Origin of the sequence: Gordonia sp. Swx-4 (assembly GCF_030316175.1) — a bacterium.
Lineage (GTDB): Bacteria > Actinomycetota > Actinomycetes > Mycobacteriales > Mycobacteriaceae > Gordonia > Gordonia alkanivorans.
Genome location: NZ_CP128197.1, coordinates 3,332,921 through 3,390,591, shown reverse-complemented (window position 1 = coordinate 3,390,591; position 57,671 = coordinate 3,332,921). Strand labels below are relative to the sequence as shown.

Annotated in this window: 53 protein-coding genes, 1 pseudogene and 1 riboswitch (2 of these 55 running past the window's edge); of the genes and pseudogenes, 38 read left to right on the top strand and 16 right to left on the bottom strand. The window is 69.1% G+C overall.

Features of this window, described 5'->3' with window-relative positions; translation table 11 throughout:
* The 5 genes and pseudogenes from PWF70_RS15440 to ctaE form a co-directional block, all read right to left on the bottom strand.
* Positions 1-936 (bottom strand): annotated as a pseudogene (locus tag PWF70_RS15440) (bifunctional phosphatase PAP2/diacylglycerol kinase family protein) (it extends 529 nt beyond the left edge of the window).
* 186 nt (positions 937-1,122) lie between these two features.
* Complete coding sequence (gene qcrB / locus PWF70_RS15435; protein ID WP_006356834.1) at positions 1,123-2,745, bottom strand: cytochrome bc1 complex cytochrome b subunit; 1,623 nt, start codon at positions 2,743-2,745, stop codon at positions 1,123-1,125.
* Complete coding sequence (qcrA, locus tag PWF70_RS15430; RefSeq protein ID WP_006356835.1) at positions 2,742-3,899, bottom strand: cytochrome bc1 complex Rieske iron-sulfur subunit; 1,158 nt, start codon at positions 3,897-3,899, stop codon at positions 2,742-2,744. The genes qcrB and qcrA overlap by 4 nt, the downstream gene beginning before the upstream one ends.
* Positions 3,896-4,747, bottom strand: coding sequence for a cytochrome bc1 complex diheme cytochrome c subunit (qcrC, locus tag PWF70_RS15425; protein ID WP_006356836.1), 852 nt, complete (start codon positions 4,745-4,747; stop codon positions 3,896-3,898). The genes qcrA and qcrC overlap by 4 nt, the downstream gene beginning before the upstream one ends.
* Before the next feature lie 91 nt (positions 4,748-4,838).
* Entirely contained in the window at positions 4,839-5,450 is a 612-nt protein-coding gene (gene ctaE / locus PWF70_RS15420) for an aa3-type cytochrome oxidase subunit III (protein WP_075864057.1), read from the bottom strand.
* A gap of 168 nt (positions 5,451-5,618) precedes the next feature.
* Here ctaE and PWF70_RS15415 point away from each other — a divergent pair, with 168 nt between their 5' ends.
* Both PWF70_RS15415 and trpD read left to right on the top strand, forming a co-directional pair.
* Complete coding sequence (locus PWF70_RS15415) at positions 5,619-6,116, top strand: hypothetical protein (RefSeq protein WP_006356838.1); 498 nt, start codon at positions 5,619-5,621, stop codon at positions 6,114-6,116.
* A gap of 11 nt (positions 6,117-6,127) precedes the next feature.
* Complete coding sequence (trpD, locus tag PWF70_RS15410; protein WP_006356839.1) at positions 6,128-7,204, top strand: anthranilate phosphoribosyltransferase; 1,077 nt, start codon at positions 6,128-6,130, stop codon at positions 7,202-7,204.
* Here trpD and PWF70_RS15405 read toward each other — a convergent pair.
* Positions 7,201-7,479 carry an Lrp/AsnC family transcriptional regulator gene (locus PWF70_RS15405; protein ID WP_005200119.1) on the bottom strand — a complete coding sequence of 93 codons (279 nt, stop codon included), beginning with the start codon at positions 7,477-7,479 and terminating at the stop codon, positions 7,201-7,203. The genes trpD and PWF70_RS15405 overlap by 4 nt on opposite strands.
* Entirely contained in the window at positions 7,476-9,341 is a 1,866-nt protein-coding gene (locus PWF70_RS15400; protein WP_006356840.1) for a DEDD exonuclease domain-containing protein, read from the bottom strand. Before PWF70_RS15400 ends, PWF70_RS15405 begins: the two co-directional genes overlap by 4 nt.
* A 333-nt stretch (positions 9,342-9,674) precedes the next feature.
* Between PWF70_RS15400 and PWF70_RS15395 the strand changes: the two genes are divergently transcribed.
* The 5 genes from PWF70_RS15395 (at position 9,675) to PWF70_RS15375 (ending at position 14,692) form a co-directional block, all read left to right on the top strand.
* Complete coding sequence (locus PWF70_RS15395; protein WP_231380869.1) at positions 9,675-9,905, top strand: hypothetical protein; 231 nt, start codon at positions 9,675-9,677, stop codon at positions 9,903-9,905.
* A 107-nt stretch (positions 9,906-10,012) separates the two neighbouring features.
* Positions 10,013-10,243, top strand: a riboswitch (cyclic di-AMP (ydaO/yuaA leader).
* A 17-nt stretch (positions 10,244-10,260) separates the two neighbouring features.
* Positions 10,261-10,941 carry a C40 family peptidase gene (locus PWF70_RS15390; RefSeq protein ID WP_006356842.1) on the top strand — a complete coding sequence of 227 codons (681 nt, stop codon included), beginning with the start codon at positions 10,261-10,263 and terminating at the stop codon, positions 10,939-10,941.
* A 167-nt stretch (positions 10,942-11,108) separates the two neighbouring features.
* Complete coding sequence (locus PWF70_RS15385) at positions 11,109-12,158, top strand: C40 family peptidase (RefSeq protein WP_035752776.1); 1,050 nt, start codon at positions 11,109-11,111, stop codon at positions 12,156-12,158.
* 9 nt (positions 12,159-12,167) lie between these two features.
* Positions 12,168-13,568 carry a gluzincin family metallopeptidase gene (locus PWF70_RS15380; RefSeq protein WP_035752702.1) on the top strand — a complete coding sequence of 467 codons (1,401 nt, stop codon included), beginning with the start codon at positions 12,168-12,170 and terminating at the stop codon, positions 13,566-13,568.
* Entirely contained in the window at positions 13,568-14,692 is a 1,125-nt protein-coding gene (locus PWF70_RS15375; protein WP_035752701.1) for a glycosyltransferase family 4 protein, read from the top strand. The genes PWF70_RS15380 and PWF70_RS15375 overlap by 1 nt, the downstream gene beginning before the upstream one ends.
* A gap of 360 nt (positions 14,693-15,052) precedes the next feature.
* Here the strand turns inward: PWF70_RS15375 and PWF70_RS15370 are convergent, their stop codons facing one another.
* Positions 15,053-16,000: an NADP-dependent oxidoreductase gene (locus tag PWF70_RS15370; protein WP_035752700.1), complete on the bottom strand. Its 948-nt coding sequence runs from the start codon at positions 15,998-16,000 to the stop codon at positions 15,053-15,055.
* 116 nt (positions 16,001-16,116) lie between these two features.
* Positions 16,117-17,925 carry an AMP-dependent synthetase/ligase gene (locus PWF70_RS15365; RefSeq protein ID WP_035752697.1) on the bottom strand — a complete coding sequence of 603 codons (1,809 nt, stop codon included), beginning with the start codon at positions 17,923-17,925 and terminating at the stop codon, positions 16,117-16,119.
* A 108-nt stretch (positions 17,926-18,033) separates the two neighbouring features.
* Here PWF70_RS15365 and PWF70_RS15360 point away from each other — a divergent pair, with 108 nt between their 5' ends.
* From PWF70_RS15360 to PWF70_RS15335, 6 genes are all read left to right on the top strand, one after another.
* On the top strand, positions 18,034-18,477 hold the full coding sequence (locus tag PWF70_RS15360; protein ID WP_035752694.1) for a hypothetical protein: 444 nt from the start codon (positions 18,034-18,036) through the stop codon (positions 18,475-18,477).
* Complete coding sequence (locus tag PWF70_RS15355) at positions 18,477-18,914, top strand: SRPBCC family protein (RefSeq protein ID WP_035752692.1); 438 nt, start codon at positions 18,477-18,479, stop codon at positions 18,912-18,914. The genes PWF70_RS15360 and PWF70_RS15355 overlap by 1 nt, the downstream gene beginning before the upstream one ends.
* A gap of 20 nt (positions 18,915-18,934) precedes the next feature.
* On the top strand, positions 18,935-20,128 hold the full coding sequence (locus tag PWF70_RS15350) for an ArsA family ATPase (RefSeq protein WP_035752690.1): 1,194 nt from the start codon (positions 18,935-18,937) through the stop codon (positions 20,126-20,128).
* 180 nt (positions 20,129-20,308) lie between these two features.
* Entirely contained in the window at positions 20,309-20,743 is a 435-nt protein-coding gene (locus PWF70_RS15345; RefSeq protein WP_006356852.1) for a hypothetical protein, read from the top strand.
* Positions 20,743-21,747, top strand: coding sequence for an ROK family protein (locus PWF70_RS15340; RefSeq protein ID WP_006356853.1), 1,005 nt, complete (start codon positions 20,743-20,745; stop codon positions 21,745-21,747). Before PWF70_RS15345 ends, PWF70_RS15340 begins: the two co-directional genes overlap by 1 nt.
* Before the next feature lie 137 nt (positions 21,748-21,884).
* Positions 21,885-22,592 carry a lysophospholipid acyltransferase family protein gene (locus PWF70_RS15335; RefSeq protein WP_006356854.1) on the top strand — a complete coding sequence of 236 codons (708 nt, stop codon included), beginning with the start codon at positions 21,885-21,887 and terminating at the stop codon, positions 22,590-22,592.
* A gap of 124 nt (positions 22,593-22,716) precedes the next feature.
* Here the strand turns inward: PWF70_RS15335 and PWF70_RS15330 are convergent, their stop codons facing one another.
* Complete coding sequence (locus PWF70_RS15330; RefSeq protein WP_006356855.1) at positions 22,717-24,309, bottom strand: glycosyltransferase 87 family protein; 1,593 nt, start codon at positions 24,307-24,309, stop codon at positions 22,717-22,719.
* A gap of 135 nt (positions 24,310-24,444) precedes the next feature.
* Between PWF70_RS15330 and PWF70_RS15325 the strand changes: the two genes are divergently transcribed.
* Both PWF70_RS15325 and PWF70_RS15320 read left to right on the top strand, forming a co-directional pair.
* A complete protein-coding gene (locus PWF70_RS15325) occupies positions 24,445-24,939 on the top strand; it encodes a polyadenylate-specific 3'-exoribonuclease AS (RefSeq protein ID WP_006356856.1) in 495 nt (164 codons plus the stop codon).
* 41 nt (positions 24,940-24,980) lie between these two features.
* Entirely contained in the window at positions 24,981-26,378 is a 1,398-nt protein-coding gene (locus PWF70_RS15320; RefSeq protein WP_006356857.1) for a class II 3-deoxy-7-phosphoheptulonate synthase, read from the top strand.
* A 3-nt stretch (positions 26,379-26,381) separates the two neighbouring features.
* Here the strand turns inward: PWF70_RS15320 and PWF70_RS15315 are convergent, their stop codons facing one another.
* Positions 26,382-27,629, bottom strand: a complete 1,248-nt coding sequence (locus PWF70_RS15315) for a protein kinase domain-containing protein (RefSeq protein ID WP_035752687.1) — start codon at positions 27,627-27,629, stop codon at positions 26,382-26,384.
* Between the two features lie 137 nt (positions 27,630-27,766).
* On the opposite strand from PWF70_RS15315, the gene PWF70_RS15310 reads away from it, so the two are divergent.
* Positions 27,767-28,132 (top strand): Rv2175c family DNA-binding protein, encoded by a 366-nt coding sequence (locus PWF70_RS15310; RefSeq protein WP_035752774.1) that lies wholly within the window; start codon positions 27,767-27,769, stop codon positions 28,130-28,132.
* Here the strand turns inward: PWF70_RS15310 and PWF70_RS15305 are convergent.
* Together PWF70_RS15305 and PWF70_RS15300 are read right to left on the bottom strand one after the other, a co-directional pair.
* On the bottom strand, positions 28,101-29,687 hold the full coding sequence (locus PWF70_RS15305; RefSeq protein WP_035752685.1) for an alpha-(1->6)-mannopyranosyltransferase A: 1,587 nt from the start codon (positions 29,685-29,687) through the stop codon (positions 28,101-28,103). The genes PWF70_RS15310 and PWF70_RS15305 overlap by 32 nt on opposite strands.
* Complete coding sequence (locus PWF70_RS15300) at positions 29,684-30,832, bottom strand: polyprenyl synthetase family protein (RefSeq protein WP_035752684.1); 1,149 nt, start codon at positions 30,830-30,832, stop codon at positions 29,684-29,686. The genes PWF70_RS15305 and PWF70_RS15300 overlap by 4 nt, the downstream gene beginning before the upstream one ends.
* Before the next feature lie 11 nt (positions 30,833-30,843).
* Here PWF70_RS15300 and PWF70_RS15295 point away from each other — a divergent pair, with 11 nt between their 5' ends.
* The gene (locus PWF70_RS15295; RefSeq protein WP_035752683.1) at positions 30,844-31,821 is read left to right on the top strand and encodes a methylenetetrahydrofolate reductase; all 978 of its coding nucleotides are present in this window, start codon (positions 30,844-30,846) and stop codon (positions 31,819-31,821) included.
* Between the two features lie 24 nt (positions 31,822-31,845).
* On the opposite strand, the gene PWF70_RS15290 is transcribed toward PWF70_RS15295, so the two are convergent.
* The 3 genes from PWF70_RS15290 to PWF70_RS15280 are packed head-to-tail and all read right to left on the bottom strand — an operon-like array spanning position 31,846 to position 35,086.
* Positions 31,846-32,742 carry an LppM family (lipo)protein gene (locus tag PWF70_RS15290; RefSeq protein WP_035752681.1) on the bottom strand — a complete coding sequence of 299 codons (897 nt, stop codon included), beginning with the start codon at positions 32,740-32,742 and terminating at the stop codon, positions 31,846-31,848.
* A 12-nt stretch (positions 32,743-32,754) separates the two neighbouring features.
* On the bottom strand, positions 32,755-34,368 hold the full coding sequence (locus PWF70_RS15285) for a phytoene desaturase family protein (RefSeq protein ID WP_035752679.1): 1,614 nt from the start codon (positions 34,366-34,368) through the stop codon (positions 32,755-32,757).
* A gap of 46 nt (positions 34,369-34,414) precedes the next feature.
* Positions 34,415-35,086, bottom strand: a complete 672-nt coding sequence (locus tag PWF70_RS15280) for a GNAT family N-acetyltransferase (RefSeq protein ID WP_035752678.1) — start codon at positions 35,084-35,086, stop codon at positions 34,415-34,417.
* Positions 35,087-35,406: 320 nt separating this feature from the next.
* On the opposite strand from PWF70_RS15280, the gene PWF70_RS15275 reads away from it, so the two are divergent.
* From PWF70_RS15275 to PWF70_RS15175, 21 genes are all read left to right on the top strand, one after another.
* The gene (locus PWF70_RS15275) at positions 35,407-35,871 is read left to right on the top strand and encodes an SAV_6107 family HEPN domain-containing protein (RefSeq protein ID WP_006356866.1); all 465 of its coding nucleotides are present in this window, start codon (positions 35,407-35,409) and stop codon (positions 35,869-35,871) included.
* Between the two features lie 177 nt (positions 35,872-36,048).
* Entirely contained in the window at positions 36,049-36,450 is a 402-nt protein-coding gene (locus PWF70_RS15270) for an SCO2097 family morphological protein (RefSeq protein ID WP_035752676.1), read from the top strand.
* 431 nt (positions 36,451-36,881) lie between these two features.
* The gene (mraZ, locus tag PWF70_RS15265) at positions 36,882-37,322 is read left to right on the top strand and encodes a division/cell wall cluster transcriptional repressor MraZ (protein ID WP_006356868.1); all 441 of its coding nucleotides are present in this window, start codon (positions 36,882-36,884) and stop codon (positions 37,320-37,322) included.
* A 244-nt stretch (positions 37,323-37,566) separates the two neighbouring features.
* Positions 37,567-38,553, top strand: a complete 987-nt coding sequence (gene rsmH, locus PWF70_RS15260; RefSeq protein WP_035752675.1) for a 16S rRNA (cytosine(1402)-N(4))-methyltransferase RsmH — start codon at positions 37,567-37,569, stop codon at positions 38,551-38,553.
* Between the two features lie 2 nt (positions 38,554-38,555).
* A complete protein-coding gene (gene ftsL / locus PWF70_RS15255; protein ID WP_035752672.1) occupies positions 38,556-39,464 on the top strand; it encodes a cell division protein FtsL in 909 nt (302 codons plus the stop codon).
* 103 nt (positions 39,465-39,567) lie between these two features.
* Complete coding sequence (locus PWF70_RS15250) at positions 39,568-41,502, top strand: peptidoglycan D,D-transpeptidase FtsI family protein (RefSeq protein WP_006356871.1); 1,935 nt, start codon at positions 39,568-39,570, stop codon at positions 41,500-41,502.
* 170 nt (positions 41,503-41,672) lie between these two features.
* Positions 41,673-43,358, top strand: coding sequence for a UDP-N-acetylmuramoyl-L-alanyl-D-glutamate--2,6-diaminopimelate ligase (locus tag PWF70_RS15245; protein ID WP_035752773.1), 1,686 nt, complete (start codon positions 41,673-41,675; stop codon positions 43,356-43,358).
* A complete protein-coding gene (locus PWF70_RS15240) occupies positions 43,355-43,879 on the top strand; it encodes a UDP-N-acetylmuramoyl-tripeptide--D-alanyl-D-alanine ligase (protein WP_075864063.1) in 525 nt (174 codons plus the stop codon). The genes PWF70_RS15245 and PWF70_RS15240 overlap by 4 nt, the downstream gene beginning before the upstream one ends.
* Before the next feature lie 94 nt (positions 43,880-43,973).
* Entirely contained in the window at positions 43,974-45,071 is a 1,098-nt protein-coding gene (gene mraY / locus PWF70_RS15235; RefSeq protein ID WP_035752668.1) for a phospho-N-acetylmuramoyl-pentapeptide-transferase, read from the top strand.
* Entirely contained in the window at positions 45,064-46,650 is a 1,587-nt protein-coding gene (gene murD, locus PWF70_RS15230) for a UDP-N-acetylmuramoyl-L-alanine--D-glutamate ligase (RefSeq protein ID WP_035752666.1), read from the top strand. The genes mraY and murD overlap by 8 nt, the downstream gene beginning before the upstream one ends.
* 5 nt (positions 46,651-46,655) lie before the next feature.
* Positions 46,656-48,518, top strand: a complete 1,863-nt coding sequence (gene ftsW / locus PWF70_RS15225) for a putative lipid II flippase FtsW (protein WP_035752664.1) — start codon at positions 46,656-46,658, stop codon at positions 48,516-48,518.
* 18 nt (positions 48,519-48,536) lie between these two features.
* Positions 48,537-49,799, top strand: a complete 1,263-nt coding sequence (murG, locus tag PWF70_RS15220; RefSeq protein ID WP_502876404.1) for an undecaprenyldiphospho-muramoylpentapeptide beta-N-acetylglucosaminyltransferase — start codon at positions 48,537-48,539, stop codon at positions 49,797-49,799.
* Between the two features lie 71 nt (positions 49,800-49,870).
* Positions 49,871-51,481, top strand: a complete 1,611-nt coding sequence (gene murC, locus PWF70_RS15215) for a UDP-N-acetylmuramate--L-alanine ligase (RefSeq protein WP_035752772.1) — start codon at positions 49,871-49,873, stop codon at positions 51,479-51,481.
* Entirely contained in the window at positions 51,478-52,179 is a 702-nt protein-coding gene (locus PWF70_RS15210) for a cell division protein FtsQ/DivIB (RefSeq protein WP_006356879.1), read from the top strand. Before murC ends, PWF70_RS15210 begins: the two co-directional genes overlap by 4 nt.
* A 293-nt stretch (positions 52,180-52,472) precedes the next feature.
* Entirely contained in the window at positions 52,473-53,648 is a 1,176-nt protein-coding gene (ftsZ, locus tag PWF70_RS15205; protein WP_006356880.1) for a cell division protein FtsZ, read from the top strand.
* A 5-nt stretch (positions 53,649-53,653) separates the two neighbouring features.
* A complete protein-coding gene (gene pgeF, locus PWF70_RS15200; RefSeq protein WP_006356881.1) occupies positions 53,654-54,379 on the top strand; it encodes a peptidoglycan editing factor PgeF in 726 nt (241 codons plus the stop codon).
* A gap of 26 nt (positions 54,380-54,405) precedes the next feature.
* Complete coding sequence (locus PWF70_RS15195) at positions 54,406-55,170, top strand: YggS family pyridoxal phosphate-dependent enzyme (RefSeq protein WP_035752771.1); 765 nt, start codon at positions 54,406-54,408, stop codon at positions 55,168-55,170.
* A 122-nt stretch (positions 55,171-55,292) separates the two neighbouring features.
* A complete protein-coding gene (locus PWF70_RS15190) occupies positions 55,293-56,006 on the top strand; it encodes a cell division protein SepF (protein WP_035752657.1) in 714 nt (237 codons plus the stop codon).
* A gap of 56 nt (positions 56,007-56,062) precedes the next feature.
* Entirely contained in the window at positions 56,063-56,404 is a 342-nt protein-coding gene (locus PWF70_RS15185; protein WP_006356884.1) for a YggT family protein, read from the top strand.
* Positions 56,405-56,705: 301 nt separating this feature from the next.
* The gene (wag31, locus tag PWF70_RS15180) at positions 56,706-57,521 is read left to right on the top strand and encodes a DivIVA-like cell division protein Wag31 (RefSeq protein ID WP_035752654.1); all 816 of its coding nucleotides are present in this window, start codon (positions 56,706-56,708) and stop codon (positions 57,519-57,521) included.
* Between the two features lie 34 nt (positions 57,522-57,555).
* Positions 57,556-57,671, top strand: the 5' end (the start) of a protein-coding gene (locus PWF70_RS15175) for a chromosomal replication initiator protein DnaA (RefSeq protein WP_035752652.1). The gene runs 754 nt beyond the window's last position; the window shows 116 of its 870 coding nt (coding positions 1-116); it begins with the start codon at positions 57,556-57,558; its stop codon lies beyond the right edge, outside the window.

Genomic DNA, 57,671 nt, shown 5'->3' with positions numbered 1-57,671 from the left:
TTGAGCCACACCGCGTCGACCCGGGACACCGAACCGGTGGCGATGGCACCGACGGTGTCCTCGACCGTGCCACAACCGATGTCGCGCGCGAAGTGGTTGAAGGTACCGGCCGGGAACACCGCGAGCGGCAGGTCCGCGTCGATGGCCGCGCGCGCCGCACAGGCGGCCGTGCCGTCTCCGCCGGCGACGCCGAGGATCGACGCGTGCGCCGCGGCTTCGGCGAATACCGTTGCGACGTCGTCATCTTCGCCGAGCTCGACGATCTCGACCGCGGGAAGGGCGTCCCGGATGTCATCCAGAACCCGACGACCCCGTCCGTCCGACGAGGCAGGGTTCACGACCACGACGAGACCGGCGCCGTCCGGGCGCGGCTCCGCCTCGACGACCGTCGGGTCGGCGAGAGATATCGACGGGCGGGTGATCGGGGGTACGACCCGGGTTCCCAGTGTCGCGACCGTGGCACCGATTCCGAGCCCGACCACGACATCACCGGGGTAGTGGGCGCCGGTCGCGACGCGGGAGAGTCCGACGAGGCCGGCCAGCGCCGACAGCAGCAGACCTGCGGGCGGACTCTCGACAGCCACCCCCACCGCGAAGGCTGCGGCGCTGGCGGAGTGTCCGGAGGGAAACGAGCTCGACGTCGGTTGCCGACGTCCGCGACGAGGGACCGGAATGAGCCCCGGAGAAGGACGTGCACGGCGTCGAATCCGCTTGGCGCCCTGATTTGGTCACGAGACTGGTGACGGCCAGCGAGGCCACTCCTCGGGCGGCTCCCCGCTGGAGTGACGGCCGGCCGGAGACGGCCAGACCGGCTGCGATCGCCATCCAGAGTTTCGAGTGGTCGGCAGCATGGGTCAGCACCGGCATCGTCTTGTCCAGCAGCGGGCTCGGCGACCGGGCGATCGTGTCGTAGATCTCGGCGTCGAGAGTGCCCATCCCGCGGGTGATCTGGGACAGGCCGGAACCACGATGTCGTAACCGGCGCATGGTGTCCACCGTGCCACATCCGCGCCGTGTCCGTCGGAGCCGACGGGCCCGGCATGGTGGGGGAGGGGAGCGGGACAAAACAGCGGGCCGCCGTGCACCTGATGGTGCGCGACGGCCCGCTGTCTCGTGTGGTTACTACTCGTCGAAGGGATTGCCACCCTTGGCCTGGAGATCGCGAAGAGCCTTGCGCTCCGCAGCCTCGAGCTCGTGCTCGACCTCGACGTGGCGCAACTGCTCCTCCGGCGGGTCGGCGGTCAGGATCGAACCCGTACCCGGGGCACCCGCGGAGCCGAGCTTGTTCATCCGCTTCGGCAGTGCGGCACCCTCGTAGGGGAGCGGGATCGGGTGACCGTGGCTGTCGACCGGGCCGAGCGGCTGGTGCAGCTCGATGTACTCACCCTGCGGCAGGCGCTTGATGATGCCGGTCTCGATGCCGTGTGCCAGGACCTCGCGGTCGCTGCGCTGCAGCGAGATCGCCCAGCGGTATGCGATGAAGTACACCAGCGGCGGCAGGATGATCAGACCGATTCGACCGATCCACGTCGTCGCGTTGAGCGAGATGTGGAACTTGAACGCGATGATGTCGTTCATGCACGCCAGCGTCAGCAGGATGTAGAACGAGAACGCCATCGCACCGATCGCGGTACGCACCGGGGTGTCACGCGGACGCTGCAGCAGGTTGTGGTGAGCGTCGTCGCCGGTGAGCCTCTTCTCGATCCACGGGTAGGCGAACATCAGACCGAACATGATGGTCATGATCAGGACGACCCAGTTCGACATCACCACGGTGTAGTTGCCGAGGTACAGCTCCCATGCCGGGAACAGACGGATCAAACCGTCGGTCCATTGCATGTAGATGTCCGGCTGCGAGCCTGCTGACACCTGTGCCGGGTTGTACGGGCCGATGTTCCAGACCGGGTTGATCTGGAATATGCCGGCCATGATGGCCAGCACACCGGTGACGAAGGCGAACATCGCGCCGGCCTTGGCCGCGAACACCGGCATGATCCGGACACCGACGACGTTCTTCTCGGTGCGGCCGGGGCCGGGGAACTGCGTGTGCTTCTGGTACCAGACGAGCGCCAGGTGAGCGCCGATCAGAGCCAGGATGATGCCCGGGAAGAGCAGGATGTGCAGCACGTACAGGCGCGGGATGATGATGTCGCCGGGGAAGTCCCCGCCGAACAGCGCCCAGTGAATCCAGGTACCGACGACCGGGATGCCGAGGACGATGCCGCTCATCGCGGCGCGGACGCCGGTGCCCGAGAGCAGGTCGTCGGGGAGCGAGTAGCCGAAGAAGCCCTCGAACATGGCCAGGATCAGCAGCAGGCAGCCGATGATCCAGTTGGCCTCACGCGGCCGGCGGAACGCACCGGTGAAGAAGATGCGCGCCATGTGGATGATGATCGACGCGGCGAACAGCAGTGCTGCCCAGTGGTGGATCTGGCGGACGAACAGGCCACCGCGAACCTCGAAGGAGAGGTCCAGGGTGGTCTCGTACGCCTTGGTCATCATGACGCCGTTGAGCGGCTGGTACGCGCCGTCGTAGACGACCTGCGTCATCGACGGATCGAAGAACAGCGAGAGATAGACACCCGAGATCAGCAGGATGATGAAGCTGTAGAGCGCGATCTCACCCAGCATGAACGACCAATGGGTGGGGAACACCTTGTTGATCTGGCGACGCATACCCGCGGCGAGGTGATACCGCGAGTCCACTTCCTCGGCTTGTGTGCCGAGACGGTCTGCGATGGTCATGACTTACGCTCCCAGAATGCCGGTCCGACGGGCTCGATGAAGTCGCCTGCCGCAACGAGGTAACCCTCGTTGTTCACCGTGATCGGCAGCTGTGCGAGAGCGCGGGCAGCCGGTCCGAAGATCGGCTTGGCGTACTCGAGCGCGTCGAACTGCGACTGGTGGCAGGGACACAGGATGCGATTGCTCCGCTGCTCGTACAGCGAGGCGGGGCAACCGAGGTGGCTGCAGACCTTGGTGAAGGCGAAGTAGTCACCGTAGTTGAAGCTCTCCTGACCCTGGCGCTTGATGGCGCGGGCCGCGTCCTCGGGACGCAGGCGGATGAGCATGACGGGGTTGCGGACCTCGTGCAGGCTCTCCATCAGCGCGTGACGGGAGTGCTCGGTCTCGCCGAACCCGTTGGAACGACGCCACGGGAAGACGGTCTCCATGCCGCCGGCGTCGAGATCCTCGGGACGGACCAGGGCGACCTGGTACGGATTGCCCGTGTCGCGACGCAGGTAGATCGTCTCGTTGGGGTCGGCCTTCGAGTTGTAGATCGGCGACCAGCCCGAGTGCCACAGGGGAGAGTTCTCCCGCTCGGCCCACGGGTTCTTGATGAAGCCACCGAGGAAGGCGACGAGACCGGTCAGCGCGAAGGCGCCCAGACCGAAACCGGCCGAACCGATGAGCATCTTGCGACGACCCAGGGTCGAGGTGGTGCCGGTGTCCTGCAGGAGTCCGACGATCGTCTTCTTGTCGATCTCGGCCGAACCGCCGTCGTGGCGGTCCTGGACGGAGATCTCCGACGGGATGAACTTCTTGGTGATCAGGATCATCGCGATGCCGATGGCGAGCACCGAGAGACCGAACGTCGCGCCGAGAAGCGGCGTGTTGAACGTGTACCACCAGTAGTTCGGGTCGTCCGGAAGGGCGAATTCCCAATGGTTGAACAGGAAGATGCCCAGGCAGGCGAGGGCGGAGATGCCGGCGATCGTGAACCAGATCGCGACCTGGCGCTCGGCGCGCTTCTCGACCTTCGTACCCGGCTCGGGGTACCGCTCGGCCCGATGGATGATCTCGACACCGTCGAGATTGGTACCGAGTTTGACGAGCTCCTCGGTGCTCATCTGCTCCAGTTCGTCCCTCGACGGGACGTCCTTGTCACTGCCGCTCATGCTCGAGATCCCATCCACATGGCGCCTGCGACGATGGCGATGACGCCGACAAACCACATCACCATGCCCTCGCTGACCGGCCCGAAGCCGCCCAGTCCGAGTCCGCCGCTGGGCTGGGCCTCGGTCACGTACTTGACGTAGGCGATGATGTCTTTCTTTTCCTCCGGATTCAGCTGCCGGTTCGAGAACTTGGGCATGTTCTGCGGGCCGGTCAGCATCGCGGTGTAGATCTGCGCCTCGTCGACTCCGTCGAGCACGGGTGCGTACTTACCCGAGGACAGGGCGCCGCCACGACCGGTGAAGTTGTGGCAGGACGCGCAGTTGAGGCGGAACAGCTCACTGCCTCGACCGATGCTGTCGCCGCGGAGTGAACTCGAGGCGACCTCGCCGTTGGCGTCACGCGGGACCTGCGGTCCGCCGCCCTCGGCCTGGATGAAGGCGCCGAGCTGGTCGATCTGTTCGGTGGTGAACTTGGCGGGCTTGCGCTGCGCCTGTGCCTCACCACGCGCGGCCGGCATACGGCCGGTCGACACCTGGAAGTACACGGCGGCATCGCCGACGCCGAGCAGTGCGGGACCACGATCGACGACACCTTGGAGGTTGGCGCCGTGACAGGTGATGCACGAGGTCTCGTAGAGCTTGCGGCCGTCGTTGATCATCGCGGCGTTGCTCTCGTCGGCCACCGCGACCTGGGGGTCGGGGGTGAGAACCGAGGCGAGCACACCGGCCATGACCAGACCGGCCAGCAGCACGATGGTACCGCTTGCGCGGCGACGGAGCTTGCGTCGGGCCTTGGCGCGGCGGGTGTCGGTGCCGCTGTCCGACGGTCGCGGTGGAGATGAACTCATCTGTGACTCTCTACTAAGCGGGACGGAGTGGAGATCTAGAGCGAGCTGCGCTCTGAGGTGGCGGATCGCGCGTCGCGCGGGGTCGACGGGGTCATCGGATGAAGTAGATCGTGACGAACAGTCCGATCCAGACGATGTCGACGAAGTGCCAGTAGTAGGAGACAACGATTGCGGCGGTTGCCTGCGCCGGGGTGAACTTCGAGAGCTTGGTGCGGATGAGCAGGTAGACGAAGGCGATCAGTCCGCCAATGACGTGGAGGCCGTGGAAGCCTGTCGTCATGTAGAAGACCGAGCCGTACGCATCCGAGGCCAGGGTCGTGCCGTGGCCGACGAGCACGGTGTACTCGTACGCCTGACCGAGGACGAAGATCGTGCCCATGATGAGGGTGATCACGTACCAGCGGCGGAGGCCGAAGACGTCACCGCGCTCAGCGGCGAAGACGCCCATCTGGCAGGTCACCGACGAGAGGATCAGCACCGTCGTCACCGGGATGGCGAGGGCGAGATTCAACTCGGTCGGTGGCGGCGGCCACCCGACGGCGGAGTTGGCCCGGGCGACGAAGTACATCGCGAAGAGGCCAGCGAAGAACATGAGCTCACTGGACAGCCAGACGATCGTGCCGACGCTGACCATGTTGGGCCGGTTCAGCGAGTGCACGCGCGAGGTTATCGCAGTCCCTGAGGTACCTACAGCGCTTGTCACATGTGAAGTATGACGGTTCGTAGTAAGCGGTGGCCACCCGGGTCGGATATTGGGTTCGCCTTTTTATTCCGCTGCAGGTCGGGGGCCATGTCATGTCGTCTCCGGCGTGTCCGCACACCCTCTCCGACGCTCTGTTCCCGTCCATGACGCGGTGGCTACGGTGAGTTCATGTCGAGTTCGGATTCCTCCGGTCCCCGCGACCTCAACGGGCGGGTCGTCGCCCGGGGTCGCCTGGCGCGCCTGCGATCCCGGCTGCGGGGCGGTGGCGGCACCGGCCCGCTCGGGCTCGCCGACGACGTGGTGGTCGTCGCCGGCTCGGACGACGACGCGATCGCCTCGTCGACGGCCCTCGACGCGTCGTCGTGGCGGGCCGAGGAAGAGGTCATCCTCCGCCACGATCTGGAGGTGCCCGCGGATCGGCTCGCCGACGCCGCCGCGGTGGCCGCTCTCGACGGGTACGAGGTGGTCGACGACGAGCGTTGGGGGCCGCGGCCGCAGACCGTCGACGATCGGCTCGAGGTTCTCGTCTTGGCGCGGGTCCAGTTGCTCGACGCCATGCATCTGTCCCAGGAACGGTCCCGGATGGCGAGTCTGGGCTCCCGCCACGGCGGAATCGCACGACGATGGTCCGTACTGCAGCGTCCGCCGGGCGGGGCGGGGCACTAGGCTCTCTGCCTGTGAGTACCGCACAGTCTGCCTTCACCTGGCCGCAGATCCTCGGCAAGATCACCGATCGCATCGACCTGTCCGCCGAAGAGGCGGGGTGGGCGATGAACGAGATCATGACCGACAGCGCCAGCGGCGCCCAGATCGCCGCCTTCGGTGTCGGCGTGAAGATGAAGGGCGCGGCGCCCGGCGAACTCGTCGGGCTGGCGCAGGCGATGCTCGACCATGCGACGCTCGTCGAGGTGAGCCGTCCGGCGGTCGACGTGGTCGGCACCGGCGGCGACCGGTCGCACACCGTCAACATCTCCACGATGACCTCGATCGTGATCGCGGCCGCCGGAGTCCCGGTCGTGAAGCACGGGAACCGCGCGGCGTCGTCGAAGAGCGGCGGTGCCGACGTACTCGAGGCGCTCGGGGTGGACATCACCCTGTCGGCCGACGCGGTCGCGCAGTGTGTGGAGGAACTGGGCATCGGGTTCTGCTTCGCGCCGGTGTTCCACCCGGCCTTCCGGTTCACGGGGCCGCCGCGCAAGGAGATCGGCATCCCGACCGTGTTCAACGTGCTCGGACCGCTGACGAATCCGGCCCGGCCCACCTCCGGCCTCATCGGCTGCGCCTTCGCCGACCTCGCCCCGGTTCTCGCCAGCGCGTTCGCCGATCGCGGCGGCTCGGCTCTGGTGGTGCGCGGCGACGACGGCCTCGACGAACTCACCACGACCACCACCTCGACGGTGTGGCAGGTCGTCGGCGGCCAGGTGTCCCAGCTCAGCATCGACCCGGCCGATCTCGGCATCGCTCGCGTGGAGCTGTCCGCGCTGCAGGGCGGCGATGCGGTCGCGAACGCTGCTATCGCGCGCGAATTGTTCTCGGGGACAACAGGTCCCGTACGCGACGCGGTGTTGCTGAACTCCGCCGGCGCGATCGTGGCGTTCGAACAGCAGGGCCCGATGACCTCGGTCGAGCTGACCGAGGCGCTCGGCGCCGCCAAGGATCGCGCCGCCGACGCCATCGACTCGGGTGCGGCGGCGGCGCTGCTCGACCGATGGGCCGCGCTCAGCACTCAGCTGGGGGCGGCCGCCCGCGGTTAGTTCTCGCCGATCGAGAAGCCACCCTCCACGTCCGAGCTGGAGTAGCTGCGGAACGCGATGTGGGTGGCGGACTTGAGCACTCCGGGCAGTCGGTTGATCTGCCCGGTCACCACGGATGCGATGTGCTCGTGATCGCGGACGCGGATCTTCGCGATGAGGTCGACGTCGCCCGCGCAGGAGTACACCTCTTCGACGCCGGCGATGTCGGCCACGGCCTGAGCGGTCTCCGGGATCTGGTGGATGTCGGCCTGGATGAGGACGATGGCAGTGATCATGGCGCAAGCCTAGTGGCCACGAGCTCGCGGATCGGCGAGTGCTGCGCCGCCCGTGGTGTCCGGTGCACAACGGCGCGGGCTACGGAGCGGGCGTCTCGCGCGGATTGTGACCAGCCGCGCCGGCGTTCGGCGCAACCCGCCGGGAGTGCCACGGGATCAGTGGTGGACACGATGCGGGCCCCGGGTTCGGTCATCCACCGATAGATCAGTGCGACCTCCTCGGCCGGGGCTCCGCGCAGCGGCCCGGGCTCGGGGATGACCGTCTCGGCGGCGGCGACGAGAGCGTCGACGACCGGCATGGGGGAGACGCCCCGCCGTGCACGCCCGGCCGCCGCGAGCCGTCCGTGACGGACGACGGCGAAATGCCAGCCGCGCTCCTCATCGGGACGGGCGACGACGATTTCGGCGATCGCGCACAGTGCGGCCAGCCGCTGACACCGCGCCAGGGCGTCGATGGTCAGCGCGAGCCGGTCGCGATGGCGGGCGGCGGTCTCGAACATCTGCGCCTCGGAGAGTTCGGCGAGGCGCGCGGTCAGCTCGTCGAGGAGGTCGTCGGTCTCCCCGCGCATCAGCCGGCGGGCCGCGGTCACGCGCGGCAGGTAATCCGGGACGGTCTGGGGTTGCGCCGCGGCGGCATGGCATCCCCCGGGCTGACGGACGCCATCGGGAGTGGGGCACCAGTGGTACCCGGTGGCGCCGAGGCGCTTGGTGCACGTGCGCAGTCCGGCGGCCGCGGCGATCACGTCGGCCACCGTCGCCGCGTTGTTGCGGTTGCCCACCGGACCGATGGATTCGTCGGTGGGCGTGCGGCTCACCTTGAGGCGCGGGAAGCGCTCCTCGGTGAGCGTCACCCACCATCCCTTGTGGGGCTGCGTCGAACGCCGGTTGTAGGCCGGCGCGTGGGCAGCGAGCAATCGCAGCTCGCGGACGGCCGCCTCGAGCGCGTGAGAACACTCGACGACGTCGACGCGCTCGGCCAGCAGGACCATCTCGGTGATGCGGCGTCGGGGATCGCTGCCGGAGAAATAGGAACGGACGCGGCGTCGGAGGTCCACCGCGGTGCCGACATAGAGGACCTCGTTCGACGGTCCGCGGAAGAGATAGACGCCCGGCCGCGCGGGCACACGGTCGGCCATCTGACGTTTGGCCCGCAGGCGCGGATCGGTGCGCGGCAGATATGAGGTGAGTTCCCCGACCGTCGAGATGCCCTGATTCCCGACGCGTTCGAGGAGACGGTGGAAGACCTCGACGGTGGCGCGGGCGTCGTCCAGGGCCCGGTGGGTCGGACGGACCGAGACGTCGAAGAGTTCGGCGAGGGCGCTCAGCTTGACCGTGGGCGCCTCGTCGCGGGGCAGGATGCGACGGGCCATCGTCACGGTGCAGAGGCTGAGGCTGAACGGCCAGTCCAGGTGGAGCCGGAGGGCGTTCTGCCGCAGGAACCCCATGTCGAAGCGCGCGTTGTGGGCGACCAGGATCGCGCCGCGGGCGAACTCGAGGAACGAGGGCAGCACAGATTCGATCCGGGGGGCGTCGGTGACCATCGCCGTCGTGATCCCCGTGAGCGTGACGATCTGCGGAGGGATGGGCCGGCCGGGATCGACGAGGGTGGCGAACTCGCCGATCACCTCGCCGCCGCGGATCTTCACCGCGCCGATCTCGGTGATGCGGTCGCCTGCGGGATTCGAGCCGGTGGTCTCGAGGTCGACGACGACGAGCGTGGTGTCGAACAGAGCGCGATCGCTGAACTCGCTCGACATGGCGTCGCCGCCGGTGGCCTGGTCGGCGGCCTCGAGATCCGCGAAGGTCAGCTGTCCCGAGATCACCTGTCCTGCGGCTGCACCGCCACCATCCCTGCGCGTCACGAGGCGAACATTAGTTCGACGCACCGACACGGCGGATGTGACACCCCGATCGTTCGTTCCGTTTCGGTCCCGGGGCCGCGGCGGGGACGTACGCCGATGTCACCTGTTACTCGTGTGACGCATGTGTCGAACACTGTGCGAGCGAGTTTGTCGGTGGTGGTCCCTAGTCTCCATCTCGAAGTGAGAGATCGACGCCGACGGCGCCGAAATCGCCCGCCGTGACCCGCCCGATCCGGAGTTCAAACGCCTCCGACGGCCAGATGAGATGGAGATCACACGATGCATGTCGACTGCGCAACCTGCCCGGCCCGCCCCGTCGCCTGTGACGGGTGCATGATGACCGTGCTTTTCGGTGGCCCGAACTGGGACGATGCACCCGTTGAAGGTGGAGCTTCGGTAACGGTGCAGGCCCTCGACGACGATGCGGAACTGGACCTCGCGATCGATGTGTTCCAGTCGGCTGCAATGGTCACCAGTGCCGCTGCACGATCTGCAAGAACCGAGAAAACTGCACGTCAGAAGCCATTTCGCGTCATCTCGTCGACCGAACTCCGGGCGGGCTGAGAAGCGGTGGCGAACTGCGTGTCTGGTGCCTAGTGGACACAGCGCCGACGATTTCGTAACCTTTCTGAGACCTTTGCGGAGCGTCCCGCTTCAACAGAAGTGGTCCGCACAAGTCACCGCTCAATCGCCCTCACGGGCGAACCGGGGAACCACTTACTTCGGGCAGCGCGGCCAGGGATGTCGGTACTGACACGACCAGCTGAGACTGTCCCGATCGGGGTGAATCGCGTCAACGCGCAAACGTGTCCTTCTGGGATACGGCTGTGCCGAAAACGCGTAGGGCCACTCTTCCGGCCCGAACCCGACAGCTAACTCGGTCGGCGGTACAGGGAGAAACTGAAGGAGAACTCGCTTCGTGGCCAAACATCGTTTGGAACAGCCCAATCGTGGGAGCACGGTTGCCAAGAAGGCGGTGATCGCTGGATCGATCACGCTCGGTTCGCTCGCTGCCGCGGCCGGCCCTGCTCTTGCAGCCCCGGTCCACACCCCGCTCGGTACCTTCGAGATCCCGGCACTGCCCGGTGAGCAGAAGGCCCCGGAAGCGGCCCCGGCACCCAAGCCCGTCGCGAAGTCGCCGGCTGCCACGGTCGAGATCCCCAACGTCGGCCAGTTCACCATCCCGGGTATCGGTCAGAACCAGATCCCGCAGCAGTTCCGTCCGCATGGTGGCGCCCCCCTCGGGCAGCCTCAGCTGACCGCCGGCCAGAAGGCCGTCAAGGCTGCGGAGAGCAAGATCGGCTCGCCGTACTCGTACGGTTCGGCCGGCCCCAACGCCTTCGACTGTTCGGGTCTCGTCTACTGGTCCTACAAGCAGGCCGGCAAGAACATCCCCCGTGACAGCTACGGCCAGCTCGGTGGCGGGCGCGCGGTCTCCTACAGCGAGGCCAAGCCGGGCGACGTGATGATCTTCAACGGTGGCGGCCATGCCGGCATCTACGTCGGAAACGGACAGTTCGTCCACTCCTCGACCTACGGCACGCCCGTGAAGCGTGACGCGGTCAAGGAATGGCAGCTCACCGGTATCCGGCGGTACTGAGACCAACTGAACAAGAGCATCAGGAGAGGGCGGGTCGCGAGCTTTGTGCGATCCGCCCGATCCAGTCTCGGGGGCCATCGGGGGAACTTAGGGTGGTCCGCGGGGGAGGAACGAAGCGGTAGAGGAGTGACTGGACCGTGCTTTCCGGGGAGGGACTAGTGAACGCGATGCGTCTGCGCGCTCGATCGGGCCCGATGATGCTCGCCTTGTGTCTGCTGGCGGCGATCGTGACCGTCGTCCCGCTGACGACCGGCGGCGTCGGGCAGGCCCAGGCCGCGCCCGCGCGATCGGCGGACCAGCTTCTCGATCGATACAAACAGCTCGGCACCGAGGCCGAGAAGACCACCGAGGCGATGCACAACGCCAAGATCGAGTACGACAAGCAGCGCTCGGTCGTTGCGCAGGCCAAGCGGGCCGCGGCCGACGCCCAGCGCAAACTCGACATCAGCCGTGAGCAGCTCGCCTCCTACCAGGCCAGGGTCGACGCCATCGTGCGCGCCAGCTACCAGGGCGCCCGCGTCAGCGGTCTCTACGCGGTGATGGTCAGCGACTCGCCCCAGGCGCTGCTCGACCAGATGTCGGGACTCGACATGATCTCGCGGCAGGCCGCTTCCGACCTGACCGCCATCAAGAAGGTCCGTGCCCGCACCGCGGCCGCCAAGAAGGACGCCGACCAGACCGCACTCGCGGCGTCGGAGGCCGTCTCGCGCGCCGAACGGGTCCGCGGAGACCTCCAGACCAAGCAGGCCGACCTGCAGATGCAGGCGATCCAGATCCGCGCGATCTACCAGTCGATGACCGGCAAGCAGCTCGCCGCCCTCCTCGGCCCGAAGTTCGACTTCGACCCGCGGATCGTCCCCAAGGGCACCGCCGCCGCACTCGTCGCGGTCCAAGCCGCGCTGACGCGCATCGGCGATCCCTACGTGTGGGGCGCGACCGGCCCGAGCTCGTTCGACTGCTCGGGTCTGATGGTGTGGGCCTACAAGCAGGCCGGCAAGACCCTCCCGCGGTCGAGTGAGGCGCAGTTGGCCGGCGGTCAGCCGGTGTCCCGCGAGGACCTCAAGGCCGGCGACCTGGTCATCTACTACCCGGACGCCCACCACGTCGGGATGTACGTCGGTGACGGATACGTCATCCACGCCTCGACCTTCGGTGTCCCGGTCAAGGTCGTCCCGCTCGACGAGGCCGGTCCGTTCAACTCCGGCCGTCGGTTCTAGACTCCACTGGTGGTTTCACTCCGCGGGCGTTGGCGCCCGACGCTCGCGTCCGCGGTCGTGCTGCTCATCGGTGTGACCACCGGATGCGGCGGCCAGGAGCCGTCCGCGGCCGACGGGTCGATCTCCCGTGGCAGCCCCTCGACGACGTCGACCCCGGCCAATCCCTACGAACAACAGCGTGCCGAGGGCGTGACGCGCCTGCTGGACGACCTCACCGCGACGATCACCTCCGGGGAGGTGCAGAAGATCGGGTCGCTGCTCGACGAGGCGGCGACCCCGGCGTTCGAGAATCGCTGGGTCACCGCGGCGGAGAACTTCCGTCCCCGGCAGTTTGTCCGCGGAGACTCCGACGGTCGGTTGCAGTTCGCCCGTTTCCGCTACCAGCTGGCCCCCACGGAGGAGGCCGAGGCACTGGTACCCGCCGAAGTCCAAGGCCTTCTCGACGCGAACGGCAGTTCGGACGCCTGGGTGGCGCCGGTGGAGCTGCGCTACGCCCTCGGTGGTGAACGCGCACCCGGTGTCGACGAACCCGAGGTCGTCGTGACGACCCAGTTCGTGGTCGCCCGCTACGGCGACGAGTGGAAGCTCGTCGGCGACACGGGGGCACTCGGCGGGGAGCCGACCCCGCCCCAGCTGTGGGAACTGCCCGGACTGTCTGTCTCCGACGCCGCCACCGCCGGCGGGACGTCGGTGATCGCCCGCTATCTCCGCACCAGCCCGGCTTCGGCGAACCTGCGCAAGCTGCTGCCCGACGCCGTCGACGCGGTGACCGCTTTCTGGGGAGAGTCCTGGGATCGGCGCGCCGTGCTCGTGACCACCTCCGACCAGGACGAGTTCGCCGCCCTGGTCGGGCAAGGCGGCGCGATAGGTGCGGCGGCCGCGGCGACCGTCTACAGCCGGGTGGATTTCCCTCGGCGCACCGCCATCGGCCAGCGCGTGGTCTTCACCCCGGCCGCCGATGATCTGGCCCCGCCGACGCTCGCCGTCGTGTTGCGTCACGAACTCACGCATGTTGCGGCCCGCGCGCAAACGGCTCTCGACGCCCCCCTCTGGATCACCGAGGGAGTGGCCGAATATGTCGGCCGCAAGGGCACATATCGCCGCCTCGCGGACGCTGCGCCCGACCTGACCGAGACGGTCCGGGCGGGAAACACTCCCACCGCGCTGCCGGACGATGCTGCCTTCGCGATGGACGGCCCGACCTCGCAGCTCGCCTACCAGAGCGCATGGTCGATGGCCGCGTACGTCGCCGATCGTTACGGGGAGGAGCGCCTGAAGCGGTTCTATCTCGGGGTCGCGGCGACCGCCGACCCGGCTCGCCAGGATGCGGCCATCCGGGCCGCGCTCGGTGTCAGCCGCGGCGAGCTGGTGACCGGGTGGGGCCGATGGCTCGAGGGACAGGTCCGCTGATGGCACGAACCCTGTTGATCACCAACGACTTCCCGCCCCGACCGGGTGGGATCCAGTCGTACCTGCAGAATCTGGTCGATCTGCTCCCGCCGGAGGACATCGTCGTGTACGCGCCGCGGTGGCGCGGCCGATCGCACATCGACTTCGACGCCGAGGTGCCCTACCGGGTATACCGCCATCGCACGACCCTGATGCTGCCGACCCCGTTCGTCGCCCGGCGCGCGGCGGAAATCATTCGGCGCGAACAGATCTCGACCGTCTGGTTCGGTGCGGCTGCGCCGCTCGCCGTCCTCGCGCCTGCGATGCGCCGTGCAGGGGCACAACGCATCCTCGCGAGCACCCACGGTCACGAGGTCGGCTGGTCGATGCTCCCCGTTGCGCGTCAGGTCCTGGGCCACATCGGTCGCCACACCGACGTCATCACCTTCGTCAGCCGGTACACCCGAGGTCGATTCGCGTCGGCCTTCGGTGCGCACGCGGCACTGGAATACCTGCCGCCCGGCGTCGACGTCGCGCGGTTCTCGCCCGATCCTGTTCTGCGGCAGAAGTTCCGGGACCGCCACGAGTTGGGCGACCGGCCGACGATCCTGTGCCTGTCGCGCCTCGTGCCGCGCAAGGGACAGGACGTGCTGATCCGGGCGCTGCCGCTCATCCGTCGAACGATGCCCGACGCCGTCCTGGTGATCGTCGGCGGAGGGCCGTACGCGGAGAAGCTGCATGCACTGGCGACGCGGACCGGTGTCGAGGACCAGGTGATCTTCACGGGATCGGTTCCGGCCGAAGAACTCTCGGCGTACCACAACATCGCCGACGTCTTCGCGATGCCGTCCCGCACACGCGGGGGAGGGCTCGACGTCGAAGGGCTCGGGATCGTCTACCTCGAGGCGTCGGCCACGGGTGTACCGGTGGTTGCGGGTCTGTCCGGCGGAGCACCGGAGACGGTCGTCGAAGGGGTCACCGGCACGACGGTGGACGGCACCGATGTCGACGCCGTCGCCCTGGCGATCCTGTCGATCCTGGGCGACCGGGCCGCTGCGGCTGAGATGGGCGCTGCCGGACGGCGTTTCGTCGTCGACAACTGGCAGTGGAGTCAGATGGCCGCCCGGTTGCGGCAGTTGCTCTGAGGCACTGAGCCCCTGGGCCTCTTGGCTGCTGAAATGCACCCCTGAAAAGCGCCCCCGGTTTCCGCCCCGCGTCGAGAACCGCCCCCGAAAAGCGCCCCCGGTTTCCGCGCGGCGTCGAGAACCGCCCCCGAAAAGTGCCCTCCACAGCACTGCCGGCATATCACTCGCGGTGCGGCGCTGGAGGGCGGAGATCAGGGGCGCTTCTCGGGCCGGGGCGGATTCGAGGGGCGGAAATCGGGGGCGCTTCTCGGGCCGGGGCGGATTCGAGGGGCGGAAATCGGGGGCGCTTCTCGGGCCGGGGCGGATTCGAGGGGCGCTTTTCAGCGGGCCGACGCCTGGCCAGGCCGGTCCGTCGCCGAATTACGCCTCGGTCGACACCTGTACGACGATCTTCCCGCGCACGTGCCCGGACTGGCTGCGCTCGTGGGCGGCGGAAGCGTCGGCCAGGTCGAAGACCTCGGCGATCTCCGGCTCGAGCTCGCCCGCGTCGCCGAGCCGGGCCAGAGCGGCGAGATCCGCGGAGTCGGGGCGGACCCAGACGTACTCGCCCCCGAACTCGTCACGCGCCCGAGCATCGGTGATGGAGGCGACGGTACCGCCGTCGCGCAGCACGCCCGGCACCGAGTCGAGTGCGTCACCACCGACATAGTCGAGGACGACATCGACGCCGTCGGGCACGAGCTCGCGCACCCGGTCGGCCAGGCCGTCGCCGTAGGTGGTGGGCTCGGCGCCGAGACCCCGTAGGTAGTCGTGATTGGACTCGGAAGCGGTGCCGATGACCCGCGCGCCCAGCGACCGCGCGATCTGGACCGCGAACGATCCGACGCCGCCCGCAGCGGCATGTACGAGCACCGTGTGGCCCGACGTCACGCCTGCCCGTCGAATGGTCTGGTACGCCGTCAGTCCGGCGAGCGGAACGGCAGCGGCCTCCTCGAACGACCAGGCGGCCGGCTTGTGGGCGAGTGTTCGGACCGGTGCGGAGACCAGATCGGCGAAGGTACCCCCGGCGACCTCGCCGCCGACGAGGTCCTTACGGACGTAACCGAACACCTCGTCGCCGACCCGGAACTCGGGCGTGTCCAGGCCGACCTGTTCGACGACGCCCGCGACATCCCAACCTGGCACCACCGGGAAGACGGTGTCCAGGACCTCGGCGAGGTGACCTTGCCGGATCTTCCAGTCCACCGGGTTCACACTCGACGCGCGCACTCGGACCAGGACGGTGTCGGGGCCGACCTTGGGGGTGGGGAGGTCGGTGATCTCCAGGACATCGGGGCCGCCGAAGCGGCTGTAGGTGATAGCTCGCATGATGGCACCAACGGGTGCCCGGACGCATTGATTCCATGACCCGACCGCGGGTGCCGGGTATCGAACGCCCCGACACCGGAGTCAGAACGCCGCCGCCGGGAGGGCGGCGGCGCGTCTCATCGCTGGTAGATCGCCTCGATGTCGTCGGAGAACTTCTCGACGACCACGTTGCGCTTGACCTTGAGTGTCGGCGTCATCTCGCCGGTCTCCTCGGTGAAGTCCGACGGCAGGATGCGGAACTTCTTGATCCCCTCGGCGCTCGAGACGGTCTTGTTGGCCGAGTCGACGGCCGCCTGGACCTCGGCGACGAGCTCGGCGTCGTCGATGAGGTCGGCGACCTCGGCATCGGCGGGCTTGCCGTTGCGCTCCTTCCACGCCGGGAAGGCCTCCGGGTCGATGGTGATGAGTGCGGCCACGAACGGCTTCGCATCTCCGACGACCATCGCCTGCGAGATGAGGGCGTGGGCGCGGATGACGTCCTCGAGGCCGGCGGGGGAGACGTTCTTTCCGCCCGCGGTCACGATGAGTTCTTTCTTGCGACCGGTGATGGTGATGAAGCCGTCGGCGTCGACGGTGCCCAGATCGCCGGTGTGGAACCAGCCGTCGACGATCGCGGAGGCCGTCGCCTCCGGGTTCTGCCAGTACTCGGTGAACACGACGCCGCCCTTGAGGAGGATCTCACCGTCCTCACCGATCCGGACGGTGTTGCCCGACAACGGCTTTCCGACGGTGCCGATCTTCCATGCCGACGGGGTGTTCACGCTGAACGCGGCGGTCGTCTCGGTGAGGCCGTAACCCTCGAAGACCGGGATGCCGACTCCGGAGAAGAAGTGACCCAGGCGCGCGCCGAGCGGGCCGCCGCCGGAGATCGCCATGCCGCACTCGCCGCCCAGGGCGGTGCGCAGCTTCTTGTAGACCAGTGCGTCGAACACGGCGTGCTTGGCCTTGAGGACCAGACCGATCTGACCCTTCTCGCGCGCCTCGGAGTAGGAGATCGCGGTCTCGGCGGCGGCGTCGAAGATCTTGCCCTTGCCGCCGTCGTGCGCCTTCTGGCGAGCCGAGTTGTAGACCTTCTCGAACACGCGCGGCACCGAGAGAATGAGGGACGGTTTGAAGACGGCGAACTCGTCGACGAGTGTCGAGATGTCGCTGGTGTGCCCGACCTCGGCTCCAGCCTCGATCGCGACGAGGGTGATGGCACGGGCCAGGACGTGTGCCAGCGGAAGGAACATCAGCAGGCGCTTCTCGTCGCGCTTGATGAGGTCGTCGAGGATGTCGCCGGCGAGTACCGCGCGTACCTCGGACAGCATGTTCGAATGGGTCAGCTCGCATCCCTTGGGGCGGCCGGTGGTGCCCGAGGTGTAGATCAGGGTGGCGGGATCGGCGGCCCCGAGGGTCGAGCGGCGCTTGGTCACCTCGTCGTCGTGGACGTCGGCGCCGGTGGACACGAGTTCGTCGACGGCACCGGGTGCGTCGGCTCGGTCGATCTGGAAGACCTTGACCGGTTCGGTCAACGAGTCGATGGATTCGAAGGCGGCACGGTGGGCGTCGTCCTCGAGCACGATTGCGACGGCGCCCGAATCGCGGAGAATCCACTCGATCTGGCTTGCCGACGACGAGTCGTAGATCGGCACGGTGATAGCGCCGGCCGACCAGATGGCGAAGTCGAAGAGGTTCCACTCGAGGCGGGTGCGCGACAGAAGTGCGACGCGGTCACCGGGATTGATGCCGGAGGCGATCAGGCCCTTGGCGATCGACGAGACGCGTGCTGCGGCATCGGCGGCGGTGATGGGTGCCCACTCATCACCCTGCTTCTGGCGGAAGACGACGTGCTGAGGTGATCGCTGCGCCAGGTTGAAGATGATGTTCGTGCAGTTCTCGTCGTCGGCGATCGAGAACTTCGCTGGCACGCTGTACTCACTCATCGTCGTTACCCTCCAGTAGATGCCGTTCTGCCGATCGTATCCCTGCAGCAAAGCGCGACGATCACCCCACTGCCGTTCGGGTGCACTACCCTGCGCCGACGCGAGTATGTGAAGCTAGTGGGCGTGACGAGCATCCAGGTGGCCGACGAGGTTTTCGTCGCCGCGGCACCACGTCTGGCCGCTGCCGTGGTCGGCGACCCCGCCAACTGGCGGCGATGGTGGCCCGACCTTCGTCTGGCGGTCACCGAAGACCGTGCGGAGCAAGGGGTCCGGTGGCGTGTCGACGGACCGGTGGCCGGGACGATGGAGATCTGGAACGAAGCGGTCCTCGACGGCTTCGTGCTGCACTACTTCCTCCACGCGGAACCTACGCGGGCCCTGCCCGGTGAACGCGGCGACGACCCGCGTGCCCGTGCCGATGCGCTCGCGGAGGAGAACAAGCGGCGTCGGGTCGCCGGCAAGGACATGTCCTTCGAGGTGAAACAGCTCCTCGAGGCGGGCCGGCACGTGGGCGGTCCGGCCGCCGGTGCCGAGACCGCGGAGGCCGTGTGATGGCCGATCACACCGAACGCGACATCGTCATCGGCGCAGACGCCGAGGACATCCTGGCCGTCATCTCCGACTTCGAGCACTACCCGGACTGGGTCACCGCGGCGCGCGAGGTCGAGGTCCTGCGCACCGACGACGCCGGGCGTGCCCTAGAGGTGCGCTTCGTGCTCGACGCCGGTGTCCTGCAGGACACGTATGTGCTTGCCTACGAGTGGGATCCGGACGGGACCTCGGTCTCGTGGCGTCTGGTCTCCAGCGATCTGCAGAAGGACCAGCGCGGTCGGTACAGCCTCACCCAGCAGGTCCCGGGCTCGACCAAGGTCACCTATGAGCTCATGGTCGATCTGCAGGTGCCGATGATCGGACAGCTGAAACGCCGTGCGGAGAAGGCGATCACCGATGCCGCGCTGCACGACCTGAAGAAGAGGGTCGAAGGCTGATCGATCTCACACCCATACATGTGGTGCTCGGTCCGGGAGGCTCCGGTGTCTCCGCTGTCGCCGCCGCGGCGGCCTCCCAACGGCCCAGCACGCCTCGGGATTCCCGTCATGCCGTCACCCGGCCGGAGCAGCACACGCTGCTCATCACCATCGACCGCTGGTCGCCGGTACACGACTGGGCCCGGGTCTACCGGCAGCCCGGTGAGCCGGTGGCGGTGTCGAAGTTCCTGCACCTGCTGACCCTCGACCGACTGGATCTGACCGAGCGCACCTGGTCGGCGTTCGTCGACCTCCTCGAGCACACCGCGGGCCGCAGCAAGGCCGTCCTGCCCGGGGTGGGGACCCTCGCCGGCATCGACGCCGCGGAGCTCACCTCGCTTCCGGGTATCGACGACTTCCTGCTGCTGCGTCGCATCCGCGACGAGGCGACGAGCGGTCGGTGGCAACGGATCATCGTCGACTGTTCGGGGTGTGGCGACCCGCTGCAGTTCCTGCGCGGGGGATCTGTCCTGAGTCAGGCGCTCAACCGTTTCTGGCCGCGGCACCGCCGCCTCGCGACGGCGTCCGAGCGGCCGGTGATGGCCCAGCTGACCGCCGCTGTCGACGCCATCGACCGCGACTGTGCCGATGTCGCAGAGCTGTTCGCCGACGCGCATGCGGTTGCCGTCCATCTGGTGCTCGGCTCCGACGACCGTGCCCGCCGCCTCGCGGATCACTATGTCGCCGGGGCCGACGTCATGGGACTGCCGCTGACGTCGGTCCAGGTGAACCGTGGCGTGGGTGCGGAGTCCCCCGAGGACCTCGCCGCACACGTCGAGGCGTTGCTCGACGGCCCCGACGGTTGCCGCGGCGTAAGGGTGGCCCTGGTGGACCGGTCCGCCGAGACGATCGATCGCATGGCCCGGCTGCGCAAGCTCGCGGTCCGGCTGCCCGATCCGCACGGCATCGCGCGCGGCTCGGCCGCGTCGGTCGTGGAGACCGTCGCCGGGACCGAGACCGCCTTCCGGTTGTCGTGGCCGCAACGCCTGCCCGAACCGGATTCGCTGGCCCTCGGGCGCAGCGGCGACGACCTGCTCGTGACGATCTCCGGCTTCCGCCATCCGGTGCGTCTGCCGTCGGTGTTGCGCCGGTGCACCGTCGTCGACGCGGCGTGGGAGGACGGGCGGTTGACCGTCGGCTTCGTCCCCGACCCCGCGGTCTGGCCGCGCCGGTAGTCGGCGTCGCACGGCCGCCGGGTAGGTTCGAAGACCGCCCGGCTCGTGGAGAACACAGACTCGTGGAGATCACACGGTCGGCGGCCACACGGTACGGTGCTGGGACGCCCGTCCACCCAGGGTGGCGGGAGCCAGCGGCATGAGGCCTCCGGGTACCAGCGGCGAGGGGAGAGAACGCGAATGGGCACGGACGAGGGGACGTCACGGGGTGACGGGCCCGGTCGTGACGACCGCGGTGCTGCGCAGGGCGATCCGGTCCGGGACCTCTTACTCGGGTTGGCCGGTCAGATCGACGCGCTGGCAGCTCTCTTCGCAGGTGGTCGGCAGGAAGCGACCGCCGCGGCCTCCGGGTATGCCGCCGCGTTCGGCACCGACGGACCCGTCGGTCATGCGCTGGCCGGTGCGTCGGGGGAGATCAGCACGCTGCTGAGTGAGATCGGTGACCTCGTCGCCCGGCTCCTCGCGGCGGTCATCACCGTCCTCGAGGCCATCGCCGAAGCATTGCGGTCAGCCCCCAGCATGGTCTCCGAACCCCGGCACTACGAGCCGATCGCGGTCCGGATCGGCACCTCCCGACGCTCCGACGCACACAGCGGACCCGACGAGGAGCAGTGATGGGTGAGCTGACGATCGGGATCGACATCGGCGGCACCAGCGTGCGGGCGTCGGTGGTCGACGACCGCGGCACGATGCTCGACACCCTGCGCGCCCAGACCCCGTCGACGGTCGAGGCCCTCGAACACTGTCTGGACCGTCTCGTCGGCGAGCTGACCTCGCGCTGGGACGCGAAGGCCGTCGGGCTCGCGATCGCCGGCTTCCTCACCACCGACCGCAGCATCGTCCGGTTCGCACCCCACCTGCCGTGGCGTGAGGCCCCCGTGGCCGAGGACATGACCCGACGCGTCGGCATCCCGGTGTTCGCCGAACACGACGCCAACGCGGCGGCCGTCGCGGAGGTGCGGTTCGGTGCCGCCGCCCGCGGGCACAACACCGTGGTGCTGGCCATCGGTACCGGTATCGGCGCCGGGTTCGTGATCGACGGCGAGATCTACCGCGGGAGCTACGGCGTCGCACCGGAACTCGGACATCTCACGATCGTCCCCGACGGGCGCGCCTGCGCCTGCGGCAAACGCGGTTGCTGGGAACGGTATTGCAGCGGAACGGCTCTGGTCGACACGGTGGTCGAACTGCTGGCCGACGGTGCGCCCGTGAACGGCGACTGGGGACGCAGCCAACTCGCCGCCGACGTGGCCGCCGACCCCGGTTCACTGACCGGACGCCGGGTCGCGGGTGCGGCCGCCGACGGCGACGCGGTGGCCCTGGCGGCCTTCGCCCGCTTCGCGACCTCCCTGGGGCAGGGGCTGGCGATGATCGCCGACATCTTCGACCCCGACCTGATCGTGCTGGCCGGTGGCGTCGGCGCGGCGTCGGGTCTGTTCCTCGACGAGGCCCGCGAACACTACGCGCGTCAGGTCACCGGTGCCGGCCACCGTCAGCTCGCCCGCATCCGCGGCACCCAGCTCGGCGAGACGGCCGGCGTCGTCGGCGCGGCCGAGGTTGCGCGCCAAGGACTTCGGGCTGCGACGAGTCAGTCTGCGCCGCCGTCGGCCGCCCGCTGACCAAACCGGAGAGGTCGGTACGGTCCGACGCAGGTATGGTCTTGATGTCGGGACCAAGGGGTGAGGGGTTCGGGCAGTGGGGGTCCGATGTCGACAGCGACGTCGGGTCGAGTTCGTGGCGCGGCGAGGAGAGTCTCATGTGGTACTGGGCGTTCAAGTACATCTTCCTGGGACCGATCCTCCGTGTCCTCGGTCGCCCGACCATCGAAGGGCATGAGAACATCCCGACCGACGGGCCCGCGATCCTCGCGAGCAACCACCTGGCGGTGATGGACAGCTTCTTCCTGCCGCTGATGGTCGACCGCCGCATCTACTTCCTCGCCAAGAGCGAATACTTCACCGGCACCGGACTCAAGGGTGCATTCCAGCGGTGGTTCTTCACCGCGGTCGGACAGATCCCCATCGACCGGTCGGGCGCTGCCGCCGCCGAGGGCGCCCTCACCGCAGCCCGCCGCCAGCTCGACAGCGGCAAGCTGATGGGCATGTACCCGGAGGGCACCCGCTCACCCGACGGCCGCCTGTACAAGGGCAAGACCGGGCTCGCACGTCTGGCCATGGACACCGGCGTGCCGGTCATCCCGGTCGCCATGATCGACACCCACAAGTTCAACCCGCCCGGGTCCGTCCTCCCGCGCCCCACCAAGGTGACCGTGCGCATCGGCAAGCCCCTCGACTTCTCCCGCTTCGAGGGCATGGAGGGCAACCGCTACATCGAGCGCGCCGTCACCGACGAGATCATGTACGAGCTCATGCAGCTCTCCGGCCAGCAGTACGTCGACGTCTACGCCGCGAGCCTCAAGAACAAGGCGCCGGCGGTCGAGTCGCCGGCCGCCGACGCTGCCTGAGCAGGGATACGGTTCGGCCCTGCGAGGCTCGCTGCGCTCGCACCTCAGGGAGCGAGGGGGGCGCTGCGCTCGCACCTCAGGGAGCGAGGGGCGCTCGCGCTGAGGGAACAACAGAGCGAGCCGGCTATCCCGCTTCGCCCACGCGCGCCTCGTCGAGGACGACGCACAGCTCGGGAATCCAGTCGCGATCGGCGGGGACGACGTCGTCGAGGTCGAGCCGGCGCAGTTCGTCGGCCGTGAACCACTGCATGTCAAGGTGTTCCAGCGCGACCGGGGTGCCGCCGCGGAGGTGTGCCCGGTAGGCGTGCAGGACGAGGCCGTTGGGCAGGGTCACCGGCTTCCCGACACCGTCGCCCGCCTCGACCTCGGCGCCGAGCTCTTCACGAATCTCCCGGGCGAGGGCGGCCGCGTGGGTCTCGCCCGATTCGACTCGGCCGCCGGGCAGTTCCCACTTGCCGGCGAGGTCGGCCGGATGGGCGCGCTGGGCGAGCAGCACCCGACCGCCGTCGACGATGGCCGCGGCCACCACGTCCTTCGGACGGTCGTCGGTCTCCGCGGCGCCGCGCGCGGAACGGGTCGCGATCAACCAACCCATCGTGACGAACGTGGCGATCGTCCAGGCCGCGCCGAACACGGCCTCGACGGCGGCAGGCGGCACGGGGCCGTATTCGATGAGGACGCGCAGGATCCACGGGATGCCGAGGCCGGCGACCACGAGCCACAGACCGAGGATCGCGCGGGCACCGGGGCGTCGGGCGCCTGCACCGTGCACCAGCCAGATGCCCAGCGGAACGACCCAGACCCAGTGGTGGACCCAGGAGATGGGCGAGATCAGCAGTCCGAAGAACTGCACGACGAGCAGGACGCCGAGCGCGTCGGACACCGCGCGCCAGGTGAACACGACCACCACGGTGGCGACCAGGACACCGAGGAACCAGATCCAGCCGGTACCGACGTCGAAGCCGACGAACCGCGACAGCGTCCCGCGCAGACTCTGGTTGATGACCGCCTCGACGGGGCCGATCCGTTCGGCGTCCCCGAAGAGGGTGCCGTAGTAGGTCCGGGTGACCTCCGGGAAGAGCAGCAGACAGCCGAGGACGGTGAAGACGAAGGCGAACGCCGCCGACAGCGCGCCCCACGGCTTGCGGACGACGAGGTACCAGAGGCCGCTGATCGCCGGGGTGAGCTTGATGCCGGCCATCAGACCGATCAGCGCTCCACCCGCGAGCACACCGCGTTCGCTCGGGGTCCCGTCGGCGCGGCGTGCCCAGGAGATCGCCAGCAGGGTGCCGAGCATGAGGAAGACGTTGATCTGGCCGTAGTCCAGGGTCACCCGGACCGGTTCGCACCAGATGGCCGGTGCGGTCCACAGCGCGGCGAGCGCGTGGACGTCGGTGGTGCGGCCGCAGAGTCGGAGCGAGAGGACCACGCACGCGTAGAGGGCCGCGAAGGTCGCGAGCTGCCAGCCGATCGCCACGACGTCCCACGGGATCAGCGACAGGGGATAGAGGACCACCGCGGCGAACGGCGGATAGGTGAAGGGGAGCGCGAAGTCCGTCTCACCGGAATAGGTGAACAAATAGAGCGACCCGTCGGCGAGACCCGCCGAACCGTCGCGGTAAACGTGCAGGTCCACGAAGTTCCTGCCGTTCACGGTCAGCGTGTCCCAGACGAGCCGCGCGATGATCGACGCCGCCAGGAGAGCGGTCGCCAGCACAGACCTGGAGCGCACGAATTACCAGGGTAGCCAGCAAAGGACGGCAATGGCGAAACGTGACTCGTCCGGGCGCGTATCCGCGCCCCATCTCGCCGCGCGTCGAGGCCGTCCGGGGCGGGTGTGAATACTGTCCCCATGCGGTTCTTCTACGACTCGGAGTTCATCGAAGACGGAAACACCATCGAGCTGGTCTCGATCGGGGTCGTCGGCGAGGACGGCCGTGAGTTCTACGCGGTGTCCACCGAGTTCGACCCCGGCCGCGCGGGCGACTGGGTGCGCGCCAACGTGCTGCCCAAGCTGCCGTCCCCGTCGTCGCCGGTCTGGAAGGGCCGTCGACGCATCCGCGAGGACCTCCTCGAGTTCCTCACCGCGGACGGGACCGACATCGAACTGTGGGCGTGGATCGGTGCCTACGACCACGTCGTCATGTGCCAGATGTGGGGTCCGATGACCGCGCTGCCCCGTCCCATCCCGCGTTTCACCCGCGAACTCCGCCAGCACTGGGAGGCCGCCGGACGTCCCGCACTCCCGCCGGCGCCGTCCGACGCCCACGACGCACTGAGCGACGCGCGACACAACCTGCGGCGCTGGGAGGCGATCGAGAAGGCCCGTCTCGACCCGCGTGGCTGACCCCGCGTAAATCGCCGGGGAGCCTGCTTTACGCTGGAACAGTGGTGAACTGGACCGTAGACGTTCCTATCGACGAACTCCCCGAACTGCCGCCGCTGCCCGGTGGCCTCCAGGAGCGTTTCGACGACGCGATGAGCCGCCCCGCGCTGCAACAGCCGAGCTGGCCCGCCGAGGAAGCACGCAAGATCCGCACCGTCCTGGAGTCGGTGCCGCCGATCTGCATGCCCGCCGAGGTCCAGTCGCTGTCGTCGCAGCTGGCCGACGTGGCCGAGGGACGCGCCTTCCTGCTGCAGGGCGGTGACTGTGCGGAGACCTTCGCCGACAACACCGAACCCCACATCAAGGCCAACATCCGGACGCTGCTGCAGATGGCCGTCGTCCTCACCTACGGCGCGAGCATGCCGGTGGTCAAGGTCGCGCGTATCGCCGGTCAGTACGCCAAGCCGCGGTCGTCGAACGTCGACGCCCTGGGCCTGCCGTCCTACCGCGGCGACATGGTCAACGGGTTCCCGGCCGACGAGGCCGTGCGCCAGCACGATCCGTCGCGTCTGGTGCGCGCCTATGCGAATGCGGCCGCGGCCATGAACCTGGTCCGGGCACTCACCCAGGCCGAGGCCGACCTGCACCGCGTCCACGACTGGAACCGCGAGTTCGTACGGACCTCGCCCGCCGGCGCCCGCTACGAGGCACTGGCCTCGGAGATCGACCGCGGCCTGCGGTTCATGGACGCCTGTGGCGTCACCGACTCGAGCCTCCACTCCGCGTCGATCTTCGCCTCGCACGAGGCGCTCGTCCTCGACTACGAGCGCGCCATGCTGCGCCTCGCCGACGCCCCGGACAAGGACGCGCAGGAAAAGGTCCTCTACGACCTGTCCGCACACTTCCTGTGGATCGGTGAGCGCACCCGCCAGCTCGACGGCGCGCACATCGCCTTCGCCGAACTGATCAACAACCCGATCGGTGTGAAGATCGGTCCGACGACGACGCCCGAGCAGGCCGTCGAATACGTCGAGCGTCTCGATCCGCACAACGTCCCCGGCCGCCTGACCCTCGTGGCCCGCATGGGCAACGGCAAGGTGCGCGAGGTGCTCCCGGCGATCGTCGCCGCCGTCGAGGCGACCGGACACAAGGTCATCTGGCAGTGCGACCCCATGCACGGAAACACCCACGAAGCGTCGACCGGCTTCAAGACGCGTCACTTCGACCGCATCGTCGACGAGGTGCAGGGCTTCTTCGAGGTCCACCGCGCGCTCGGCAGCCACCCCGGTGGCGTGCACGTCGAGCTGACCGGTGAGGACGTCACCGAATGTCTCGGTGGCGCACAGGAGATCTCGGATCTCGACCTCGCCGGCCGCTACGAGACCGCCTGCGACCCGCGCCTCAACACCCAGCAGTCGCTGGAGCTGGCATTCCTCGTCGCGGAGATGCTGCGCGGCTGAGGTTCAGCCGATCGTGAGATAGGTGCTGCCGACCCAGAACCCGGCAGCACCGAGGCCCACGGCGAGCAACAGCACCAGGAGAATCCACAGGAACGCGCCCAGTCGCCCGCCTCCGCTCAGGTCGGGTTCGAGCGGGTCCTGGTCGCGCGCGGCGACGACGCCTCGGCCCCGTGAATCCGCCCGGTTCTCGCGCCCACGCGCGGGCGCGGGCCGATCATCCGCGTCGCCGACCCCGGCGACCGGGCGGACCGGTGCCGCGGGGGAATCCGGCGACGACGATCCGGGCTCGTAGGGCCCCGGAGCCGACTGGACCCGGGTGTCGTGGCCGACCGCACCGGCTGCGTGGTAGCGCGACTTCATCTCTCGCTCACGGGACCGCTTCGGTGCGGGCACCGTGAAGGGCGGCAGGTCGAGGTCGTCGGCGACCGCGAGCAGCGCATGCTGCATCTCGAAACCGTCGGCGAAGCGGTCGGCCGGATTGCGTTCCGTCGCGCGCAGCACGATCTCGTCGAACTCCGCGGGGACGCCGGCGATCACGTCACCCGGGGCGGGGACGTCGTAGGTGAGTCGCTGGTAGGCCAGTGACAGCGGCGAGTCCCCGTGGAAAGGGGTTCGGCCGGTGAGCAATTCGAACATCATCACGCCCATGGAGTAGACGTCGCTACGGGCGTCGGCGTGGGTGGACTCGACCTGTTCGGGGGACAGGTAGGCGGCGGTGCCGAGGATGACGCTGGCCGAGGTGACCCCTGCCTCGGCGACGGCGCGTACGAGACCGAAGTCGGCGACCTTGACCTCGCCGGCGTCGGAGATCAGCACGTTCTCCGGCTTGACGTCGCGGTGAACGAGGCCCGCGGCATGCGCCGTCCCGAGGCCGCCGAGCACGGGTTCGGCGACGGCGACCACCGCATGCGGCGGCATCGGACCTCGTTCGCGGAGGAGCTCACGAAGGCTGCCGCCGTCGACGAGTTCCATGACCAGGAAGGCGATGCCGTTGTCGATGCCCTGGTCGTAGACCGCGACGAGACCCGGGTGTTTGAGGCCGGCGACCGCACGCGCCTCGAACTCGAAGCGGCGCAGGAACTGCGGGTCGCCCGAGTACCGGGAGTCCATCACCTTGACCGCGACCTCGCGTCCGAGCCGGAGGTCGACACCGAGGTAGACCGCCGACATTCCGCCCCGCGCGATGGGGGCGTCGATGCGATACCGGTCCTCGAGGACGGTCCCGAGCATCGGGTCGACGGGGGAGTTCACCCCGCTGAATCTACCTGCAGGACCAGACCGTCGGCGTCATCACCGCGTGTGACCCACCCCGGGTGTCGGCGGTCGCGACACCGCGCGCGGAGATCGACGGTTTCATCGTGCCCGGATGTACGGCTACGCTTCTCCCCGTGGGTTCCATTCCGTTGTCGCCTGACACCCTGTCCGCTGATGTCGAGATGCTGTCGGTCGACGAGGTCGCCGACCGGCTCGCGGTGTCAACCAACCGGGTGCGCACACTCATCCGCGACCACAACCTGCTCGCCGTCTCCCGCGGTGGGCATCCGGTCATTCCGGCGGTGTTCTTCGACGACGAGGGCGTCGTCAAACACTTCTACGGTCTCGTCGGGGTCCTGCTCGACGGCGGTTTCACCCGCGACGAGGCGATGAACTGGTTGTTCACCGTGCACGAAGACCTCGACCTGTATCCGGCCGCGGCGCTGCACACCGACTCCGCCCGCGAGGTCATCCGCCGGGCGCAGGCTCAGGCTTTCTGACCTCGCCGGCCGCCGGTTCCTCCGGTGCGCCGGTCCGGTCCGCGCCCCACGCCCATCGGCCGAACCGGCCGAGCCGCAAGGGGTCCGGACGCAGCAGCGACCAGGCGGCGAGTCCCGCGAGCAGGAACGCCAGCGTGAGTTCGAAGGGCTTGTAGAAGACGATCGCGTCGTCCGGCTGGAACACGATGAGCATGAACGTCGACGCTCCGACCACGGTCGCGCGCGCCCACGGCGGGAGGGTGAACGCCACCGCGATCGCCAGCGCCCACGTGTAATACCAGGGGAGCGTGGACGGCTCGAGCAGGAGCACGGCCAGCATCGCCCACGCCATCCCGGCGACCGCATCCCTCTCGTTGCGCCGGTGACGCCACCACAGGGCGACGAGGGTGATCGCGAGGACCACGGACCCGATCGCGCGCGTGATCTCCAGCACCGGTTGCAGATTGAGTGCGACGAACGGTGCGGCGACCAGCGTGACGAGATGCGCGACGAAGGTCGGGATGGTGAACCAGTTGATGATCACGTCGGCCCAGCCCAGTCCCGTCAGCCAGCCCAATCCCAGGCCCACCAGCAGGGTCCAGAGTCCGAACACCGCAACCGAGATGCCGACGATCGCGGCGAAGACGCCGACGACGTCGCGGGCGGTCACCTGCCGGCGGGAGCGTATGTGGGACAGCCAGATCCAGAGCACGAACGGCACCGCGATCCCGGCGGTGATCTTGATCGACACGGCGAGCGCGAGGACCGCGGTGCCGGCGACGTGCCGTCCACTGACGACCAGGACGACACCGGTGGTCAGCACGCCGGCCATCAGGAGTTCGACGTGGGGTCCCGCGACGAGATGGATGAGGACCATCGGATTGAACAGCGCCAGCCACAGTCCCGCCTGTGGCGAGGCGCCGAAATGGCGTGCGAGTCGCGGGATCGCCCACAGCGACAAGAACAGTCCGGGTAGGAGGACGAGTCGCACCGCGAGGATGCCCGCGACGACGTGGTCGCCGGTCACCTCGGTGACGACGCGCAACAGACCCATGGTGAACGGCCCGTACGGCGCCGTGGTGGTGGCCCAGACCGTGGCCATGCTGTCGACGAGCGGGCCCGGATGGTGGGCCGGACCGTCGGCGTAGGGGTTGAACCCGGCACCGAACACCGCCCCCTGCGCGAGGTAGGCGTAGACGTCGCGGCTGTAGACCGGCACGGCCACGAGCAGCGGCGCCGCCCAGACGAGCAGCCATCGCTGCAGGGTCCGGACGGACGGGGGGTCCGCGGCCCCCCGGGCGATCCGACGGCCGAGCCGGACCCAGGCGAACACCATGAGGAAGACGCCGAGCCAGAAGAAGGTACCGAAGAGGTTCTTGCCGTGACCGTAGGTGATCCAGCTGAGTCCCAGGTCGGCGAGTGTCGTCGTGTTGCGGGGCGGGTCGCCGACGCCGAAACTGCCCACGCACACCAGAATCGCGCCGATTGCGCCGGTGATCAGATCGCCGCGTGCGGTCCGGTCAGCGACGTCCGGGCGAGTGGGCGTCGGAGTCGATGCCTTCACGCGGGAGTTCACGCCTCGCGATGCGCGGTCCGGTGGGCGACCGCGGTGAGTTCGCTGCGGATGTCGTCGCCGATGTCGGCGGTGTCCAGTGCGCCGAGGGCGGCGCCGAGGAGGTCGTCGATCTGGCCCTCCATCTCGGCGACCGCGCCGACGTCGACGAGAAGCGCTCGCGCGGAGCCGAGTTCGTCCTCGTCGAGCGGGCGACCGATGAAGTCCCGCAAGCGGTTCCCGAGGGCGGGGTCGGAGTCGTCGGCGCGTCGTAGGGCGGTGGCCAGGAGAGCCGTGCGCTTGCCCGAGACCAGGTCGTCACCCGACGGCTTGCCGGTCCGCTCGGGGTCGCCGAAAACGCCGAGCTGATCGTCGCGCAACTGGAAGGCGATACCGAGGTCGTGCCCGATCTTCCGCAGCGTCGCGACCAGAATCTCCGACGCCCCGGCGAGACGTGCCCCGAGCTCGAGCGGGCGGGCCACCGTATAGGCGGCGGTCTTGAACTCCATCACGCGATACGCGGCGGCTGCCGAGTCGTCGCCGCTGGCCTCGTTCACGATGTCGAGGAACTGGCCGCCGAGCACCTCGGTGCGCATCGCCGCCCAGGTGGCGCCGACGGCCGGCGGGAGAGCGCGGTACCGGGAGGTGTCCGAAACCCCCGGCCGATGATCGTGCACGAGGTCGTCGGCCCACGCGAGCGCGAGGTCTCCGGCCAGGATCGCCGCGGCCACCCCGTGGCCGGCGGCGTCGCCGGCCCAGGAGGCGGCGGCATGCCGCGACTGGAAGACACGGTGCAGCGTCGGGTGCCCGCGCCGGGTGTCGGACTGATCGATGATGTCGTCGTGGATCAGGGCGCACGCCTGCACGAGTTCGAGGGCCGCACCCACCCGCAGGGCGTCGCGAGCCTCACGGCCGACGCTCGACGCCGCGTCGGAGTCGGCGCGACCCGATTCGGTCATACCGCACCGCCATCCGGCGAAGGCGAAGACCGGCCGGATGCGCTTGCCGCCCTGCAGGACGAAGTCGCGGACCAGTTCGGCCGCGGTGCCGACCACCGGGGCGATCTCGGCCGCGGCGGGGACCGCGACGTCGAAGAAACTGCGCAATTCGGTCTCGACGGCCGCCGGGACCGCATCGAGCGAGGTCGGCGTGGGGGAGGCGGAGGTCACCCTGCCAGGCTATGCGAATCGCTATCTACACTGTTCGGGTGACCCCAACCGCTCCGGCACCCTCGATCGTCGAACGCCTGTCCGCCCCGCACCGTGGACCGGTGCCGTTCTCCGTCGAGTTCATGCCCCCGCGCGACGCCGAAGGCGAAGCCCGGCTGTGGCGCGCGGTGCGGATCTTCGAGCGGTTGTCCCCGGCCTTCGTGTCGATGACCTACGGTGCCGGCGGTTCGACGCGCGACCGCACGGTCCGCATCACCGGCGAACTCGCCGCCCAGACCACCCTGCTGCCGGTGGCGCACCTGACCGCCGTCAACCACAGCATCGCCGAACTGCGCGCACTCGTCGGCGCGTACGCCGATCAGGGCATCGCGAACATCCTCGCGTTGCGCGGCGACCCGCCGGGCGATCCGCTCGGCGAGTGGATCGCCCATCCCGAGGGCGTCGAATACGCCGAGGAGCTGGTCCATCTCATCGACACCCTCGGCGACTTCCACGTCGGGGTGGCGTCGTTCCCGGAGGGCCACCACCGTGCCCCCGACCTCGAGCACGACACCCGCAACCTGGTGAACAAGCTCCGCGCGGGTGCCGAGTACTCGATCACCCAGATGTTCTTCGACGTCGAGGACTACCTGCGTCTGCGCGACCGGGTGCAGGCCGCCGACCCCGAGCAGGGTGCCAAGCCGATCATCCCGGGCATCATGCCGGTGACGTCGCTGGCCAGCATCAAGCGCATGGCCGAGCTGTCCGGTTCGGTGATCCCGCCGAAGGTGGTGGAGCGATTCACCAAGGCCGCGGGCGATGGTCCCGAGGAGGATCGTGCGACGGTTCGCGCCGTCGGCATCGACTTCGCCACCGAGACCGCGGAACGGCTCATCGCCGAGGGCGCACCGTGCCTGCACTTCTGCAGCCTCAACTTCGCCAAGGCGACTTCAGAGGTACTCGGCCGCCTCGGCGTGGACGTCGACGCCGCGCTCCACGTCCCCGCCTGACCCTGGAACCTGGCTGTTCGGGTCCTAACTCTTCTCGGGCGCTGTCGAGGCCTTCGGGTCAGCGGCCGCCGAGAGTCCCTCACCCGACAGGGTCGACGGTGCGGTGTTGGTGGCGACCGGTCGTCCCGGGCGCGGGCCGCGGTACCGCTTCGCATAGGCGAGCCGCGCGATGATCAGCACCGCGATGAGACACACGATGGCGACGAACCAGGACCAGCTGCTGACCGCGGCGGTCGCGGGATCCGGGTAGGTGGCATCGGCGGTGAAGTCCGACGGCTCGCCCGGAGCCGGGGTCCAGGTGACCGTCGACTCGCCGACCTGGTCGCCGTTGGTCGCCGTCACCGGCCCGCCGAAGGTGACCGTCAGCTGGACGAAGTCGCGACCCGGGATGAGTTCGGACAGGTCGGTGTCACCGCGGAAACGAACCACCTCGCCGCTGCGCTTGGCGGTGAGGTCCATCGTCAGCGAGGTGTCGCCGTAGGCGTCGGCGATGATGTCGCCGAGCTGGCCGAACTGGCCGGCGGTGAGATCGGAGAAACTCGCGCGGCTGCCCACGCGGGTGACCGCCTCCTCGCCGTTCCCGGCGTCCCCGCTGCGGTCATCGCGGTCGGCGGACCCCGATGGGGCAGCCGACTCCTCGGGTGTCTCCTTGTACTCGGTCACCGAGACCTGCCCCATCATCGACTCGGGGAGATCCAGCTGCGGAGCGCCACGGGGATTGTCCGGTGACGTCGCGACGATGACACTGCCCGAATACCGATCGCCCACCGTCGTCGAACGCTCCAGGCAGCCGGCCATCAGCGGCGACAGAAGGAGAGTCACGACCGCCACCGCCAGCGGCATCAGCCGGCGGGGTCGGGACTGACCGCGGGAGGACTTCGGTGCACCCTGCTCGGGAATCGACAATCGCACGCTGCTCATCGTGCCAGACGCTCAGCTGAACAAACGTCTCCTACGCAGTGCGGCGTGCCCGGCGATGTAACCGCTCGCGCCCGTCACCCCGCCGCCCGGGTGGGTCGACGCCCCGGCCAGGAACAGTCCGTCGGCGCCGGGGACGCGATGGCCCGCCAGGTCGGGGGTCGGTCGCCACATGAACATCTGGTCGATCGACATCTCGACATGCATGATGTTGCCGCCGATCAGGCCCAGCTCGGACTCGAGATCCTCGGGGGTCTGGATGTACCGGTGTGCGATGGACTCCGCGAAACCCGGTGCATGACGGTCGACTTCGTCGCAGACCGCGGCCGCCGCCTGTGCCCCCAGCGTCGACCAGTCGCCCCCGGCGAGCCGATAGGGGTGCCACTGTGCCCACAGGTTGATCGCGTGCCTGCCCTCCGGGGCGAGGGTGGGGTCGATCGCCGAGAAGCTCATCGCCACCACCGCGGGCCGCGGCGGTAGTACACCGACCGCCGCAGCGGCGTGCGCGCGGATCAGGTGCGCACGGTCGGTGACCAGCAGGCCGAGTGCCGAGTGGACGCCGTGGACGGGCAGGTCGTCGGGGAGGTCGCGGTAGACGGGCAGCGCGGTCGTGCCGAGACGCACCGCCATCCCGATCCCGCTGCCGACGACGATGTCGCGTCGCCAGCGGTCGATGGTCCCGGCGTCGAAACCGCCCGCCGCCAGCAGGTCCAGGGTCGCCAGCACGTGGCAGGCGTTGATCACGGTCGGTGTGCACCGACGCTCGCCGGATTCGGTCTGCACCCGCCAGTGGTCACCGCACCGGGTGATCGAGACGGCCGGGTCCCCGCACACGATCCGGCCGCCGTCGGCGCCGATGCGGTGGACGAGCGCATCGGTCAGCGCACCGCTGCCGCCGATCGCGCGGCCGGGCGGGATGAGATGCATCAGGGCGGCGAACCCGACCATCGGCGCGGTGCCGGGTGCGTTCATCGGCGGTCCCGACTGCGCACCGAACCAGGCGAGCCCGGCCTTGAGCTGTTCGGAGTCGAAGTATCGGTCGAGGAGCGAGTCGCCGGACGCCATGAGTTCGGCGGTGAGATTCAGCATCGCGCCGCTGCGGCGTCCGATCAGGCCGGTGCGTTCGGTGGTGGCCGTCGAACCGAGACCGGCGAACGCCCGCCCGAACTGTCCCATCGACGCGGGTCGGTAGAAGACGTCCATGACGGCCCGCGCGCGCGGCGTCCAGGTCTCGACGAACTGCCGGTATGCCGCGGCATCCTTTGCGCCGCAAGATCGTTCGATGGAGACGCACGTGGCGTCGAGATCGGTGCGGAAAACGATCGCCGGGGCCGTGTCGGTCGCCGGCACGAAGGCCCAGGGGTCGCAGTCGACGTACCGGAGTCCGTGCGAGGCGAGGTCGAGGTCGTCCAGAACGGGGGAGTGCCGGATCATCAGGTGCGCCGAGGAACCGCGATCGATGCGGTGCCCCGGGAAACGTTCGACGGTCGACACCGCCCCGCCGGGGATGTCGTCGCGTTCGAAGACCTCGACGTCGCGACCGGCCTTCGCGAGGTAGGCCGCGGCGATCAGGCCGTTGTGGCCGCCGCCGACGACCACCGCGTCGCGCCGCTCCCCGTGCCCGCTCATGCGTGTTCCGTGCCGTGCGCTGTCGTCTTTGTCTGTGCCATGCCCTCTATCTTCCGGATGGTGGGGGACCGGGGGGCGGCGGTTGCAGATTCAGCGGCAACGGACGGCCGAGGAACGCGAACGGACGGGGGTCGCCGGTGAAGGTGAAATGCCGGAGCACGTCCGTGAAGCCCATCCGCCGGTACAGCGACCACGCCCGGTTCTGTTCGGCGGGGATCTCCGGCGTAGACAGGAGGACATGACGTTCGGGCCGCTCGGCGAGGAGCCGTGCCAGCAGCAACTGTCCGATGCCGCGTCCCTGTGCGGTGGGATGAACGTGGAGCTCGGTTAGCTCGAAGTAGTCCCGGGCGATCATCTCGATGTCCGCGGGCGAGCGTCCGGTCTGCCGCAGCCCGAGCCGGAGCTGCTGATTCCACCACTGTCCGGTCGCGCCGGTGTAGCCGTACGCGATGCCGACCAGGACGTCGTCGGGACCCGTACCCACCGGCGGTCCGACCCGGCGACGGGACGTCGGCATCGACTGCGCCTCGTGCGGGGGCAGGGTGGCGACCGCGCCGATCGCGCGCCAGCCCGGCCGGGCGATGTGCTCGCGCCACAGAGACGCTCGATGCATCTCGGTCCCGCGGGGATATCCCATCGCGGTCACGTAGACGTCGAGAGCGGGCTCCAGCCACACGCGGGAGTCCTGACCACTGAGGTTCACCAGCCGGAGCGTCAACGTCGGGTCGCTTCCGGGTTCACCGAGCGGGCCCGCACCGCCCCGGCCATGCGTTCTCCGACCATCTGGCGTGACTGTCCTCTCGGTACGGCGGACTCCGCGGAATCGGGTCGCGGGACCCGGTGTTGAAGAAGGATGCGGGCGCGGACCCACGCCTTGAAGAGACGCGCGCCGCTAGCTATATTGAACGTGTCGAACGGGTGTTCGATGAATGTGCCTCCGCAAGCTGTTCGCGTTCATCCCGACGACATGACGGTCCGGTGGCGGACGAGGGAAGCGTCTGCCACCGGACACCGTCGCCAGCGAGTGAGGAGGATGCCATGCCCGGACGGCCCACATCCCGCCGGTCCGCCCCCGTCGACCCGGTGATGGTCGGACGTGCGCGCGACCTCCTCCAGCGCGCCCATCTCCTCCTCGACAACGCCGACGGCGTCTCCGACGACGCCGAGCGATTTCGGCAGTTCTATCTCGTCGCCCTCCGTGCGGCAGGCGCCGCGCTCGCGATCGGCGAGCCGGCCGGCCCCGCCCGTCGCAAGACGTCGAACGCCTGGACCCGCATCGGAGTTGTCGCTCCCGACCTCGCCCCGCTGGCCGCGCGCTTCGCCACGCTGTCGCCCGTCCGGATGAAGATCGAGTCGGGGATCATCCGAACACTCGACCCCGACAGTGTCGCCGGCATGCGACTCCTCGTCCTTGATTTCCTCCGCCGGGTCGAGACCTTGGTCATTGCTTACGAGCAAGGCAAATTCGGGACAGAGGAGCCCCAAATCGGGCGAACTGCGTGAGGCCGGACACGCATTCGGCGTTCCGTTGTCGTTCCGGTATGTGCATCCGGACCAACAACAGCGAGTAATGGTGGTCGCGGCTGATTTCACCTCGTATCATGGGAGAATAAGGCGCAGACGCCTCACCGGTCGCGGTTGACCGTCGTCGGCGTCGCGGATCAGGGAGAAGGAGGGTCGGTGCCACTTTCGGAGCACGAGCAACGCATGCTCGAACAGATCGAGAGCGCTCTGTACGCGGAAGACCCCAAGTTTGCGTCCAGTGTCAAGCGTCGTCGGCTGGGTAAGTCGAGTGGCCGTCGTCGCCTACAGGCGGTGGCCATCTTCGTCGTCGGCCTCGTGATGCTCGTCGGCGGTCTCATCGTCAAGATCGACATCGGGGGATTCCCGATCGTCAGCCTCCTCGGCTTCCTGGTGATGTTCGGCGCCGGTCTCTTCGCCCTCTGGGGTGACGACCTCGCCGACTCCGCGACGTCCGCGCCGCGTGCCGGAGGCAAGAAGCAGTCCGGGTCGTCCGGCTCCAAGCGCAAGCTGTCGGAGCGGATGGAAGAACGATTCAACCGTCGGTTCGAGCAGGAGTAGATCCCCGGCCGGCCTGAATGCCACGACTCATCCGGAGCCGCGCACCCCAGTGGGTGCGCGGCTCTTTCGTATGTGCGATCCAGCGCGCTCCCGGCCGTGCGCCCCAGGCGCCCCACCGTCACCCACTCCCGGGCCCCACCTTCCCCCACCGGGGGTCCCCACTTTGCCCCACTTATGACGGAACTGCTGGTCGCACGGGTATCTGGCACCTCAGGAAACACGTCTGCCACACGGCTCCGGGAGGTGTAGACGCGCGTTTGCGCACGGGACACGCACGAAGTTCCACACATTTTGCCCGCTTGAACTGGGGATTTGCTGAACGTGGGAGATCGTGTGGGCCTCTGGGGTGGAAAGTGGAGGAAAGTGGGGTACTGTGGCAGCACTGGGTGAGGCGATCCGGAGCGCGGAACCCAGGGGCAGGAGGTGTCGACATGTCTGTGCGATTCGTCGGCACCTACACGCCCAAATTGGACGACAAAGGGCGACTCACGTTGCCCGCGAAGTTCCGCGATGCACTGGCAGGAGGGGTAGTGGTCACCAAAGGCCAAGACCACAGCTTGTCGGTGTATCGGACCGAAGAGTTCGATGCGATCGCGGCGAGGATCGTCGAGGCGTCACGCAACGACCCTGACCTGCGTGCGTTTCAGAGGACCTTCTTCGCCGGTTCGGAAGAACAGCGACCGGACGGCCAGGGCAGGATCAGCCTGTCCTCCGACCATCGCATCTATGCGGGACTGTCCAAGGAGTGCGTGGTGTTCGGCAGCTTCGATCACCTCGAGATCTGGGATTCGGCCGCATGGGACGAGTACCAGACGCAGCACGAGGAGAACTTCTCGGCAGCCAACTCGGCCGCGTTGAACGCGGTCTTGTAGCCGAGAGGGGACGGGGCTGAGCGGTACTCGGGCTTCGGGTGGCACGAGGCCCCGATCCGGTCCGACCCTGGCGTACTTCCCCAACGCCAGGTACGGAATCGGATCGGGACCTCGCTCCATCCGGGGCGCGGCCCGACGGTGATCCGCCGTCCCGCCCGCGACATGACACTCCTCCGACAAGTCCTTCGCACCGAAACGCCGACTCTGCCGACCGACATGGCCGACACGCCGATGGGGGCCCTCCGTGGATGACACTGGTGACGACACTCGCCGCTCGGGCGAGTTCGGCCACATCCCGGTCATGGGCCGGCGGATCGTCGAATTGCTCACCCCGGCACTGGAATCAGAAGACCGGCGGGTGTTCCTGGATGCGACGCTCGGCGCCGGTGGGCACAGCGAACTCATCCTGAACACATTCCCCAACGTGCACCTCGTCGGCATCGACCGCGACGCCTCCGCCCTGGACATCGCGCGACGCAGGCTCGCGCCGCACGCGGACCGGATATCCCTGCACCAGGCCACCTTCCACGAGATCGCCGACGTCCTCGACGACGCCGGTGAGGAATCCATCGACGCCGCGCTGTTCGACCTCGGCGTCTCGTCGATGCAGCTCGACCAGGCCGGCCGGGGATTCGCCTACTCGGTCGACGCGCCCCTGGACATGCGGATGAACTCCGACGACCCCCTCACCGCGGCGGACGTCCTCAACACCTACGGTCACGGCGAGTTGGCCCGTGTGCTCTCCGAGTACGGGGAGGAGCGCTTCGCCGGCAAGATCGCCTCGGCGGTCCTGCGTGAGCGCGAGAAAGAACCCTTCACAACGAGTGCGCGCCTCGTCGAACTGCTCTACGCCACCATCCCGGCGGCGACACGGCGTACCGGCGGCCACCCGGCCAAGCGAACATTTCAGGCCCTGCGTATCGAGGTCAACCACGAACTCGACGTCCTCCGTGAGGCGTTGCCGACCGCGCTGTCGGTGCTCACGGTCGGCGGTCGTGTCGCGGTGATGAGCTACCAGTCGCTCGAGGACCGGATCGTCAAGCGGGAGTTCGCAGCTCGTACGACCTCGACCTCCCCGCCCGGCCTGCCCGTCGAGTTGCCGGGCACCGCCGCGGAGTTCCGCCTCGTGACCCGTGGCGCCGAGCGTCCCGACGACGAGGAACTGTCCATCAATCCGCGATCGGCACCGGTGCGAGTCCGGGCGGTCGAACGAGTCGAGAAGAAGGGCTGATCATGACGATCCTGCACGACGCCCCTCGTCGTCCCGGCTCCGGCCGTTCCGACGACAAGCGTTCCGGCACAGCCCGTTCCGGAGCAACCCGCTCCGACGCCGGGCGGTCGGATGCCGAGCGTGACAGTCGGCGGTCGCGGCGTGCACGCATCGAATCCGAACGCGCGACCCGTTCGCGGGCTGCCCAACGCGCGCTGGACCGGCGCCACAAGCGCATGGCCACCGGTGCGAGCGCACCGCGCGCGGCCCGCGGCGGGTTGTCGATGTCCGGTGTCTCGCTCCGGGAACGGTTGCAGCACACACCTTTCGTGGTCCCGGTCATCGCGCTGCTGGTCCTGGGCCTCGGTCTGAGCCTGTGGCTGTCGACCAAGTCGGCCCAGGACTCCTACAAGCTCGGCATCGAGCGGACGGAGAACCAGTCGCTCATCGACCAGCGCGACGCGCTCAAGCGGACCTACGAATCCGGCAACTCGGCGCCGGAACTGTCCCGTGAGGCAACCCGTCTGGGCATGATCCCGTCGGACAATCCGGCACGGATGATCGTCGACGACCCGCGCCGGCCCCGAATCGTCGGGAAACCCGCACCGGCATCGGGGAAGCCGATGGCCGACCTCAACCCCGAACTGAAGCCCGACCCCACCGAGACCATCGACCCGCGCAAGGTGGACGATTCGATCGGCCTGGGCGGTGGCGCCGTCGGCGCCCCCAACCCGCCGGCCGAGCAGACCCCGGGCCAACAGGCCCCGGCCCCCTCAACCCCGGGACAGTCCGCGCCGTCTCCGCAACCCGTTCCGGCTCAACCCGATCCGGCCCCCGGGCAGGGGGAGGGTTCGTCGGCGCCGACCGAGTCGGGGTCCACACCCCAGCCCTCGACCCCGGTCCCGGCGCCGAATGTCGTGCCCCGGACGTGAGGTGCCCGCGGGTCGTGGGGACTGTCACAGTGCGCCCACCGATCTGCAACCCGCCGACGCCAAATCCCTGTCACGACCTTGAAGCGGTGAACAATTGACGACCATGACACGTGCGACCTTCGAGCGACTCGGCCACGCGCCGTCTCGCCCGGGACGTCGCCCGGGCCAGGGATCCCGCGCGACCGCAGGCGGCCCGGGTGGCCGCGGACCGGGTAAGGGCGGCCCGCGGAACAGCGGGGGACTGCACAGCTTCGGTTTCCGGACCAAGGTGTTCGGTGTCGTCGTGCTGCTCGTGGTCCTCGCGGTCGCGGGGAGGATGATCGTCGTCCACACCATCCAGGCCGGGTCCATCTCGGCCGAGGCCGCCCAGCAGCGCGAGTACACCCAGGTCCTGACGGCCAAGCGTGGTTCCATCCTCGACCGCAACGGTCGCCCGCTGGCCTACACCGACGAAGCCCGGTCACTGACGTTCCTGCCCAAGGCGGTTCGCAAGTCGATCGACGAGGAGCACCGCAAGAACGACGAACTGCCCGGCGTCGACGAGCGGCTCAAGGAGATCGCCAAGGGTGTGTCGGTCGCACTCGGCGGCTCGATCAGCGAAGAAGACCTCCTCGAGAAGATCACCGGTGACGAACCCTTCGTGTACCTCGCCCGGGCGGTCAGCCCCGACGTCGCCAAACGCATCACCGAGGAGTTCCCCGAGGTCGGCGCCGACCCGGAGAGCATCCGGCTCTATCCCGGTGGTTCGCTGGCGGCCAACGTCATCGGCGACGTCAACTACGACGGCAACGGTCTCATCGGTCTGGAGGCCTCGCTCGACGCGATCCTGTCCGGCACCGACGGTTCCCGTACCTACGACCGCGGATCGGACGGCGCGATCATCCCGGGCAGCACCCGCAACGTGCACCCGGCGATCAACGGTTCCACCGTCCGCCTGACCCTCGACTCCGACACCCAGTGGTTCGTCCAGAGCCAGGTCATGAAGGCCAAACAGGCATCCGGCGCGCGGGGCGCCTCGGCAGTGGTACTCGACGCCAGGACCGGCGAGGTACTGGCGATGGCGAACGACGGCACCTTCAACGCCTCGCTCCCACTGTCGGATCAGCCGAAGGCCGAGCTCGGCAATCCGTCGGTCACCTCACCGTTCGAGCCCGGCTCGGTCAACAAGCTCGTCGCGGCGTCCGCCGCCATCGAATACGGCCTCACCCGGCCGGACACGGTCCACCGGGTGCCCGGCAGCATCCAGATGTCCGGCGTCACCGTCCGCGACGCCTGGGAGCACGGCGTCGAGCCGTACACGACCACCGGCATCTTCGGTAAGTCGTCGAACGTGGGCACGCTGATGCTCGCCAAGCGCATCGGCGAGGAACGCTTCGCCGACATGCTCAAGCGTTTCGGGCTCGGCCAGCGCACCGGCGTCGGACTCCCGGCCGAGAGTGCCGGCGAGGTGCCGGCACTGAGCCAGTGGTCGGGCGGTTCATTCGCCAACCTGCCCATCGGACAGGGTCTTTCGATGACGCTGCTGCAGATGACCGCGATGTACCAGGCGATCGCCAATGACGGTCTGCGCATCCCGCCGCGCATCCTCGCCGGCGAGGAGCGCGACGGCAGCACCCCGGAGGGACGCGCTCGTCCCGAACCGGTCCGCGTCGTCAGCGAGGAGACCGCCCGGACGGTCCGCGACATGTTCCGGTCGGTGGTGCAGGACGATCCGATGGGCGTGCAGATGGGTACCGGCACCAAGGCCGCCGTCAGCGGCTACCAGGTCTCCGGAAAGACGGGTACCGCCCAGCAGGTCGACCCGTCGTGTGGCTGCTACTCGAACTCGCGCTACAACATCACCTTCGCCGGGATCGCCCCGGCCGACGCGCCGCGCTACGTCATCGGGATCATGCTCGACAACCCGCGTCGCAGCTCCGACGGCACCGGAGGCCAGTCCGCCGGACCGCTCTTCTCGACCATCGCGTCGTGGATGCTGCAGCGCGCCCAGGTCCCGCTGTCCCCGCCGACGCCGAGGTTGACCCTCACCGCGAACTGATCACGACCGGAGGGGTCGGCGCACCGCATCCCGGACGCCGATCCCGGGGTCGGTATCGTGAGTGCAATTCTGCGCCGAACACGAACCCAGGCCCCGGTAACCAGACCGCAGGTATCCAGACCACCAGCACCACCAGCACACCGACCGAGAACACCCGAGGAGGCGAACACATGACGTCTCGTGGTTCCTCGCACAAGGGATCGGCCGGCAGGCGCAAGGGCAGGAAGGTCGCCGGTCGTCCGCGCGAGATCGCGCCGACGTCCGTGACGGTCCTGTCGACGGCCACCGGCGCCCGGCTCGACCTCGTCGGCGGCGCCGATCGCGACACCAGCGTCCAGGGCGTGACCCTGCGTGCCCAGGACGTACAGCCCGGCGATCTGTTCGCGGCCCTGCCCGGTGCGGCCACCCACGGTGCGCGGTTCGCCGACCAGGCGGTCGCCGCCGGGGCGACCGCGATCCTGACCGATCCGGCCGGCCGCGCCGAACTCAGCCGCGTCCTGCCGCCCGAGACCGCCGTCGCGGTCCTCATCCACCCCGCCCCGCGGACCGTGCTGGGCAGCGTCAGTGCCCGTGTCTACGGCAACCCTTCGCAGCGGCTGAAGCTGATCGGGATCACCGGCACGTCGGGCAAGACCACCACGTCGTATCTCGTCGAGGCCGCCCTGCTCGCCGCCGGGCACTCGGTGGGGCTCATCGGAACCGTCGAGACCCGCGTCAACGGCGTCGCGCAGCCGAGCTCGCTGACGACACCGGAGGCCCCGACCCTGCAGGCGCTGCTGGCGTCGATGCTCGAGGACGGCGTCGACGTCGTCGTCATGGAGGTGTCCAGCCACGCGCTGTCGCTGGGGCGCGTCGACGGCGCGCACTTCGCTATCGGTGCCTTCACGAACCTCTCGCAGGACCATCTGGACTTCCACCAGACGATGCGCGCCTACTTCAACGCCAAAGCGCAGCTGTTCGTGCCGTCGTCGCCGAACCACGCGGTACGCGCCGTGGTGTGCGTCGACGACGAGTGGGGGCAGCGGATGGCCGATCTCGCCCGCCGGCCCGGCGAGGCGGCGCACCTGCAGCCGGTGACGGTGTCGACCGGTCCGACGCCCGCACACTGGCACGCGGGACCGTCGGATCTCACCGGCGAAGGCACCTCCCACACGCCGATCACCGAACCCGACGGCGACCACGTCCTCGTCATGCCTCTCCCGGGCCGCTACAACGTGGCCAACGGCCTGCTGGCGGTCGCCGTGGCCCATGCCGCGGGTGTGCCGATCTCCACCGCACTCGACGCGGTCGCGTCGGTGAGCGTGCCGGGACGTCTGCAGCGGGTCGATCGCGGACAGCCGTTCCTCGCGCTGGTCGACTACGCCCACAAACCCGGTGCCGTCGAGGCCGTGCTCGCGACCCTGCGCGGGCAGCTCGGCGAGGGACCCGGCCGCGTGGCCATCGTGGTCGGTGCCGGCGGCGACCGTGATGCCGGCAAGCGTCCGCTGATGGGGGAGGCCGCCGCACGCGGAGCCGAACTCGTCATCGTCACCGACGACAACCCGAGGTCGGAGGAACCGGCCGCCATCCGGTCCGAGGTTCTCGCCGGCGCCCGCGGCGTCGACGCCGCCGAACGCCCGGCAGGTGCCGAGCCGGTGCGCGAGGTCGGGGACCGCGCGGCCGCGATCGCCGAGGCCGTCGCGTGGGCGCGGCCCGGCGACATCGTGCTGGTCGCGGGCAAGGGACATGAGGCCGGGCAGGAGATCAACGGCGTGAAGCATCCGTTCGACGACCGTGACGTCGTCGCACAAGCGCTGGAGTCGTCGACCCCACAGAGCGCATCCACCGATTCGGTGGCCGCGGAGGGTGATCGATGACCGGACCGTTCGTCACGGTGATCCGCGGGGATGCGCCGGTGACGGTCGACGACGCACGTCTGCTCATCCGCCGACTCGCCGAGCACGCCGGAGCGATGCATGGCAGCGCCGCGGTGGATCGGCCGCGGACCTGGGCCATCATCGCCGAGGTCGCCACCCCCGAGGGGACGCCGGAGAACCAGCGTGTCGTCGAACACGATCTCCTCGGACGTCTGGCCGTCCGGTTGGCCGTCGACAAGACTCTCTGCGTGGGCGACTCCAGATCTGTCCACGCCCTGCACCAGGGCGCCGTCATGGAGGGGTCGTGGGGCGACGAGGCGCGCATCGTCGACTCGGTCGAAGCCGCCGCGGCACTCGTCGACACCGACCCGGACTGGCGGCCCGCCGCCGGCGATGTCATCCTCCTCGCGGCCGCGAGCGCCGACCTCGACTCGGTGGTCACGGCGTGGGGTGCGGGCTGCGGCTGGCAGATCCGCGAGGAGACGGACGCCGGTCCCGGCGACGAGGGGACCGCATCATGAGGGCGCGCGGCGAGGCGCGCCGGCCGAGAACACCGAACAGAGTCGGAGACAAGAGCGTGGCGGGGAACGGACGAGCGAACACGAGGGCAGCACGATGACCCAGATCCTCCTCGCGGGTGCGATCGCGATCGCGGTGTCGATCCTGCTGACCCCCGTGCTCATCAAGGTGTTCTCCCGTCAGGGATTCGGCCAGGAGATCCGGGTCGAGGGCCCCGAGAGCCACCAGACCAAGCGCGGCACACCGTCGATGGGCGGCGTCGCGATCCTCGCCGCACTGTGGGCGGGCTACTTCGGTTCGCACCTGGTCGGCCTGTTCACCGACGGCGGCAACGGACCCACCGCGTCGGGTCTGCTCGTGTTGGGCCTCGCGACGGCGCTCGGCATCGTCGGCTTCCTCGACGACATCATCAAGATCCGCAAGCACCGCAACCTGGGACTGAACAAGACCGCGAAGTCGATCGGGCAGTTCATCGCCGCGATCCTGTTCGGCATCCTCGTGCTGCAGTTCCGCAACGACTACGGCCTCACCCCGGCCAGCACCCACCTCAGCTATGTGCGCGACATCAACGCCATCGGCCTGGGCGCGGTGGTCTTCGTGGTGTTCTGCTGGCTGGTGGTCGCCGCCTGGTCCAACGCGGTGAACTTCACCGACGGACTCGACGGTCTGGCCGCCGGCTCGATGGCGATGGTCCTCGGGTCCTACGTCCTCGTGACGTTCTTCCAGTTCGTCAACGCCTGCGCCGGCGGTGCCAAGCCGCCCAGCGACATCCCGACCGGGTGCTACCAGGTCCGCGATCCCCTCGACCTCGCGATCATCGCGGTGGCCGGCGGCGGTGCCTGCCTCGGCTTCCTGTGGTGGAACGCCGCACCGGCGAAGATCTTCATGGGTGACACCGGCTCGCTGGCGCTCGGCGGCATGCTCGCCGGCCTGTCCATCACGACCCGTACCGAACTCCTCGCGGTCGTCATCGGCGCGCTGTTCGTCGCCGAGATCATGTCGGTGGTCATCCAGATCGCCTTCTTCCGGACCACCGGCCGCCGTGTGTTCCGGATGGCGCCCTTCCACCACCACTTCGAACTGGGCGGGTGGGCCGAGACGACGGTGATCATCAGGTTCTGGCTGCTCACGGCCATCGCCTGTGCGCTGGGACTGTCGCTCTTCTACGGCGAGTTCCTGGCCACCAATGGCTGATCCGCTCGCCGAGAGCCCCGCGTCTGCCGGCGATCCGCTGGGGTTGACCGGGGAGACCGTGGTGATCGGCGGTGCGGGCACCGCCGGGATGTCGGCGGCGCGGTATCTCATCACCCGCGACGTCTGCATCCTGCTGGCCGACGACCGGTTCGCCGCACGCGATGCCGACGCCGCCGGCCGGGAGGCGGCGATCGCCGCCGTCCCCGGGGTCGCGGACCTGATCGCGCAGGGCGCGGAGGCGGTCGCGATCTCCGATCTGCTCGCCGACCCGTCGTGGACCGGCGACACCGCGGTCGTGATCGTCTCGCCCGGATTCGCACCCACCCACGACCTCGTCGCGCAGGCCGCGGCGGGCGGTGTGCCGGTGTGGGGTGAGGTCGAGTTGGCCTGGCGGGTCGACGCCGCTGGTCTGCTCGGTGAGCCGCGCACCTGGCTGGTCGTCACCGGCACCAACGGCAAGACCACGACCACCTCGATGCTCGCCGACATCGTCGAGCGCTCCGGCCGTGCCGGCGCGGCCTGCGGCAACATCGGTCTGCCGGTCCTCGACGCCATGCGCGCGACGCCCCGCGTCGACGTGCTGTGCGCCGAGTTGTCGTCGTTCCAGCTGCACTGGGCGCCGTCGGTCACCCCGGCGGCCGGGGTGGTGCTCAACGTCGCCGAGGACCATCTCGACTGGCACGGCACCTTCGACGCCTATGCGCTGGCCAAGGCGGGTGCGCTGCGCGGCGACATCGCGGTCGTCGGCCTCGACGACGCGGTCGCGTCGGGTCTGCCGGGCGCGGGACGCCGGGTCGGCTTCACGCTGAACCCGCCGCAGGACGGTCAGCTCGGCGTCGAGAACGGGCAACTCGTCGACCGCGCCTTCGGTGCGGGTCGTCTGCTGTCCGCCGGCGTCGTGCATCCGGCCGGTCCGTCGGGTGTCTCCGACGCTCTCGCCGCCGCCGCACTCGCACTGTCGATCGGAGTCGAGCGCGACGCCGTCGACGCCGCGCTCACCGATTTCCGGCCCGCCGCCCACCGCGGCGAGGTCGTGGCGACGCGCGACGGCATCCGCTTCGTCGATGACTCCAAGGCCACCAACCCGCATGCCGCCCAGGCCGCGGTCGCCGCGTACGACCGTGTGGTGCTGATAGCGGGCGGCCTGCTCAAGGGTGCGTCGATGGACGGGATGCTCACCGCGGTCGGCCATCGGCTCGCCGGAGTGGTCGCCATCGGCCGGGATCGGGAACTGGTCGTCGAAGCGATCGCGCGACACGCCCCAGAAGTCCCAACAGTCACAGTATTCACAGGGGACGATGGCACGGTGAACGTGCAACGCCAGGGTCAGACCGCACCCGTCCTCTCGTCGATCCCGAACTCGTCGACTCGAGCCTCGGGATCAGACCCCGCCGTCGCCGTGATGGACCGGGCGGTCGCCGAGGCGTGGGAGCTCGCCGCGGCGAGCGACCCGAAGCCCGACGCGGTGCTCCTCGCACCCGCCGCGGCGTCGCTGGACATGTTCGCCGGTTACGGCCGGCGCGGTGACGCGTTCGCGCACGCCGCACAGGACATCGCCGGCACCTCCACCTCGCGGTGAGTCGCGTGAGCAGCGACAAGACCGCGGCTGACGAGAGCGCGGTCGACGACGAGAACACGTTCGACGACTCGTTGGATGACGTGACGGACGAGCACTCGGACGAGAGCAGGGCGGCCACCGTACGGCGGAAGGCGTCGGAAGGTGCGGCCGCGCTGTCGAAGCCGGCCGCCGAGGTCTCCGCGGCGGCCTCGACCGCCGCGTCGGTGACGGCCTCGCTGCCGGCCCTGCTCGTCGAGGCCGTGCGCAACCTCCTGGCGCGGCCGCTGGCCTCTTACCAGCTGGTCCTCACGATGGCGTTCATGCTGACGGCCTTCGGTCTGGTCATGGTGCTGTCGGCGTCGTCGGTCGAGGGGTACTCGCAAGAGGGATCGGCGTACGGACTGTTCACGACCCAGGTCATCTTCGCCGGACTCGGCCTCATCGTCTTCTACCTGATGCTGCGGGTCCCCATCCGCCTGCTCCGGCGCTTCGCCGCGCCGTCGATGGCCATCGCCATCCTCCTGCTCGGACTGGTGCTCATCCCCGGCATCGGCACGCTCAGCCAGGGCGCGCGACGCTGGTTCGTCATCTCCGGTGTGTCGGTGCAACCCTCGGAGCTGGTCAAGGTGGCGCTCTGTATCTGGGGTGCGCACCTGCTGGCCTCGCGGCGTCGGGACAACGCCTCGATCAAAGAGCTCCTGATCCCGCTGGTCCCGGTCGCGATGCTGGTCTGCGTGCTGATCATCCTCGAGCCCAATCTCTCGACGACGATCACCATCGCGATCATCGTCGGCGCGATGCTCTGGTTCGCCGGGCTGCCGATCAAGGTGTTCTCGGCGTTCGCCGTCTCCGGTGTGGCCCTCGCGGTGATCCTCGCGCTCGCCGAGGGCTACCGCTCACAGCGCGTGATGAGCTTCCTCGGCGGCATCGACGACCCGCAGGGCGCCGGCTACCAGGCGCGCCAGGCGACCTACGCACTGGCCAACGGCGGCGTCTTCGGTGTGGGTCTCGGCCAGTCGAGCGCCAAGTGGAACTATCTGCCCAACGCGCACAACGACTTCATCTTCGCCATCATCGGCGAGGAACTCGGCCTCCTCGGCGGTCTGCTGGTGGTGTTCCTGTTCGTGCTGCTGGGCTACATCGGCTTCCGCATCGCGCACCGTTCCACCGACCCGTTCCTGCGCCTGATGACCGCGACCATCACCGTGCTGATCCTCGCGCAGGCGTTCATCAACATCGGCTACGTCATCGGCCTGCTACCGGTCACCGGTATCCAGCTGCCACTCATCTCGGCGGGCGGTACGTCGACGCTGACCGTGCTCGCGATGCTCGGGCTCCTCGCCAACGCCGCACGACACGAACCCGAGGCCGTCGCGGCCCTCACCACCGGGTCGCAGGGCCGACTGGCCCGGATCCTGCGGCTCCCGACGCCGGTGGCCTACCGGCAGACGCGGGCGGAGACCCTGCGCGATCGGCTCGACCGGCGTCGCTCGGCGGGCGAACGGTCCGGCGGCCGTACGGCCGTACGTGCCGGTGCATCGGGACGGGCGGGAGCGTCCGGTCGGACAGGACCGTCGGGTCGTCGCGGACGACCGGCCGAGCCTGCGCCGAGCCTGGGCCGGTTCACCATGCCGTGGAAACGGGCGAAGGCCGCCGAACCGGCACCTGCTCGTGGTGCGTCCGCACGGCGTCCGGCAACGGCAGGTCGCACCCGACCTGCGCCGTCGACACGAGCAGGCGTCGACTACCGTGGCGGGTATCCCGGCGCCGGCAGTGCACGTCGCTCGGCGTCACCGGGATGGCGGGCGGGCGCGCATCAGCCGCGTACGCCGAGGTCCGCCGACCCCGGGCGCGATCGGCCGACACACGGCCGCGCGGGACGCCGCTGACGGCTCCCGCGGCAGGCGATGCCCCGCGTGGGACAGACGTGCGAAGTGGCTGGAGATGGAGTGACAGAGCCGGTGAGTTCGGGTGCAGCACAATCTGATACGACCGGAGGCCCGGGCGGGCGGCCGTTGTCGGTGGTGGTCGCGGGCGGTGGTACCGCCGGACACATCGAACCCGCGCTCGCCGTGGCCGACGCGATCACCCGCATCGACCCGACGGCCCGCGTCACCGCACTCGGGACCAGCCGCGGCCTGGAGGTCGACCTGGTGCCCGAACGCGGATACGACCTTCGGCTGATCCCGCCGGTCCCGTTGCCGCGGAAACCCGGGATGGACCTCGCCAAGACGCCCGGCCGCCTGGTGTCCTCGGTCGCCGCGACCCGCAAGGTGCTCGCCGACGTGGATGCCGACGTCGTCATCGGCTTCGGCGGGTACGTGTCCGTGCCGGCCTACCTCGCCGCGCAGATGCACCTGCGCGGACGCAACCGCATCCCGATCGTCATCCACGAGGCGAATGCCTCGGCGGGCATCGCCAACAAGGTGGGCGCCCGCTTCGCCGACCGAATCCTGGCCGCCGTCGACGGTTCCGGCCTCGACGCGACCGTCGTCGGCATGCCGGTCCGCGGTGTCCTCACCGAGCTGGACCGGCCTGCTCTGCGGGCCAAGGCGCGACACTACTTCGGTCTCGACGAGGACGCCCCGACCCTGCTCGTCTTCGGTGGATCCCAAGGCGCGCAACGCATCAACGCCGCGGTTTCGGGTGCGGCCGAAGCCCTCGCAAAGGCGGGCATCGGTGTCCTGCACGCCTACGGGCCCAAGAACTCGATCGATCCGGTGATCGTCGAGGGCGCCCCGCCGTACCGCGGCGTCGGCTACCTCAAGCGGATGGATCTCGCCTACGCCGCGGCCGACCTGGTGATGTGCCGGTCCGGTGCGATGACCGTCGCCGAGGTGTCGGCCACCGGTCTGCCCGCCGTCTACGTCCCGCTGCCACACGGCAACGGCGAACAACGCCTCAACGCGCTACCGGTCGTCGAGGCCGGTGGCGGACTCATCGTCGAGGACTCGGCGGTCAGCGCGGAGTGGGTGGCACGCGAGGTGCCGGCCCTCCTGCAGGACGCGGAGCGACTGCAGAAGATGTCCGCGGCGGCCGCGGGCACGGGCCATCGTGACGCCGCGGCGGCCGTCGCCGACGTCGCTCTCGAACTCGCTCGCGGATTCCGCGCGGGCCGGGGCTCGGTCCGCAAGGCGTTTCGTTCCCGCCGATCGGCCGGCGAGCAGTGACAATTGGACGGGACCGGGTCGGACGGGACACGGCCGGCGAGACGACCGGAGAAGGCGTGGGAGGTGACGACATGAGCGAGGGGACGACCGTGGGAACCGGAGGACTGCCGCCGCAGCTGGCCCGCGTGCACATGGTCGGCATCGGCGGCGCCGGCATGTCCGGACTGGCGCGCATCCTGCTCGCCCGCGGCGGCCAGGTGTCCGGATCGGACGCGAAGAACAGCCGCGGCATCCTCGAACTCCGCACGCGTGGCGCCCGTGTCCAGGTGGGACACGATCCGTCGGCGCTCGACCAGATCCCGGGCGGCCCGTCGGTGGTGGTCACCACCCACGCCGCCATCCCCAAGACCAACCCCGAGCTGGTGGCCGCCCGCTCGCGGGGCATCCCGATCCTGCTGCGCCCGCGCGTGCTCGCCCAGCTCATGGAGGGCGACCGGACGATGCTGCTCGCCGGGACCCATGGCAAGACCTCGACCACCTCGATGGCCGTCGTCGCCCTTCAGCACGCCGGCAGCGATCCGTCGTTCGCGATCGGCGGCGAGCTCAACGAATCCGGCACCAACGCCCATCACGGCGGCGACCCGGTCTTCGTGGCCGAGGCCGACGAGAGCGACGGTTCGCTGCTCGAGTACACGCCCGACGTCGTCGCCGTCACCAACATCGACGCCGACCATCTCGACTTCTTCGGCTCGATCGAGGCCTACGTCGACGTGTTCGACAAGTTCACCGAACGCATCCGGACCGGCGGCACCCTCGTGGTCTGCCTCGACGATCCCGGATCGGCCGCACTCGCCGGACGCGTCCGCGGCGATCTCGCCGAGCGCGGGGTCGCGGTCCTCGGCTACGGCCGCGGCACCCATGCGGGCCTCGCGCCCGGCGTGCCCAACGTGGCGACCCTGCTGTCGTGGGAGCCGCGGGCCGCCGGGGGAGCGGCACGGGTCCGCTTCACCGCGCCGGTGACCGGTCCCGCCGACGAGACCGGCACGGTCGTCGAACGTGAACTCATCCTCCCGCTCCCGGGAGAGCACATGGCGCTCAACGCGATCGCCGCGGTGATCGGCACCGTCCGCGTCAACGCAGCGCAGACCGCCGACGCCGCGGGTGCCCTCGACGGAATCCTCGCGGGCATCGGTGCGTTCGGCGGGGTCCATCGTCGCTTCGAGTTCCGCGGCCGCCGGGGCGGCGTCGAGGTCATCGACGACTACGCCCACCATCCGACCGAGGTGCGCTCGGTGCTGTCCGCGGCGCAGGCCATGATGGCCGCGCGGGTCGGCCCCGACGCGCCGCGCGGTCGCGTCATCGCGGTCTTCCAGCCCCACCTGTACTCGCGCACGGTCGAGTTCGCCGACGAGTTCGCCACCGCCCTCGACCTCGCCGACACCGTGGTCGTCGCCGACGTCTACGGCGCCCGCGAGGCACCGATACCGGGTGTCAGCGGCCGGACGATCGCCGACAAGCTGACCCGCCCGTCGGTGTTCGCGCCGGACCTGTCGCGGCTGGCCGGTCAGGTCGCCGGCCTGGCGCGACCCGGTGACCTCGTGTTGACCCTGGGTGCGGGCGACATCACCATGCAGGGTCCCGAGATCCTCGCCGCGCTCGGTGCGGACACCGGGTCCGAGCGCACGACGCACGCGAACGGTGAGGGCCCCGGCGACGGGGGCCTCACGGGACGGGTCTCGTGATCCGCTGGCCGACCCGCCGCCGGTCCCGCCTGATCCTCGGCACCCTGATGGTCGTCGCCGCGGGGGTCGGGCTGGTCCTGATCGCCTATCTGACCCCGCTGATGTCGGTACGCAGCACCGACATCTTGGACAACGGCTCGGTCCCGGCCGACGAGATCCTCCGCGTCGCAGCCGTCCCCCAGGGGACACCGCTTCTCCAGGTGGACACCCGCGCCGTCGCGCAGCGGGTCGCCACCATCCCGTCTGTCGAATCCGTCCGCGTCCAGCGGTCCTACCCCTCGTCGCTCACCATCACCGTCGTCGAGCGGGTGCCGGTGGTGATCGTGACGAGCGGGGACGAGGTCCACGTCCTCGACCGGTCGGGGGTGTCCTTCCTGCACTACGTCCGCGCCCAGGGCGTGCCGCCGGAGGTGCTCAAGCTCCCGGTTCTCGAGACCCCGAACCCGGGCCCGGCCGACCCCACCACCCGGGAGGCGATCACCGCGGTCGCCGGACTCCCGGAATCGCTGGCGCGACAGGTCATCCGGGTGTCGGCGAACTCTCCGGTCGACATCGAGTTCCTCCTCACCGAGGACCGCCGGGTCATCTGGGGCGACAGCGATCGGGGAGCGGAGAAGGCGCGAACCCTCACGTATCTGCTGAGCCGGGACGCCAAGATGTACAACGTCTCGAGCCCTGAGTTCCCGGCCTACAAGTGATGGTGTCGGCCCGCGGCCGCCGGCACGGGCCGGGAACGACGCCAGATTCGTTGAAGATCTGAGAAATTCACCGAATTTCGGCGCGACTTCCCGACACGCCGGGCGCTGTTGTGGATACCGGGGCCCGGGATGCCTAGCGTCATCTCCACAACGAACTACTTGACATAACTCTAGATCTATGGTTCAGGTTTAGGGTTTTGTCAGCACTTAGCCGCTGACACATCAGCACCGGAACGCGCTGAGAGATCAGCAACGGAACATCGAGCACGACCCATTACGAGGAAGGCGAGCGCATGACGCCACCGCACAACTACCTGGCCGTCATCAAGGTCGTCGGCATCGGCGGCGGCGGCGTGAATGCCGTCAACCGCATGATCGAGCAGGGACTCAAGGGAGTCGAGTTCATCGCGATCAACACCGACGCGCAGGCCCTGCTGATGAGCGACGCCGACGTCAAGCTCGATGTCGGTCGCGACTCCACCCGTGGCCTGGGTGCCGGCGCCGACCCCGAGGTCGGCCGCCGTGCCGCCGAGGACGCCCGCGACGAGATCGAGGAGCTCCTCAAGGGTGCCGACATGGTCTTCGTGACCGCGGGCGAGGGTGGCGGCACCGGCACCGGTGGTGCACCGGTCGTCGCGCAGATCGCCCGGAAGCTCGGTGCTCTCACCGTCGGCGTGGTCACCCGCCCGTTCTCCTTCGAGGGCAAGCGTCGCGGCGGACAGGCCGAAGCGGGCATCACCGCGCTGCGGGAGTCCTGCGACACCCTCATCGTGATCCCGAACGACCGCCTGCTCCAGCTCGGCGACGCGCAGGTGAGCCTCATGGACGCGTTCCGCAGCGCCGACGAGGTCCTCCTCAACGGTGTCCAGGGGATCACCGACCTCATCACCACCCCTGGTCTGATCAACGTCGACTTCGCCGACGTCAAGGGCGTCATGAGCGACGCGGGCAGCGCACTCATGGGCATCGGCTCGTCCCGAGGTGAGGACCGTGCCAAGAAGGCGGCCGAGTCGGCGATCAACTCGCCGCTGCTCGAGGCGTCGATGGAAGGCGCTCGGGGCGTGCTGATCTCGATCGCCGGCGGCAGCGACCTCGGTCTCTTCGAGATCCACAACGCGGCCACCCAGGTCCAGGAGGCGGCCCACGAGGACGCCAACATCATCTTCGGCACCGTGATCGACGACAACCTCGGCGACGAGGTCCGAGTGACCGTCATCGCCGCCGGTTTCGACGGCGGCACCCCGAAGAAGCGGTCCGACGTGCCCGCTGCGGCCGCCGGCCGTTCGGCTGTCGGACAGGGACAAGCCGGCGCGGTCTCGGCGCCGCCGAAGAGCGATCCGCTCTTCGGTGACATCCCCAAGGGGTCGGGTGATCCCTTCGGTGGTGAGCGTGAGCCGGAGCCCCCGCGTCGCAACACCGTGCATCTCGACGACGACGACGTCGACGTGCCGTCCTTCATGAAGCGCTGACCCGCATGCGGGTGCGTCGTGTGGTCACCACGCGTGCCGGCGGCGTCTCGGTGGCACCGTATGACTCGTTCAATCTCGGTGACCATGTCGGAGACGACCCGGAAGCGGTGTCCGCCAACAGGAATCGTCTGGCCGAGCAGATCGGGTTGCCCGCGTCCTCGGTCGTCTGGATGGAACAGATCCACAGCCGCAACGTGACGGTCGTCGACGGTCCGGTCCCCGAACCGGTTCCGGCGACCGATGCGCTGGTGACGACCACACCGGGCCTCGCGCTCGCCGTGCTGTCGGCCGACTGCGTGCCGGTGCTCCTCAGCGACGACGAGGCCGGCGTGATCGCCGGTGTCCATGCCGGGCGCGTCGGGGCACGCATCGGCATCGTGCGCGAGACCCTGAAGGTGATGGTCGAACTCGGTGCGCGCATCGAGTCGATCGGAGCGTTTCTCGGCCCGGCGGCGTCCGGTGAGCAGTACGAGGTGCCCCCGGCGATGCAGGCCGACGTCGAGAAGCATCTGCCCGGGAGTGCGAGTCGCACGAAGAAGGGCACGACGGGCCTCGACCTCCGTTCCGGTCTGCGCCGCCAGCTCCTCGAGGCCGGGGTCGCCGGGGTCGCCGTCGACCCGCGCTGCACGATCTCGGACCTGAGTCTCTTCAGCCACCGGCGCGGCGCACCGACCGGCCGCCTGGCATCGGTGATCTGGATGGACGACGAGAGTGCGCCGGACGGCGAGTAGACCCCCGGTGCTCCACGCGGAGAATGATGGGGGACATGAGCGATTCTCTCGATGACGCACGCACCGCCGAGCTGTCCGAGCGACTCGAAGCCGTACGCGGGCGGCTCGACGCGGCCGTCGCGGCCGCGGGCCGACCCACCGGGGCGTGTGCGCTCCTGGTGGTGACGAAATACTTCCCGGCCGACGACGTCCGCCGGTTGCTGAACCTGGGCGTCCGATCGTTCGGCGAGTCCCGTGAGCCGGAGGCCGGACGCAAGGTCGCCGAGGTCCTCGCCGATTGGACACCCGAGGATTCCACCGACGTCCCGGTGTTCGACATGATCGGGACCGTCCAGTCGAAGAAGGCCCGTTCCATCGCGCGTTGGGCGCGTGCGGTGCACTCGGTGGATCGTCCGAAGGTGGTCGAGGCCCTGGGCCGGGCCGCGCGAGCCGCGCTCGACGAGGGGGAGCGGACCGCGCGTCTCGGGGTGCTGCTGCAGGTGAGTCTCGACGGGGACCCGCAGCGAGGCGGCGTCGTCGAGGCGGATCTTCCCGCACTCGCCGAGCAGGTGTCGAGCGGGGACTCTCTGCAGTTGCGCGGACTGATGGTCATCGCCCCACTCACCGGTGAGCGGAAGTACTGGATGGCCGAATCCGCTCGTATCCACAACGCTTTTCGCGATCGGTACGCCGACGCCGTCGAACTGTCGGCGGGTATGTCCGGTGACATGGAAGAGGCGGTTGCAGCCGGCTCGACATGTGTGCGTGTCGGAACCGCGATCATGGGCGATCGGCCGCTACTCTCTCAGTAATCACATTGGTAACAACAGAACCAAGTGGCACAACAAGCGCAAATATCTCAACAAGCACAGTGACATCAGATGCACCATCCGGCACGGCTGCACACCGGCGTCGCACGACAGAGAGGCCGACAATGACCACGATGCAGAAGTTTAAGGCTTATTTCGGCATGGTGCCGCCCAGCGAGTACGAGGACGACTACCTCGAGGACGGCTCCGCGCTGCGTGTCCCGTCGCGTGAGCGTGCCTACCGTGACGACTACTACGGTGAGGGCTCCTACGACCCCGGTTACGAGCCCTCCCTGCGTGACCCCGGCTTCCGTGAGGCCGGTTACCGCGACGAGATGGCCTACGACGACCGTCATTTCGACGGCGGATACGAACTCGCCGGTGACTTCGTCCCCGAGTTCGCCTACGCCGGACCGCGTCCGACGCCCGAGGCCCCGATGCGTTCCGCTGCGCGCCTCGAACCGCTGCAGCGTTCGTCGAGTGCCGCCCTGCGTGCCGCCTCGTCGCGCCCGGCCGGCCCCGAGCACCGCGAGCTCGAGCGCGTCTTCGCCGACGGCCCGCTGCAGAAGATCACCACCCTGCGTCCCTCGGACTACAGCGAGGCCCGCACCATCGGTGAGCGTTTCCGCGACGGCAACCCGGTCATCATGGACCTCGTCGACATGACCAACGACGACGCCAAGCGCCTCGTCGACTTCGCCGCGGGCCTGGCCTTCGCTCTGCGCGGCTCCTTCGACAAGGTGGCCACCAAGGTCTTCCTGCTGTCGCCGGCCGACGTCGACGTGTCGCCCGATGACCGCCGCAAGATCGCCGAGACCGGCTTCTACAACCACTCCTGATGCAGGTGGGCACCCTCGGTTCGCACCGGCCGGTGCTCTTCAGGCAATCTTGACGCGTGGCTGCGATTTTGTTGGGTGTCCTGTACTACATCCTGTTGGTCTTCTGGTTGCTTCTCCTCGGCCGGCTCGTCGTCGAGCTGGTGCGGACGTTCGCCCGCGAGTGGCGACCCACCGGGGTGGCGGTCGTGATCATCGAGACGGTGTTCACTCTGACCGATCCGCCGATCAAGGCGCTGCGGCGGGTCCTGCCGCCGATCCCGCTCGGTCCGATCCGCCTGGATCTGTCGCTGATGATCGTCATGCTCGTCGTCATCATCGCCATGAACATCGTGAACGGTCTCCGCGCCGACGCGGTCGCCGATTCGCTGGCCACCGCTCTGGTTCTCACCCGCTCCTGATCCGCCGACGCGTCGCGCACCGGGACCCCTGTGACCCGGGTACCTTGAGGTACGCAGATGGACTACCGTTGGTTGTCGTCTTCGGATGCCCTGCCCGTTCGGAGGAGTTTCGATCGGGCTGAGCATCCAACAGTGCGACCTACGGTTCGCATGTGACAGGATTGGACGCCAGTTACAGTTTTTGACTGGTATGAATAGTTAGTGACAACCTGTATTGGTCGAACGACTCACGTCGCGCGATCGGGGTTGGACGGCACGCCAACTGAACACAAGCTTCACCACAGACACGAGGGGAACCGACATGCGGCTGACTCCAGCTGATGTGCACAACGTCGCGTTCAGCAAACCGCCTATCGGTAAGCGCGGCTACAACGAGGATGAGGTCGATCAGTTCCTCGATTTCGTCGAGGCCGAGCTCGCCCGGCTGATCGAAGAGAACACCGACCTGAAGCAGCGCGTCGAGGAGCTCGAGGGTGAGCTCGCCGACGCCCGCTCGGGTGCCGGCGCCGCCCCCGCAGAGGAGCGGACCCAGATGTTCGCCAAGCCGCCGGTTCAGGAGCAGCCCGCTCCCGTCCAGCAGCCCGCCGCGCCTGTGGTCAACGACGACGCCAACGTCCGTGCCGCCCGCGTCCTCGCGCTCGCGCAGGACACCGCGGACCGCCTCACCGGCAGTGCCCGCGCCGACGCCGACGCGATGCTGGCCGACGCGCAGACCCGCGCCGACACGCTGGTCTCGGAGGCGCAGAGCAAGTCCGACGCCATGCTCGCCGACGCGCGCCAGCGTTCGGAGGCCATCCTGGCCGACGCCCAGACTCGCTCCGAGGCGCAGCTGCGCCAGGCACAGGAGCGCGCGGACGCGCTCCAGAGCGACGCCGAGCGCAAGCACAGCGAGATCATGGGCACGATCAACCAGCAGCGCGGCGTGCTCGAGGGACGGATCGAACAGCTCAAGACCTTCGAGCGTGAGTACCGCACCCGCCTGAAGACCTACCTCGAGTCGCAGCTCGAAGAGCTGCAGCAGCGCGGCAGCGCGGCACCGGTCGAGGGTGGTCGTCCCGACCAGTCGTTCTCGAACGATCCGGGCAGCGGCGGTTTCAGCAGCTACTCGCCGAGCTGACCTCCGCGCCGGACATGCACCCTAGGCTGGTGATGTGCTGACCTTGGCCCTGGGCGCGACCCTCGTCGGGTTCGTGCTGCTCATCCTCGGTCTCATCACCGGGACCGTGTGGCTCGCCGTCGCCTGCATCGTCATCTGTCTCCTCGGCCT

What these genes read in the sequence shown, in the direction of transcription:
- PWF70_RS15415 (WP_006356838.1), top strand. Translation starts at nt 5,619, where the DNA reads ATGTCGAGTTCGGATTCCTCCGGTCCCCGCGACCTCAACGGGCGGGTC.
- PWF70_RS15335 (WP_006356854.1), top strand. Translation starts at nt 21,885, where the DNA reads ATGTGGTACTGGGCGTTCAAGTACATCTTCCTGGGACCGATCCTCCGT.
- murG (WP_502876404.1), top strand. Translation starts at nt 48,537, where the DNA reads ATGCCCCGCGTGGGACAGACGTGCGAAGTGGCTGGAGATGGAGTGACA.
- PWF70_RS15385 (WP_035752776.1), top strand. Translation starts at nt 11,109, where the DNA reads ATGCGTCTGCGCGCTCGATCGGGCCCGATGATGCTCGCCTTGTGTCTG.
- PWF70_RS15295 (WP_035752683.1), top strand. Translation starts at nt 30,844, where the DNA reads ATGCGAATCGCTATCTACACTGTTCGGGTGACCCCAACCGCTCCGGCA.
- PWF70_RS15340 (WP_006356853.1), top strand. Translation starts at nt 20,743, where the DNA reads ATGGGTGAGCTGACGATCGGGATCGACATCGGCGGCACCAGCGTGCGG.
- wag31 (WP_035752654.1), top strand. Translation starts at nt 56,706, where the DNA reads ATGCGGCTGACTCCAGCTGATGTGCACAACGTCGCGTTCAGCAAACCG.
- PWF70_RS15365 (WP_035752697.1), bottom strand. Translation starts at nt 17,925, where the DNA reads ATGAGTGAGTACAGCGTGCCAGCGAAGTTCTCGATCGCCGACGACGAG.
- PWF70_RS15275 (WP_006356866.1), top strand. Translation starts at nt 35,407, where the DNA reads ATGCCCGGACGGCCCACATCCCGCCGGTCCGCCCCCGTCGACCCGGTG.
- mraY (WP_035752668.1), top strand. Translation starts at nt 43,974, where the DNA reads ATGACCCAGATCCTCCTCGCGGGTGCGATCGCGATCGCGGTGTCGATC.
- PWF70_RS15345 (WP_006356852.1), top strand. Translation starts at nt 20,309, where the DNA reads ATGGGCACGGACGAGGGGACGTCACGGGGTGACGGGCCCGGTCGTGAC.
- PWF70_RS15395 (WP_231380869.1), top strand. Translation starts at nt 9,675, where the DNA reads ATGATGACCGTGCTTTTCGGTGGCCCGAACTGGGACGATGCACCCGTT.
- PWF70_RS15405 (WP_005200119.1), bottom strand. Translation starts at nt 7,479, where the DNA reads ATGATCACTGCCATCGTCCTCATCCAGGCCGACATCCACCAGATCCCG.
- ftsL (WP_035752672.1), top strand. Translation starts at nt 38,556, where the DNA reads ATGACGATCCTGCACGACGCCCCTCGTCGTCCCGGCTCCGGCCGTTCC.
- qcrC (WP_006356836.1), bottom strand. Translation starts at nt 4,747, where the DNA reads ATGAGTTCATCTCCACCGCGACCGTCGGACAGCGGCACCGACACCCGC.
- murD (WP_035752666.1), top strand. Translation starts at nt 45,064, where the DNA reads ATGGCTGATCCGCTCGCCGAGAGCCCCGCGTCTGCCGGCGATCCGCTG.
- pgeF (WP_006356881.1), top strand. Translation starts at nt 53,654, where the DNA reads ATGCGGGTGCGTCGTGTGGTCACCACGCGTGCCGGCGGCGTCTCGGTG.
- PWF70_RS15375 (WP_035752701.1), top strand. Translation starts at nt 13,568, where the DNA reads ATGGCACGAACCCTGTTGATCACCAACGACTTCCCGCCCCGACCGGGT.
- PWF70_RS15250 (WP_006356871.1), top strand. Translation starts at nt 39,568, where the DNA reads ATGACACGTGCGACCTTCGAGCGACTCGGCCACGCGCCGTCTCGCCCG.
- PWF70_RS15245 (WP_035752773.1), top strand. Translation starts at nt 41,673, where the DNA reads ATGACGTCTCGTGGTTCCTCGCACAAGGGATCGGCCGGCAGGCGCAAG.
- ftsZ (WP_006356880.1), top strand. Translation starts at nt 52,473, where the DNA reads ATGACGCCACCGCACAACTACCTGGCCGTCATCAAGGTCGTCGGCATC.
- PWF70_RS15370 (WP_035752700.1), bottom strand. Translation starts at nt 16,000, where the DNA reads ATGCGAGCTATCACCTACAGCCGCTTCGGCGGCCCCGATGTCCTGGAG.
- mraZ (WP_006356868.1), top strand. Translation starts at nt 36,882, where the DNA reads ATGTCTGTGCGATTCGTCGGCACCTACACGCCCAAATTGGACGACAAA.
- PWF70_RS15285 (WP_035752679.1), bottom strand. Translation starts at nt 34,368, where the DNA reads ATGAGCGGGCACGGGGAGCGGCGCGACGCGGTGGTCGTCGGCGGCGGC.
- PWF70_RS15240 (WP_075864063.1), top strand. Translation starts at nt 43,355, where the DNA reads ATGACCGGACCGTTCGTCACGGTGATCCGCGGGGATGCGCCGGTGACG.
- PWF70_RS15195 (WP_035752771.1), top strand. Translation starts at nt 54,406, where the DNA reads ATGGGGGACATGAGCGATTCTCTCGATGACGCACGCACCGCCGAGCTG.
- PWF70_RS15355 (WP_035752692.1), top strand. Translation starts at nt 18,477, where the DNA reads ATGGCCGATCACACCGAACGCGACATCGTCATCGGCGCAGACGCCGAG.
- qcrA (WP_006356835.1), bottom strand. Translation starts at nt 3,899, where the DNA reads ATGAGCGGCAGTGACAAGGACGTCCCGTCGAGGGACGAACTGGAGCAG.
- PWF70_RS15290 (WP_035752681.1), bottom strand. Translation starts at nt 32,742, where the DNA reads ATGAGCAGCGTGCGATTGTCGATTCCCGAGCAGGGTGCACCGAAGTCC.
- qcrB (WP_006356834.1), bottom strand. Translation starts at nt 2,745, where the DNA reads ATGACCATCGCAGACCGTCTCGGCACACAAGCCGAGGAAGTGGACTCG.
- PWF70_RS15325 (WP_006356856.1), top strand. Translation starts at nt 24,445, where the DNA reads ATGCGGTTCTTCTACGACTCGGAGTTCATCGAAGACGGAAACACCATC.
- PWF70_RS15190 (WP_035752657.1), top strand. Translation starts at nt 55,293, where the DNA reads ATGACCACGATGCAGAAGTTTAAGGCTTATTTCGGCATGGTGCCGCCC.
- murC (WP_035752772.1), top strand. Translation starts at nt 49,871, where the DNA reads ATGAGCGAGGGGACGACCGTGGGAACCGGAGGACTGCCGCCGCAGCTG.